The organism is Thalassococcus halodurans (genome assembly GCF_900108225.1).
Taxonomy (GTDB): Bacteria; Pseudomonadota; Alphaproteobacteria; order Rhodobacterales; family Rhodobacteraceae; genus Thalassococcus; species Thalassococcus halodurans.
Window position 1 is genome coordinate 688,239 of the sequence record NZ_FNUZ01000002.1, and the last position, 57,671, is coordinate 745,909.

Annotated in this window: 51 protein-coding genes and 3 tRNA genes (2 of these 54 cut by a window edge); 25 read left to right on the forward strand and 29 right to left on the reverse strand. The window is 55.6% G+C overall.

The genetic code is table 11. The features are described from left to right. Positions 1-14, forward strand: partial view of an RDD family protein gene (locus tag C4S59_RS08350; protein ID WP_234994712.1) — the 3' portion only. Its footprint begins 442 nt before the window's first position; the window shows 14 of its 456 coding nt (coding positions 443-456); the start codon falls outside the window, past its left edge; the stop codon is at positions 12-14. Positions 15-161: 147 nt separating this feature from the next. After that, positions 162-974, forward strand: a complete 813-nt coding sequence (locus tag C4S59_RS08355) for an arginyltransferase (protein ID WP_103910004.1) — start codon at positions 162-164, stop codon at positions 972-974. Positions 975-1,094: 120 nt separating this feature from the next. On the opposite strand, the gene C4S59_RS08360 is transcribed toward C4S59_RS08355, so the two are convergent. The 3 genes from C4S59_RS08360 to C4S59_RS08370 form a co-directional block, all read right to left on the reverse strand. Then, the gene (locus C4S59_RS08360) at positions 1,095-3,449 is read right to left on the reverse strand and encodes a TRAP transporter large permease (protein ID WP_103910005.1); all 2,355 of its coding nucleotides are present in this window, start codon (positions 3,447-3,449) and stop codon (positions 1,095-1,097) included. An 18-nt stretch (positions 3,450-3,467) separates the two neighbouring features. Beyond that, on the reverse strand, positions 3,468-4,403 hold the full coding sequence (locus C4S59_RS08365; protein WP_103910006.1) for a TRAP transporter small permease subunit: 936 nt from the start codon (positions 4,401-4,403) through the stop codon (positions 3,468-3,470). Positions 4,404-4,506: 103 nt separating this feature from the next. Then, positions 4,507-5,592, reverse strand: a complete 1,086-nt coding sequence (locus C4S59_RS08370) for a TRAP transporter substrate-binding protein (protein WP_103910007.1) — start codon at positions 5,590-5,592, stop codon at positions 4,507-4,509. Between the two features lie 298 nt (positions 5,593-5,890). On the opposite strand from C4S59_RS08370, the gene C4S59_RS08375 reads away from it, so the two are divergent. Beyond that, on the forward strand, positions 5,891-7,636 hold the full coding sequence (locus C4S59_RS08375) for a sugar phosphorylase (protein ID WP_103910008.1): 1,746 nt from the start codon (positions 5,891-5,893) through the stop codon (positions 7,634-7,636). Here the strand turns inward: C4S59_RS08375 and C4S59_RS08380 are convergent. The 5 genes from C4S59_RS08380 to C4S59_RS08400 all read right to left on the reverse strand — a co-directional run bounded on the left by C4S59_RS08380 (position 7,633) and on the right by C4S59_RS08400 (position 13,773). Further along, complete coding sequence (locus tag C4S59_RS08380) at positions 7,633-8,865, reverse strand: glycosyltransferase family protein (protein WP_103910009.1); 1,233 nt, start codon at positions 8,863-8,865, stop codon at positions 7,633-7,635. The two genes, C4S59_RS08375 and C4S59_RS08380, sit on opposite strands and share 4 nt — an antisense overlap. 3 nt (positions 8,866-8,868) lie before the next feature. Then, positions 8,869-9,666 (reverse strand): HAD-IIB family hydrolase, encoded by a 798-nt coding sequence (locus C4S59_RS08385; protein WP_234994713.1) that lies wholly within the window; start codon positions 9,664-9,666, stop codon positions 8,869-8,871. Between the two features lie 295 nt (positions 9,667-9,961). Beyond that, positions 9,962-10,957 carry a hypothetical protein gene (locus C4S59_RS08390; RefSeq protein ID WP_103910010.1) on the reverse strand — a complete coding sequence of 332 codons (996 nt, stop codon included), beginning with the start codon at positions 10,955-10,957 and terminating at the stop codon, positions 9,962-9,964. A gap of 714 nt (positions 10,958-11,671) precedes the next feature. Continuing rightward, positions 11,672-13,429, reverse strand: a complete 1,758-nt coding sequence (locus tag C4S59_RS08395) for an HTTM domain-containing protein (RefSeq protein ID WP_103910011.1) — start codon at positions 13,427-13,429, stop codon at positions 11,672-11,674. Between the two features lie 253 nt (positions 13,430-13,682). Continuing rightward, positions 13,683-13,773 (reverse strand) — tRNA-Ser (locus C4S59_RS08400). A 191-nt stretch (positions 13,774-13,964) separates the two neighbouring features. Here C4S59_RS08400 and C4S59_RS08405 point away from each other — a divergent pair. The 8 genes from C4S59_RS08405 to C4S59_RS08440 all read left to right on the forward strand — a co-directional run bounded on the left by C4S59_RS08405 (position 13,965) and on the right by C4S59_RS08440 (position 20,976). After that, positions 13,965-14,855: an SPOR domain-containing protein gene (locus tag C4S59_RS08405; protein ID WP_103910332.1), complete on the forward strand. Its 891-nt coding sequence runs from the start codon at positions 13,965-13,967 to the stop codon at positions 14,853-14,855. A gap of 63 nt (positions 14,856-14,918) precedes the next feature. Further along, the gene (locus C4S59_RS08410; RefSeq protein ID WP_103910012.1) at positions 14,919-16,088 is read left to right on the forward strand and encodes a D-alanyl-D-alanine carboxypeptidase family protein; all 1,170 of its coding nucleotides are present in this window, start codon (positions 14,919-14,921) and stop codon (positions 16,086-16,088) included. After that, positions 16,085-16,726: a dTMP kinase gene (gene tmk / locus C4S59_RS08415; protein ID WP_234994714.1), complete on the forward strand. Its 642-nt coding sequence runs from the start codon at positions 16,085-16,087 to the stop codon at positions 16,724-16,726. Before C4S59_RS08410 ends, tmk begins: the two co-directional genes overlap by 4 nt. Next, positions 16,726-17,856, forward strand: a complete 1,131-nt coding sequence (locus C4S59_RS08420) for a DNA polymerase III subunit delta' (RefSeq protein ID WP_103910013.1) — start codon at positions 16,726-16,728, stop codon at positions 17,854-17,856. The genes tmk and C4S59_RS08420 overlap by 1 nt, the downstream gene beginning before the upstream one ends. Before the next feature lie 70 nt (positions 17,857-17,926). Next, positions 17,927-18,727, forward strand: a complete 801-nt coding sequence (locus tag C4S59_RS08425; RefSeq protein ID WP_103910014.1) for a TatD family hydrolase — start codon at positions 17,927-17,929, stop codon at positions 18,725-18,727. Continuing rightward, complete coding sequence (locus tag C4S59_RS08430) at positions 18,724-19,524, forward strand: MBL fold metallo-hydrolase (protein ID WP_103910334.1); 801 nt, start codon at positions 18,724-18,726, stop codon at positions 19,522-19,524. The genes C4S59_RS08425 and C4S59_RS08430 overlap by 4 nt, the downstream gene beginning before the upstream one ends. Before the next feature lie 15 nt (positions 19,525-19,539). After that, a complete protein-coding gene (locus tag C4S59_RS08435; protein WP_103910015.1) occupies positions 19,540-20,469 on the forward strand; it encodes an AEC family transporter in 930 nt (309 codons plus the stop codon). A gap of 81 nt (positions 20,470-20,550) precedes the next feature. Beyond that, the gene (locus C4S59_RS08440) at positions 20,551-20,976 is read left to right on the forward strand and encodes a hypothetical protein (protein WP_103910016.1); all 426 of its coding nucleotides are present in this window, start codon (positions 20,551-20,553) and stop codon (positions 20,974-20,976) included. A 278-nt stretch (positions 20,977-21,254) separates the two neighbouring features. On the opposite strand, the gene C4S59_RS08445 is transcribed toward C4S59_RS08440, so the two are convergent. Continuing rightward, a tRNA-Leu gene (locus tag C4S59_RS08445) sits at positions 21,255-21,340 on the reverse strand. 186 nt (positions 21,341-21,526) lie between these two features. Between C4S59_RS08445 and lipB the strand changes: the two genes are divergently transcribed. The 4 genes from lipB to C4S59_RS08465 all read left to right on the forward strand — a co-directional run bounded on the left by lipB (position 21,527) and on the right by C4S59_RS08465 (position 25,742). After that, positions 21,527-22,192, forward strand: coding sequence for a lipoyl(octanoyl) transferase LipB (gene lipB / locus C4S59_RS08450; protein WP_103910017.1), 666 nt, complete (start codon positions 21,527-21,529; stop codon positions 22,190-22,192). 339 nt (positions 22,193-22,531) lie between these two features. Next, positions 22,532-24,205, forward strand: coding sequence for a cytochrome c oxidase subunit I (ctaD, locus tag C4S59_RS08455; protein ID WP_103910018.1), 1,674 nt, complete (start codon positions 22,532-22,534; stop codon positions 24,203-24,205). 128 nt (positions 24,206-24,333) lie between these two features. Next, on the forward strand, positions 24,334-24,831 hold the full coding sequence (locus tag C4S59_RS08460) for a DUF2244 domain-containing protein (RefSeq protein WP_103910335.1): 498 nt from the start codon (positions 24,334-24,336) through the stop codon (positions 24,829-24,831). Beyond that, positions 24,831-25,742, forward strand: coding sequence for a hypothetical protein (locus C4S59_RS08465; RefSeq protein ID WP_103910019.1), 912 nt, complete (start codon positions 24,831-24,833; stop codon positions 25,740-25,742). The genes C4S59_RS08460 and C4S59_RS08465 overlap by 1 nt, the downstream gene beginning before the upstream one ends. Positions 25,743-25,832: 90 nt before the next feature. Here the strand turns inward: C4S59_RS08465 and C4S59_RS08470 are convergent, their stop codons facing one another. Beyond that, on the reverse strand, positions 25,833-26,294 hold the full coding sequence (locus tag C4S59_RS08470; RefSeq protein WP_103910020.1) for a GatB/YqeY domain-containing protein: 462 nt from the start codon (positions 26,292-26,294) through the stop codon (positions 25,833-25,835). A 186-nt stretch (positions 26,295-26,480) separates the two neighbouring features. Here C4S59_RS08470 and carA point away from each other — a divergent pair, with 186 nt between their 5' ends. Next, complete coding sequence (carA, locus tag C4S59_RS08475) at positions 26,481-27,635, forward strand: glutamine-hydrolyzing carbamoyl-phosphate synthase small subunit (RefSeq protein WP_103910021.1); 1,155 nt, start codon at positions 26,481-26,483, stop codon at positions 27,633-27,635. 71 nt (positions 27,636-27,706) lie between these two features. Continuing rightward, positions 27,707-29,587 carry a glycosyltransferase family 2 protein gene (locus C4S59_RS08480; RefSeq protein WP_200813187.1) on the forward strand — a complete coding sequence of 627 codons (1,881 nt, stop codon included), beginning with the start codon at positions 27,707-27,709 and terminating at the stop codon, positions 29,585-29,587. A gap of 3 nt (positions 29,588-29,590) precedes the next feature. On the opposite strand, the gene C4S59_RS08485 is transcribed toward C4S59_RS08480, so the two are convergent. Next, positions 29,591-30,238, reverse strand: coding sequence for a GntR family transcriptional regulator (locus C4S59_RS08485; protein ID WP_103910023.1), 648 nt, complete (start codon positions 30,236-30,238; stop codon positions 29,591-29,593). 104 nt (positions 30,239-30,342) lie between these two features. Here C4S59_RS08485 and C4S59_RS08490 point away from each other — a divergent pair, with 104 nt between their 5' ends. After that, on the forward strand, positions 30,343-30,984 hold the full coding sequence (locus C4S59_RS08490; protein ID WP_103910336.1) for a pyrimidine 5'-nucleotidase: 642 nt from the start codon (positions 30,343-30,345) through the stop codon (positions 30,982-30,984). Positions 30,985-31,039: 55 nt separating this feature from the next. Further along, complete coding sequence (locus C4S59_RS08495; protein ID WP_103910024.1) at positions 31,040-32,245, forward strand: UbiH/UbiF family hydroxylase; 1,206 nt, start codon at positions 31,040-31,042, stop codon at positions 32,243-32,245. A gap of 6 nt (positions 32,246-32,251) precedes the next feature. Here C4S59_RS08495 and C4S59_RS08500 read toward each other — a convergent pair whose 3' ends face one another. After that, complete coding sequence (locus tag C4S59_RS08500) at positions 32,252-32,521, reverse strand: usg protein (protein WP_103910025.1); 270 nt, start codon at positions 32,519-32,521, stop codon at positions 32,252-32,254. A gap of 194 nt (positions 32,522-32,715) precedes the next feature. Here C4S59_RS08500 and gyrA point away from each other — a divergent pair, with 194 nt between their 5' ends. Further along, positions 32,716-35,499, forward strand: coding sequence for a DNA gyrase subunit A (gene gyrA / locus C4S59_RS08505; RefSeq protein ID WP_103910026.1), 2,784 nt, complete (start codon positions 32,716-32,718; stop codon positions 35,497-35,499). A 130-nt stretch (positions 35,500-35,629) separates the two neighbouring features. Then, complete coding sequence (locus tag C4S59_RS08510) at positions 35,630-36,463, forward strand: LysR family transcriptional regulator (protein WP_103910027.1); 834 nt, start codon at positions 35,630-35,632, stop codon at positions 36,461-36,463. Here C4S59_RS08510 and C4S59_RS08515 read toward each other — a convergent pair. The 3 genes from C4S59_RS08515 to C4S59_RS08525 are packed head-to-tail and all read right to left on the reverse strand — an operon-like array spanning position 36,460 to position 39,876. Next, positions 36,460-37,935 (reverse strand): carboxypeptidase M32, encoded by a 1,476-nt coding sequence (locus C4S59_RS08515; RefSeq protein WP_103910028.1) that lies wholly within the window; start codon positions 37,933-37,935, stop codon positions 36,460-36,462. The genes C4S59_RS08510 and C4S59_RS08515 overlap by 4 nt on opposite strands. After that, positions 37,932-39,077: a heme A synthase gene (gene ctaA / locus C4S59_RS08520; protein ID WP_103910029.1), complete on the reverse strand. Its 1,146-nt coding sequence runs from the start codon at positions 39,075-39,077 to the stop codon at positions 37,932-37,934. The genes C4S59_RS08515 and ctaA overlap by 4 nt, the downstream gene beginning before the upstream one ends. A 49-nt stretch (positions 39,078-39,126) precedes the next feature. Then, complete coding sequence (locus tag C4S59_RS08525; protein ID WP_103910030.1) at positions 39,127-39,876, reverse strand: RNA methyltransferase; 750 nt, start codon at positions 39,874-39,876, stop codon at positions 39,127-39,129. 213 nt (positions 39,877-40,089) lie between these two features. On the opposite strand from C4S59_RS08525, the gene C4S59_RS08530 reads away from it, so the two are divergent. Further along, positions 40,090-40,716: a thiamine phosphate synthase gene (locus C4S59_RS08530; protein ID WP_103910031.1), complete on the forward strand. Its 627-nt coding sequence runs from the start codon at positions 40,090-40,092 to the stop codon at positions 40,714-40,716. A gap of 4 nt (positions 40,717-40,720) precedes the next feature. Here C4S59_RS08530 and C4S59_RS08535 read toward each other — a convergent pair whose 3' ends face one another. The 3 genes from C4S59_RS08535 to C4S59_RS08545 form a co-directional block, all read right to left on the reverse strand. After that, entirely contained in the window at positions 40,721-41,548 is an 828-nt protein-coding gene (locus tag C4S59_RS08535; protein WP_103910032.1) for a lysophospholipid acyltransferase family protein, read from the reverse strand. After that, positions 41,545-42,306 carry a GNAT family N-acetyltransferase gene (locus tag C4S59_RS08540; protein ID WP_103910033.1) on the reverse strand — a complete coding sequence of 254 codons (762 nt, stop codon included), beginning with the start codon at positions 42,304-42,306 and terminating at the stop codon, positions 41,545-41,547. Before C4S59_RS08540 ends, C4S59_RS08535 begins: the two co-directional genes overlap by 4 nt. Before the next feature lie 153 nt (positions 42,307-42,459). Continuing rightward, a complete protein-coding gene (locus C4S59_RS08545; protein WP_103910337.1) occupies positions 42,460-42,648 on the reverse strand; it encodes a DUF3553 domain-containing protein in 189 nt (62 codons plus the stop codon). On the opposite strand from C4S59_RS08545, the gene C4S59_RS08550 reads away from it, so the two are divergent. After that, on the forward strand, positions 42,626-43,297 hold the full coding sequence (locus tag C4S59_RS08550) for a histidine phosphotransferase family protein (RefSeq protein WP_103910034.1): 672 nt from the start codon (positions 42,626-42,628) through the stop codon (positions 43,295-43,297). The two genes, C4S59_RS08545 and C4S59_RS08550, sit on opposite strands and share 23 nt — an antisense overlap. A 2-nt stretch (positions 43,298-43,299) precedes the next feature. On the opposite strand, the gene C4S59_RS08555 is transcribed toward C4S59_RS08550, so the two are convergent. The 8 genes from C4S59_RS08555 to C4S59_RS08590 all read right to left on the reverse strand — a co-directional run bounded on the left by C4S59_RS08555 (position 43,300) and on the right by C4S59_RS08590 (position 49,917). Further along, positions 43,300-44,565 carry a glutamate-5-semialdehyde dehydrogenase gene (locus C4S59_RS08555; RefSeq protein WP_103910035.1) on the reverse strand — a complete coding sequence of 422 codons (1,266 nt, stop codon included), beginning with the start codon at positions 44,563-44,565 and terminating at the stop codon, positions 43,300-43,302. A 36-nt stretch (positions 44,566-44,601) separates the two neighbouring features. Beyond that, a complete protein-coding gene (proB, locus tag C4S59_RS08560) occupies positions 44,602-45,708 on the reverse strand; it encodes a glutamate 5-kinase (protein ID WP_103910036.1) in 1,107 nt (368 codons plus the stop codon). Continuing rightward, complete coding sequence (gene obgE / locus C4S59_RS08565; RefSeq protein ID WP_103910037.1) at positions 45,696-46,739, reverse strand: GTPase ObgE; 1,044 nt, start codon at positions 46,737-46,739, stop codon at positions 45,696-45,698. Before obgE ends, proB begins: the two co-directional genes overlap by 13 nt. Beyond that, on the reverse strand, positions 46,726-47,274 hold the full coding sequence (locus C4S59_RS08570; RefSeq protein ID WP_103910038.1) for a GNAT family N-acetyltransferase: 549 nt from the start codon (positions 47,272-47,274) through the stop codon (positions 46,726-46,728). Before C4S59_RS08570 ends, obgE begins: the two co-directional genes overlap by 14 nt. A gap of 3 nt (positions 47,275-47,277) precedes the next feature. Beyond that, positions 47,278-47,814 (reverse strand): GNAT family N-acetyltransferase, encoded by a 537-nt coding sequence (locus tag C4S59_RS08575; protein WP_103910039.1) that lies wholly within the window; start codon positions 47,812-47,814, stop codon positions 47,278-47,280. Positions 47,815-47,987: 173 nt separating this feature from the next. Continuing rightward, the gene (rpmA, locus tag C4S59_RS08580; protein ID WP_103910040.1) at positions 47,988-48,257 is read right to left on the reverse strand and encodes a 50S ribosomal protein L27; all 270 of its coding nucleotides are present in this window, start codon (positions 48,255-48,257) and stop codon (positions 47,988-47,990) included. Between the two features lie 11 nt (positions 48,258-48,268). Continuing rightward, positions 48,269-48,901, reverse strand: a complete 633-nt coding sequence (locus C4S59_RS08585; protein ID WP_103910041.1) for a 50S ribosomal protein L21 — start codon at positions 48,899-48,901, stop codon at positions 48,269-48,271. 209 nt (positions 48,902-49,110) lie between these two features. Further along, the gene (locus tag C4S59_RS08590; protein WP_103910042.1) at positions 49,111-49,917 is read right to left on the reverse strand and encodes a DUF2059 domain-containing protein; all 807 of its coding nucleotides are present in this window, start codon (positions 49,915-49,917) and stop codon (positions 49,111-49,113) included. 161 nt (positions 49,918-50,078) lie between these two features. On the opposite strand from C4S59_RS08590, the gene C4S59_RS08595 reads away from it, so the two are divergent. After that, positions 50,079-50,168, forward strand: a tRNA-Ser gene (locus C4S59_RS08595). Between the two features lie 19 nt (positions 50,169-50,187). After that, the gene (locus tag C4S59_RS08600; protein ID WP_103910043.1) at positions 50,188-51,657 is read left to right on the forward strand and encodes a tyrosine-type recombinase/integrase; all 1,470 of its coding nucleotides are present in this window, start codon (positions 50,188-50,190) and stop codon (positions 51,655-51,657) included. Positions 51,658-51,709: 52 nt separating this feature from the next. On the opposite strand, the gene C4S59_RS08605 is transcribed toward C4S59_RS08600, so the two are convergent. The 3 genes from C4S59_RS08605 to C4S59_RS08620 form a co-directional block, all read right to left on the reverse strand. Further along, positions 51,710-52,258 carry a recombinase family protein gene (locus C4S59_RS08605; protein WP_103910044.1) on the reverse strand — a complete coding sequence of 183 codons (549 nt, stop codon included), beginning with the start codon at positions 52,256-52,258 and terminating at the stop codon, positions 51,710-51,712. A 1,958-nt stretch (positions 52,259-54,216) separates the two neighbouring features. Next, complete coding sequence (locus C4S59_RS08615) at positions 54,217-56,154, reverse strand: UvrD-helicase domain-containing protein (protein WP_103910046.1); 1,938 nt, start codon at positions 56,152-56,154, stop codon at positions 54,217-54,219. Then, positions 56,147-57,671 carry the 3' portion of an AAA family ATPase gene (locus C4S59_RS08620; RefSeq protein WP_103910047.1) on the reverse strand. 806 nt of this gene lie beyond the right edge of the window, so the window shows 1,525 of its 2,331 coding nt (coding positions 807-2,331); its start codon lies beyond the right edge, outside the window; the stop codon is at positions 56,147-56,149. Before C4S59_RS08620 ends, C4S59_RS08615 begins: the two co-directional genes overlap by 8 nt.

Below are 57,671 nucleotides of genomic sequence, written 5' to 3' on the forward strand. Positions count from 1 at the left end.
ACAAGCGCGGATAAATCCGCAGTCCGGGGCTTGGCACTGTTCAAATCACGGGCTAAGCCAACCCTCCCTGCCGAGCGACCCCGACGCTGTTGCGTTGGGGTCTTGGCGCGGTGGGTTTTCGTTGTTACGGTTCCGTCACAAGAGACGACAGGTCTTATAAAATGCGCCACTCGCTGCCACTTGCGCCACAGTTCTATGTCACGGCCCCACAGCCGTGCCCGTACCTGCCTGACCGGCTGGAACGGAAGCTGTTTACCGCGCTTCAGGGCGAGCAGGCAGAAAAGCTGAATGACAGCCTGTCGCAACAAGGTTTCCGCCGCTCTCAGAACGTTTTGTATCGCCCGTCCTGTTCGGAATGTGCGGCCTGTCTGTCGGCCCGCATCGAAGTGGCCAAGTTCAAACCGTCTAAAAGCCAGAAACGCACGCTGAAGCGCAACGCGCACCTGCGCCGCAACACCATGAGTCCCTGGGCGACCGAGGAACAGTATTCGCTGTTCCGCCGCTATCTGGATGCCCGTCACGCCGATGGCGGCATGGCAGACATGGATGTGTTCGAATTCGCCGCCATGGTCGAAGAAACACCGATCCGCAGCCGCGTGATCGAGTATCAGGATCGCGAAACCAAAGACCTTGAGGCCGTCTGCCTGACCGATGTTCTGTCTGATGGTCTGTCGATGGTATATTCGTTTTACGAACCCAACGTGCCCAAGCAGAGCCTTGGCACCTATATGATCCTGGATCACATCGAAATCGCGCGCGAAGCGGGCCTTCCTTACGTCTATTTGGGCTATTGGGTGCCAGGATCGCAGAAGATGGGATACAAGGCCAACTTCACCGGCCTTCAGCTGTTCCGTCAGGGGCGTTGGCAGGAGATGAAAGACCGCGATGACTACGGCGCGGAAACCCATCCACTGTCGACCGATCCTATCGCTGAACAAGTCGCGAATATCTCGCTTCCCGACACGCGCGGATAAGCCGCCCCTTTTTCCGATTCAGACAGGCAGATTGGCCATCGTTCCGTCTGTGAGCGATTTCGCCCAAACAAAAAGGCCGCCCTCTCAGGCGGCCTTTTGTTGTTTTGGATCAGTGTCTGATCAGTTCGGGATCAGATCCGGAACGATGGTCACGATGCTTGGGAAGAACCACAAGAGCGCAAGACCAACGACCTGAATGATCACGAACGGAATGACACCACGATAGATATGGCCTGTTGTCACCTCTTTCGGGGCAACGCCGCGCAGGTAGAACAGCGCGAAACCGAACGGCGGTGTCAGGAACGATGTCTGCAGGTTCACCGCGATCATGATGGTGACCCACTTAGGGTCGAACGACCCGCCATAGATAACCGGACCGACGATCGGCACGACGATGTAGATGATTTCAAGGAAATCAAGCACAAAGCCCAGAACGAACAGCACCAACATGACGATCAGGAAGACTTTGAATTCGTTATCAAAGCTCTTCAGGAAATCCTGAATGTAGTGTTCGCCACCGAACGAGATGACCACAAGGTTCAACAGCTGCGAGGCGATCAGGATGGTAAAGACCATGCTGGTTACCTTAGCCGTTTCGCGCACCGCCGGTGTCAGAACACCGGATGTGAACAGAACCCAGCACGAATACAGCAGACCGAACCCGGCGAACAGGTAGGCGCCATAGGCGAACAGGAAGGCCACCCAGGATTCGGCGCTAACCGATTCAAGGTTGATACGCAGGTCAAAGTTGATGCCGATCAGGATCATCGCCATGACAGCGAAAGTCGCCCATGTGATGATCCACGGATCACGTCCCTGATCACGTAGCTTGCGGTAAGCCGCCAGCATGATCGCACCAGCCGCACCAAGCGCCGCAGCGGGCGTCGGGTTGGTGATACCGCCTAGGATCGAGCCCAGAACAGCAACGATCAGAACCAGCGGTGGGAAGACCACGCGGATCAGTTCGTTATGCGCCATACGTGCGCCCGCCACCTTACTGCCATAAAGCGCAAGGATACCCGGGATCAGCAGCCACATCACAGTTGCCGTGGGCGAACTCAGCGGCGAGATAAACGCCACATCCGCCAACAGCATCAGTAGCACGCCGATTGCACCGATGATCAAAGGTTTCGGGTCCGAAGACGGCGACACACCGCGACCGATTGCAAGGATCAGACCCAGCATCACAGCCAAGATCGCAACACCTGTCCCGATGGGCGCAGCAGCGTCCACCTTTGCAGCACGCAGCTCTGCAACTTCTTCTTCGGTCAGACGACGGCTTTCGGTTTGGCCGCCACCTGCTTCGATCTCGGCTTGCTCGGCCACGGCCTGATCCCAGGCTTCCTGACCATGCAGTTCAATCATCGAGGCTTTACATTCATCGCCAACGTTCGTGCGCAGCGACGCTGCTGCGCCGATGTCCGAGAAGCTGTCGACCTGTGTGCTCTGACTACCAACAAGGTTCACCTGACCCAGCAGCATCGTGCCCGCGATCAGCGCCGCCGGAACGAACAGGAACCATGTCAGACCTTCACCACGTGTGATCACCTCGCCCGAAGACGCGCCCAGTTCAACTGCAGGTGCCTTGGACGGGTTCAGAAGCGCGTAGCCAAAGGCGTAACCGGCATAAAGAAGTGCCAGCATGATGCCCGGCAGCAGCGCGGCCTGGAACAACGTACCAACCGACACAACCGCAGGCTCGCCTAGGTAGGTCAACGCGTCTGTACAACCCGCTGCCACCGCACGGCTTTCTTGCGCAGCCGAATAGAGGTCACCCGCCAGTGTACCCAAGAGAACGATCACGATGGACGGCGGAATGATCTGACCCAGCGTACCAGAGGCCGCGATGACACCTGTCGCCAGTTCTGGCGAATAGTTGTTCCGCAACATGGTCGGCAGGGCCAACAGACCCATGGTCACAACAGTCGCGCCAACGATACCGGTCGACGCCGCAAGGAAGGCACCCACCACAACAATCGACACCGCCAGACCGCCGGGAAGCGGGCCAAAGACGCGAGCCATAGTTGTCAGAAGGTCGTTTGCGATCTTGGAACGTTCCAGAACGATCCCCATCAGAACGAACATCAGAACCGCCAGCAGCGTTTCGATGGACTGACCGGCAAGAACTCGTTCGTTGATACGGTTCACGATAAAGGAAACGTTGCGATCAAGCGCTGTTTCCCAACCGCTGGCAAAGACCGGCTCGGCCAGACGTGGCAGATCCGGATAGCGGAAGATCGAGATACTGTCAGGTTTGATCCCGCTGGCGACCAGCGCGTTATAGGCGTCGGATGAATCATCAATCGCCTGATGGATCAGCAACCCTGCGGAATCGAGTGCCGCAATGATGCCGAATGAAATGATCCCCGCGCCACCAATGGCAAAGGCCACCGGAAAGCCGGACAGGATCGCTGAGAAAAGCGTCACAAAGACGATCAGAAGACCGATTTCGACGCCATCAAGTCCGAATAGCATTATGTCTGTCTCCTGCTCTTATGCGCCGTGAGCGTGCTGTTCGTCGGTGACATCTTCGAGGACATCGACATCAAGGTATTTGTCCTCGGACTCTTCGCCCTCTTTCCACTCAAGATACGAGCGGTAGAAGAACGCAATTGCCTGCAAGAAGATCAGGCCACACATGACGACCAGAAGAATTTTGAACAGGAAGTACGCAGTAAAGCCGTTGGGGCTGAAACCGATGGTTTCAACGTTCCAACGCAGCGCGCGCGATTTGGTCAAAAGACGGTCCAGCGCGTCGGATGCGGACGGCTTGGGCACGATCAGGTGGCGCCACATGAAATACCACGAATACATCCAGATCAGGACAGCAATGGGCATCATGAAGAACAGCGACCCGAACATGTCGATCACACGTTTGGTGCGATAGCTGACCGCCGAGTAGACAAGATCAACGCGCACATGGCCACGCTGCACAAAGGTGTATGTCAGACAAAGAGTGACGACCAAAGCGTTGTAAAGCTTCAGTTCTTCGGCCCACCAGCTGATATCGAATTGCAGCGGCACCCCGAAGCCGAACGAAATGTCCGGACGGGTAAAGATACGCTGCATGAAGACGATCACGACCTGCTGAAGAACCATCAGAAGACCGGCCCACGCAAAGAAACGGCCCAGCGTATTGCCCAGACCTTCCAGCACGCGCACAGTGCCCCACATGACCGAATTGCGCCAAAGGCCGATGGCCGTCAGAACAAGGAAGGCCGTAAAGACGACGAAGAAAAACTCGACCGAGCCACCGTAGTAAACAAACCGCATGATGGCCTGTTTATCAGACCAGTCCAGCCACAAGGACGGATGCGTGATCGCATATCCGAAATTGTAAAACGCCATGGCGATGTTCTGAAAAAGCAAGACGATCCCCTCGCCTATTGCTCCGAACATACCACCGAGGCCAACCGCCTCTTCTTCCATACATACCCCCATTGCCCGCGTTCAGGCGGGTCGTTTTCAGGTTGTTTCTTGGAAAAAGGCCCCCGCTTTCGCGGAGGCCTTAGTGGAGTCAAATCCTATCGGATCACTGGCCCAGCACGCGCACACGCTGTGCAACGTAGTAGCCGTCCGACTTGTTGATCCAGGACGCGGACGATGCGAGGCTTTCGTCGAAGGAAGTACGGATCTTGGCGAACAGTTCGTCGCCCATGTTTTCATCCATAACTTCTTTGGACGCGGCGCCGAAGGCATCCCATACGTCGTCAGAGAACTGAAGCGTCTTGACACCCTGTGCCTGCAGACGTGCCAGAGCCGCACCGTTGTTGGCCAGTGTTTCAGCCAGCTGGTAGTGCGTAACAGCCTGAGACGCGATGTTCAGGATGTCTTTGTGCTTCTGGCTCAGGTCGTTCCATACGTCGAGGTTGACCGAGGATGCCAGAGCGGAACCCGGCTCGTGGAAGCCCGCTGTGTAGTAGATTTTCGCAACTTCCTGGAAGCCGGCGCGTTCGTCAGCCATCGGGCCAACCCACTCCAGACCGTCCAGAGCACCAGACGACAGCGCCTGATACAGTTCACCACCCGGGATGTTCTGAACGGATGCGCCCAGTTTACCCAGAACCTGGCCACCCAGACCCGGCATACGGAACTTCAGACCGTTGAAGTCTTCTGCCGAGTTGATTTCCTTGCGGAACCAACCACCGGACTGCGAACCAGAGTTACCTGCCAGCAGGCCTTTCAGGTTGAAGATTTCGCCCAGCTCGTCGTGCAGTTCCTGACCACCACCGTGGTGGTACCAGTTTGTCACTTCCTGCGCTGTGCCGCCGAAGGGAACAGCTGTGAAGAATGCATAACCCGGGTGCTGACCTACGAAGTAGTAGTCAGCAGAGTGATACATGTCAGCCTGACCGGAGGATACCGCGTCAAACACTTCCAGAGCGCCAACCAGTTCGCCCGGCGCTTTTTTGTCGATGGTCAGTTCGCCATCGGACAGAGCCGCGACGTAGTTTTCCAGATATGTTGCAGCGTCATCGAGAACGGCAAAGCCGCGGGGCCACGATGTAACCATGGTCAGCGTGCGCTTGCCCTGTGCATAGGCCGGTGCGGCCAGCGTGGATGCAGCAGCAGCGGAGCCACCAATAGCGGACGTTCTCAGAAATGAACGACGATCCATATTATTCCTCCCATAAAGACTGCGCCAATGCGAATTCCCCGCATGGCGCGGATCGGTGCAGTGTGGGTACACTAGACACGGAATTTCTACGTTGGAATACCCATTGCTACGGAGAGTGCCGGAAAATCGTTCTGATTTTCGGGGCAAACGGGCCCAAACACCCTGAATTCACGTGCTAATTTTCTGTGCAGCCCACCAAAAAGCGCCAAAAAATCGCGCACATCGGCTCTGCATACCTTGTTCCCGGACGCCTGTCAGGCCACGATTGGTCACCTACTTATTCGGGAATGACCACTTTATGTCCGTTGCCCCTTCGTCCTTGACCGGAAAGTTGACACAACTTGTTCAGCGCATCTATCCGAACCATGACGCCTCTGATCTTACCAAAGATATCGTCTCGGCTTTCTGGCCGGACGGCACGCATTGCCGGAAACGTCCGCGCAAGCCGGGCAACACTTTATGGTCGCAGCGCGATGCTATGGTCATCAGCTACGGCAACTCGATTCAGGACGGTTCACATAAGCCGCTCGACCTGCTCCGCGATTTTCTGACCAAACACCTGCAAGGGGTGGTCAACGGCGTCCATATTCTGCCGTTCTTCCCGTTTACATCTGACGACGGGTTCGCTGTCACCGACTATCGCAAAGTCGATCCGCAATTGGGCGACTGGCCGGACATTTCGCGTATCGGGGGCGAATTCGCTCTGATGTCCGATCTGGTCCTGAACCACGTCTCAAGCCAAGGCGTCTGGTTCAATGCCTACCGTCAGGGGCAAGAACCCTACGACAAGTTCTTTTTTGAAGGCGATCCCGAAGACGATCTGTCGTCAGTGGTGCGCCCCCGCACCACGCCCTTGCTGCAAGAGGTCGAAACAGCCATGGGACCGCGCCATGTCTGGTGCACCTTCAGCCACGATCAGGTTGATCTGGATTATCGCAATCCCGAAGTGCTGCTGGAAATGATCCGCATCATTCGCCTGCACATCGACAAGGGCGTTCGGATTATCAGACTGGATGCAGTGGCTTTCCTTTGGAAGGAACCCGGCACGCCATCAATCCACCTGCCCCAAACCCACGCCATCGTCCAATTGCTGCGGGTTCTGGCGGACTTCGCCACGGAAACGGTTGTTTTACTGACAGAAACCAACGTGCCCAAGGCCGAGAACCTCAGCTATTTCGGCCAGCGGAACGAAGCGCATTCGATCTACAACTTCCCGCTGCCGCCTCTGGTGTTGCACGCGATGCTTTCGGGAACAGCGAAATACTTGCAAGCTTGGCAGCGCGCCATGCCACCTGCCCCCTTGGGCTGTTCATATCTGAACTTCACCGCCAGCCACGACGGCATCGGCATGCGCCCTGCCGAGGGCTTGCTGCCGCCCGTAGAAATCTCTCGGGTGATTGACACTGTGCAGCAAACAGGCGCGTTGGTATCCATGCGTGCGCTGCCCGATGGCGGTCAGTCCGTCTATGAACTGAACGCATCCTATTTCTCGGCGATGGAGCAAACCTTTGACGGCGATGACGAACACCAGATCGCCCGCTTCCTGGCCTCGCAAACCATGATCATGTCGCTCGAAGGCATTCCGGCCTTCTACATCCACGCCATGCTTGCCACGCCCAACGATCATGACAGCGTGGAACATCGCGGGATGAACCGCGCGATCAATCGGCACCGTTGGGACTATACCGAACTGCGCGCGCGGCTTTTGGACCCGACCAGCAATCAGGCGCAGGTGTTGAACGGTTTATCGCAACGTCTGCGGATCCGGTCTGACCAGCCCGCCTTCCATCCCAACGCCACGCAGTTCACGCTGAACTGTGACGACCGGATTTTCGGGTTGTGGCGGCAATCTCTGGATCGCGATCAGTCTATCTTTGCCCTACATAACGTCAGCAAGGACACCGTCACGATCCCGAAAACCCAACTGAACCTGATCGAGGACGAGGAATGGGTGGATATTCTGTCAGGTGAAAAAATTGATCCAACGGCAGAAGAGGTTGTGATGGCCCCCTATCAGTGCCGCTGGATCACCAACATGCATTAAAACGGAAGCGGCGAATATTCGTCCTGATCCGCCCGAACCGCAGTCAACAATTCCGTCAGCAACGCCGGATCGGCGGCGTTCACGCGGTTCCAGTTCGGAATGAACGGCGTCTCGTTCGGGTTTTCCAAGAATATTTCACCGGCACGCATGATATTCTCGGCGAACAACTCGATCGTACGCTCTTCTTCGTGACGATCCAGTTCAAGACCGTTCATCTTGGCGTCATGGGCGTAGACCTCGACCATATCCAAGGCACGGCGATAGTACGTCGCCTTCAGTGAGCGGAACACGTTTGGCGAAAACACGGTGCCGTCAGCCGCCAGTTTACGGAAAATCGACTTGCAGATATCGGTGGACATGCGGTTCAGACCTGCATCGGCATCTTCTGGGCTGACCGTCTGGTGTTTGTGATCGTAATCATCAGCGATTTCGACCTGACACACCGCGTTCGGCCCGAAATTGCGCCATGCCTCTGACAGAACGCCCACTTCCAGCCCCCAATCAGACGGAATGCGCAGATCCGGCAGAACCGAGGTCCGCAGAGCGAATTCACCCGAGAGCGGGTAGCGGAAGCTGCGCAGATAATCGAGGTAATCGCGATCTCCGATCACGCGTTTCAATGAAATCAGTAAAGGAGAAACCAGCAAGCGCGACACGCGGCCGTTCAGTTTGCCGTTGCCAACACGGGCATAGAACCCCTTGGACAGTTGATACGGAAAGCTCGGATTGGCGACAGGATACAGAAGTCGCGACAGCATATCGCTTTTGTAGGTCAGGATATCGCAGTCATGCAGCGCCATCACAGCGGTATCCGCGCAGGCAATCATATAGCCCATCGACGTCCAGACGTTTTTGCCTTTGCCGAGCTCCTGCGGACCAAGACCATGTTCGGCAAGACGCTCATCAAACGCCTTCATACGGGGCGAGTCATTCCAGATAACAACGTGGTTTTGACCGAGTTTTTCAAAAAAGCTGCGGGCCCGTCGATACTGGGTTTCGTCCGCACGGTCCAAGCCGATGATGATGCGGTGAAGATAGCGAAGTTTGGAAAGTTCTTCGATAATATTGGCAAGCGCCGGACCTTCGAGTTCGGAAAACAAGGAAGGAAGGATCAAACAAATTTTTCTATTCTGAGCAAAGGTTTCCAGCTCGTAGTTCATTTCCTCAACGGATCGCGTTCGCAGGTTATGGAATTGTGCGATGTTACCGTTTTGGTGGAAGTCAGCCATATCTTAAGGCGCCTTTCTAATGTCATATCTCTCAACAAATTCAAGCACCGCTTGGTTCCAACCTACGGGTCCCGACTTTGTCGTTTTGGTAATTTTGCCTGTTTGCAAACCGCGTAAGGCGGGCATCTCAGGCGCATGGTCGTTGCGGATGATCACACCAAAGTCTGCGGTATCCAGCATCTCGGCGTCATTCGGTGCGTCCCCAAGCGCGAGCGTCATGGTCGCACCAAGCTTTTCGACGATATCACGCATCCCCTCGGCCTTTGTCCGGCCAAAGGACAGCGTCAGAAACCGCCCACCGCGTCGCATGGAAATCCCCTGCTCCGCCAAGGCTTCTCCAAAAGTATTCAATTCTTCATCCGTGCCGGCCCACAGCCCCGGTTCGGAAAACGCCCGCAACCGCGCCTTGGACGCTTTTTCCAAACTTAGCCCAGTGTTGTCCGCAACCTCTTGATCTGTCATTTGGGCAAAGCCTGTGAACTTAGCGCGCAGTTCGGCAGGAACAGCGGTCAATCGCATTAAAATCGCGTCATACTCAGACCGATCCAAATCAACGCTATTGCTATCGGTCACCCCCGCCCCGTTTTCAACAAGCGCGGGCCAGTGCGAGATGCCCATTTCCGATTGTATGACCGACATTTCCGCAGCGGTTTTGCTGCTGGCCAAAACCAAAGGAATTTCTCGCGATGCCAATAGCTCAATCGCCGGTTTGGCCGCTTCCCAACTGTAAGTGTCGTGATCCAGCAACGTGCCATCAAGGTCGGAAAAAACGGTAAGCAACGATGTCGGTGTGCCAGTCACGTGATGCCTCTTTCTGTCTGCCCTCAGTCAAACGGGCTTTGCGACAGAGTCCAAGGCAGATGCCAATTTTTCAAGCAACAGCAGCGAAATACACCACATATTGCCCAATTATTATGCAGATAGGCAGGAGGGCCGGGCGAAAAGCATCACAAGATTCGTATTACCAGCGCCACTTTCAGCCCTGGAAAAAGCGAAAATCGCTTGGCCACAGAGAACACGCGCAGCTTATAAGCCCGCCGTAGTGAAAGCGCAGCAAGCAGATTACCGGCTGACTGCCGCGTCTTTAGCTGATTGACTACTGAGCTCTGGCCGGACGCGCTGGCTCTGAGAGTTTGGACATCAGCCAACCAGTCCAACCACGCGCAGTTTTTCGCTGCATGTCGCTAGTTTTTCGGCCATCCAAACTCAGTTCGATATAGTCACCATCAGAGCCGAGAATACCATTCTGATAACGCACCTGAACAACCGGAGCATCAGGCTCTTCCAGAGCGAACGTTTCGTTATCTTCGACCAGGCGTCCTCGCAAGCGACAGTACTCAATAAACGACATGCAAAGCGCATAGCTTTTTTGCCAATCCTGCGTATCGGGTTTGAAAGTTACGATCTTGCCAAGAACGCTATCTGACCCCACGACGATTACACCTGCTTGTACCAGACCATCGGGAAGTTGCCGTCCACCATAAATCGAAGGTCCACAATATAACGTCAGCGGAAACTCCTGCGTCGTCAGAGACTGAAACGTGCTCGCGTCAAAAAGTTGCTGGGACTGCGTCCAATGAATTGCACTCGGTGCAAGCTCACCGGTCAAAACACAAGAGATACGTTGAGCCATTTTGAGCCGCGCTTCATGCCCGACCTGATCCTCGGAATAACCTGGAACTAAATCGCCTAAGGGCCCTATAGAACCAGCCAGTTTTGATTCTGAAAATAGCGCAGCGAACCCGGGGACAGAACCACATCCCACCTCAATCAGGATCGCACGTCGATGATCGTACAAAGCTTCAACCTGGTCGGGCTTAAATTTGGCCATCAGAGGATTGTTCAGAACAACCTTGAAGCCCTCCAGCTCCATGTGGTGATCCATGCGTTGCAGAGTGATAAAATTATTATTTGTCGCCATACCAAAATTACTTGGTGTGCTGAGACCTTCTAGCGTTTTCCATGGCCCAAATTCCTGAACCGCATTAGCCAGCTTGCCTTTAAGCTCCAATAAATTGTCGAAAGCCTGCTCAAACGAATATTCATTGTCGTACACTAGAACAACTTGAATGGGTCTAGAACGATTGGACATGGTAACTCCTGAACAAATGGCTTTGCTCAAAGGATCACCGCCTATTTTGGCCACACATCGCCGCGAGTTAGGCAATTTTAGGGTTGAATATATGAAGGCGCTCATCCCTCAAGGCTTGCAACGATCTTTGTTGCGAGCAACCCGACGCCGTAAAAACACTTAGCAAAGCAATCAGTTAACACCGACTTCGGAACAAAACCGAAACTGTTGATCAATAAGCAATTCGCGCAAAATTACGGTTAATCAGCATTTGATATTCTTAATAATGCGGAAGAACGGAAGCTGCTTCCCCAGCGGATCCGCTTAATAGTCAATAATAAACGACGCGCCTTTGCAGTTACCGTGCGAAACGTTGGACCACAAAAGCGCAAAGGGAACTCCGTTGAGCTTATAGGTGGCGGAGGCTCAGGGTGTAGCTCACTTGGTTCGAGCGCTCATTTAAGAAACGAACGCTCGCGGTTTAGAGCCGCGCTGCCGTCGTGCCACTTGGCCTAACGTTACGGTTTCACGGTATCACGTAGTTTATGCTCAAAACGCGCTGCCGCGTATTCAACTCTCACATGACAGGCGGCTTTATCGGAAGGGCATAGCTTTTCAGATGTATTCCCATTCAGTTTGTTCGGTTCGACTTCAAGCTGGAGTCTCAGGGCTGCAGTCCCATTCGCCCATGGGCGTGATTTTATATTCGTCTTCTGACTGCTCGAACGAAGTGTTTCAGGCCCAATCAATCGAAATACTCACAGGCAAGAATGGAAGTGCGCTGGGGTCTTCCAAGAGAGAACCGCACAAGATGTTCGCGTATCTCCCAAACATCAGCTCACGTCGCTCTGCCCCAAACTTCGCAATTCGATTAAAATATTTTCGCCAGCGATACGACGGAAAATACGCCTGAAGACGTTCAGGGTGCTCCCACGTTTCGCTGAACGCACCGGAAAGCGTGTAATACTGGTTTTGTCCAAGATCCCCAGAGAGACGGATGATCGGATATCCATCTGTAAATGCTGGGTGAGGCGCAAACATATTCCACCTTTGAGTAAAACCTGTCCGACTCATTGCCGGCTTAATGACGCCCCAAGCGTCAGATCTTTCGGCTCTCGGCTTGTTTTGGTCAAGGTTCCATAAAAAACACAGCGCGATGACGATACACAGGCCGGTATTCACCAAAATATTGTTCTTCAGGCGTGCTTTGCGGAAAGGCAGAAAAAACGCGGTAAACTTGCTGAACCCCCGGCGGTTTTTTCCGATGGCATTATAGGCGAGCGCCCCAATTCCTATCTTTTTAATAAGATAGGCTATCAACCAAAACGGGCGCATTAGGATCGATTGATTCGTGACATAAACTAACGCATCCCAACGAAGTTTATGTTCGCCGTCTGGAGTGACCACAACCCAACTATCTTCACGTACCAGAATTTCACCGATGACCGGATCGTCCTGTGCAGGGCCGATGAAAACGTTATGGGGCAGAAAGAACTCACGAAGCAACAAGCAAGTCTTCAGGCAAAATCCACAATCACGATCATAGTAAAGGCGAATTTTGCGCTGCTCGGCTTTCCAGTATTTCTCGCAGACCGAGTCCCAAATGCGGGTCGGGATATAGGTCATTAAGGAAGACAAACTCGACAGCCAGAAATGACCGATAGAAAGAAACGTGCGGAAACCAAAATGCATAATCACAATAAGTGCCAGACCCACGGCGCGAACGCGCTGTTTTTTGTCAGGGAAGAAAAGGATCAAGGGCGCGAACAGTTCAAGATAAAAGACAAAGAAAGTTAGCAAGCCAAGAATAATGGGAAACTGTCGGGCAAAATGCGATGCGTCCGTTGCGAATGTGTCAAGGTGCATGGCAATGAGGATCGCCTGCCCATTGGGCACCCAGTAACTCCCTGTCTTTAGCAAGGCACCAAAGACGTAGACATAGAGCACCTGCATTAGAAGCCCGACAGTGGCGATGGACAGGATCGAAGGGGCTTCGAACGTGTTTCGGTCTTTCTCTAGTGCGCCGTCTATTCCGAATACTCGCCCGGTTGGCAAAAAGATTGCCCAAAATAGAAGCAGTGGGTGAAGCACATCACCGCCTTGATTTAAAACCGGATTCCGCCCAGCGAAGGACAAATACAGAATAAAACAAATCGCTGCACTCGTGCGGGAGCGGTACCCAAGCAGCAGACTGCAGGAAGAGGCAACCAAACCAAACCAGACCACATAGATAAAAACGTCCGAGTGAAATATCGTGAGCAGGGAAAAGCGGTGATGAGGGTAATAGGCGCTCAAAAGTTCTGTGCTGAGCAGACCACTATTTGAGTAAAATGTGATCAGGTCGGGATATAAGACAGCGCACACATATAACATCGTTAACGATGCAAGTATCCTGAAAGCGGCTAGCGACCGGAAATCGATCGAAATCAGGGGCCTAACTCTGACGTCAAAAAAACCGCTTGGCTTTGCGTTAGACTGAAGGGCTTCGCTCATAGCGTCCTACCTTGTTAACGCGGGGTAATAATCCTTGGTCAGCCTTGGCCATGGACTGCGGTTACATCCCAATACTGTAATCGCAAGTTTTGCCCCGCGCGTATCAAAAATAAAATGTTTAACCTCTTAGATTCTGTATTTCAGAGGTCTGAACTGGTGGCTGTTTGGGTCGCGAAAATTTGCGTAAACCATGTTGTACCATGGGGCGGTTTTACGCCTGAATGCAAGTCTGTGATGATGGGATAAACGGTAGTGGCGGAGGCTCAGGGATTCGAACCCTGGGGACGCTCATCACGCCCAACGGTTTTCAAGACCGCCGCATTCGACCACTCTGCCAAACCTCCGGTTCGCTGGGCATAGCCCCAGATTTTCGATTCTGAAAGGTCCTAACGGGGAAAATCCGCCGAAGAAGGACCGTCAGGCTTTTCTTAAAGGCGGCATCAGGCTATTGTCCGCGCGAACAATAATGCGCCAAACACGCAGACATGCCACTGACCGATGCAGTTGGGGGCGGGAACAGGCAATGGGTCAAATTATGAGCAGCAAGTTTTTGGGTAAGCCTTTGTCAGGTGCTCTTCGGCAAGGCACCGTAATTGCAGTAGGTTTTGCGGCACTTGCCGGATGCGACGCATCCCAAATGCCCGGATTTCTTCAAGCAAAAGACAGCTCGGCAACGGTTCAGGAAACGGGCTCGTTCGGCACCGGAAATCTGGTAGAGCGCGACATCGAGGCCCCCGAAGTTTTCCAGGCCAATGAGGCCGGTCTTTGGGATGGTCGCCCGTCCCTGGGTGGTGTTTGGGTTGCTCACCCCAATGTGAAAGAGCCCGAGCGCGTCATCATCCGGAATGAACAGAACGGCCAATTCGTGATTGGCGCGCTGTTCAAACGTGAACGCGAAACGCCCGGCCCGCGCCTGCAGGTCAGCTCGGATGCCGCTGCAGCCTTGGGCGTTCTGGCTGGTAGCCCTGCGAACCTGAGTGTCGTGGCACTGCGCCGTGAAACCGTTGAGGAAACACCGCCACCCGCTGTTACGCCGCCGAATATGCCTGTCACCGCCGACGGGCTTGAAAGCACGCCCGAGATCGAGGCAGCCGCGCTTGATCCGATCACATCCAGCGCTGCGGCAGCGATCGAAAGTGCGTCCGAGCCCGCACCTGCGCCACAGCCTGCCACGTTGACACCGCCGACTGCGTTGGAAAAACCCTTCATCCAGATCGGTATTTTCAGTGTCGAACAGAACGCCAAAAATACCGCCACGGCTATGAAGCAGCAGGGCATGATCCCAACCGTTAAAAAGCAGACGTCGTCTGGCAAAACCTTCTGGCGTGTGATCGTCGGCCCTGCACAGTCGAAATCCGAAATCTCGACACTGCTGAAAAAAATCAAAGCTGCCGGTTTCACTGACGCCTACACGGTGACAAACTAAACCGTCTTCAACATCACCACGGCGGATGACGTATCATCAGCCTTCGGAATAATGGAGTTGCCCATGCTATCGCCCCTTCGTCTTCTGGCCGGAGCGTTGCTGATATGGATGCACTCGACCGTTGCGGCGGTCGCATTTGATACCCCTGCCCGTGCGGCTTTTGTGCTGGACCAATCCACGGGAACGGTTCTTCTGTCCAAGAACGCCGACGAAAGCCTGCCGCCTGCGTCGATGTCCAAGCTCATGACGCTGTACATGGCCTTTGAAGCGATCCGCGATGGTCGGTTGACGTTGGATGAACGGCTCCCCGTCAGCAGCCACGCAATGTCGTATGGTGGCTCGACCATGTTTCTGGACACTACAGACCGTGTCAGCGTCGAAGACCTGATCCGCGGGATCATTGTGCTGTCCGGCAATGATGCCTGCGCCGTGATTGCCGAAGCGCTTAGCCCGAACGGAACCGAAGCCGGTTTTGCGCAACTGATGACGCAGCGCGCACAACAGTTGGGCATGACCAACTCGACCTTCGCCAATTCCAATGGCTGGCCTGCGCCCGGCCATCGCATGTCGATGCGGGATCTGGTTTTGCTGGCGAACAACATCATCACCGAGTTCCCCGAATTTTACGAAATGTTCTCGGAGCGCCGGTTTGAATTTGACGGTCGCGCGCCGCAAAACGTTGCCAACCGCAACCCGTTGTTGGGCTTGGGCATCGGGGCCGACGGCCTGAAAACCGGCCATACGCAAGAAGCTGGTTACGGTCTGGTGGGATCTGCCGTGCAAAACGGCCGTCGTGTGATCTTTGCGATCACCGGTCTCGACAGCACAAGCGCCCGCGCAGAGCAGTCAGAAGCCATTGTGAACTGGGCGTTTCGCCAGTTTGCCGAAAAAACAGTGGTGACCAAAGACAAGAAAGTCGCCGAAGCACAAATCTGGATGGGCGCGGAAACGTCAGTTGATCTGGTAAGCAACGAAGACGTGCGTCTGCTGTTGCCTGTCGCATCGGTGAAACCGGTAGAATCCGAGGTCATCTACACAGGTCCGATCCAGGCGCCTGTGAACAAAGGCGACCGTCTGGCAGAACTGATCATTCGTCCCGAAGGGCTTCCTGAACATCGCGTTCCGCTGTACGCGGCATCCGATGTGGGCAACGCCGGCTTTATCAGCCGTGTGTCCACAGTGGGTTCTGTGCTGTTCAAACGTCTTTCCAGCGACACGCAAGGCGCGATGTGACCAAGACCGGAATGTTCATCAGCTTTGAAGGTATTGACGGATCTGGGAAATCCACGCAGGCCCGTTTGCTTGCCGACCGTCTGCGCGCGGATGGCCATGATGTGATCCTGACCCGTGAACCCGGCGGCAGCGAAGGCGCGGAACAAATTCGCAATCTAGTTCTGAATGGCCCGACAGATCGTTGGTCGCCCCAGACCGAATTGTTACTGTTCAATGCTGCGCGCCGCGATCACCTGGAACGCCTGATCTGGCCAGCGCTTGAAGATGGTAAGATCGTTGTCTGTGACCGGTTTGCAGATTCCACCCGCGCCTATCAGGGCAGTACCCGTGGTGAACGGCGTAAGTTGGTGGATGACCTGCATAACCTGATGATCGGCGTCGAACCTGATATGACGGTTCTGGTCGATATCGACCCGAATACAGGCCATTCCCGCGCAACCGAACGAAACACAGGCGATGACCGTTTCGAAGGCTTCGGATCGGATTTTCAGGTCACGATGCGCCAAGCGTTTCTGGATATGGCCGACGCCAGCCCGAACCGGTTTCAGGTCATCGATGGGGATGGCACAATCGACGAGGTGTCAGACCGTATCTACGCGGCGGTGACACAACGCCTTGCACAAAATGCGGATGCCTGATGGCAGAGCCTGTTGATCTCCCGGAACCCGACCGCGTTGAAGGTGCCCCGCACCCACGCGAAACGCTGCGCCTGATCGGTCATGATGCGGCTGAACGGGGTTTTCTGGATGTGTACAACTCCGGTCGTCTCCACCATGGGTGGCTGATCACCGGACCTCGTGGTGTGGGCAAGGCAACTTTTGCCTGGCGCATTGCCCGTTTTTTGCTGGCCACGCCCCCTGCCGACGACAACGACATGTTCGGCGCACCGCCCACACCGGAAACCTTGGACATTCCCGAAGACCACCCCGTCATGCGCCGCAGCATGGCGCTGTCGGAACCCAACCTTTACCTTCTGCGCCGCGGCCCCAATGAAAAGGGCGACAAGCTGGCCAATGAAATTCTGGTCAAGGAAGTGCGCAAGCTGAAGGGCTTCTTCTCGATGTCTTCGGCGGATGGTGGCCGCCGCGTTGTGATTATCGACGCCGCAGACGAGATGAACACAAACGCGGCCAACGCGATCCTGAAGCTGCTGGAAGAGCCGCCCGCCAACACGATCATGCTATTGATCTGTCATCAGCCCGCACGCCTTTTGCCGACGATCCGGTCCCGCTGCCGCGAGTTGCGGCTGTCGCCGTTGTCTCCGGCGGATATGTCCACGGCCTTGGGCGAAACCGGCGCGGATATGTCACCGGCGGATGCCGAAGCTTTGGCAGAACTGGCAGGCGGATCTGTGGGCGATGCCCTGCGCCTGATCCATCAAGACGGTCTTTCCCTGTATCAGATGCTTATGCGGATCATGGCCACAATGCCCGACCTTGACCGCCCCGCTGCGCTGAACCTAGCGCAATCATTGGCCGTGCGCGGTCAGGAAGAAAAGCTTGGCCTGTTCTTTAAGCTTGTCGATCTGGCAATGGTGCGTCTTGCGCGCACAGGACTGGGCACGCCGCCTGCCCGCTTTGCCAGCAGCGACGAACAGGCGGTACTGACCCGCCTTTCCCCGCATTCGGTGGCGGCACGTGAATGGGCGACCCTTGCCCAAGAAGCAGGCGACCGCGCCCGACATGGTCTTTCGGTCAATGTGGACCCTGCCTCGATCGTGTTCGACATGTTTATGCAAATGCGCGAGACGGCTGCGAAACTGCGCTAATACCGCTTCCCGCCTTGACCCCTGTGCGGCCTTCCTAGATATCCAAATCAAGCACGATAACGGATTGACTATGACGCACCCGCGGATCACCGACAGCCACTGCCATCTGGATTTCCCCGATTTCGACGAAACCCGCCCCGAGGTCATTGCCCGCGCGGTCGAGGCGGGCGTGCACCGGATGGTGACGATCTGCACGCGTCTGAAGAACGAACCGCTTGTCCGTAAGATTGCCGAAGACAACGATCCGGTGTTCTACGCTGCGGGCACCCACCCGATGAGCGTTGCGGACGAACCGATGGCAACTGTCGATGAATTGGTCGCCCTGTCCCAGCATCCTAAGTTTGTGGGCATCGGCGAAACGGGGTTGGATTACCACTACACCGCCGACAGCGCCGAAGTGCAGAAGACATCCCTGAAGGTCCACATTCAGGCCGCGCAGGAAACAGGCCTACCGTTGATCATCCATGCGCGTGCTGCTGACAATGACATGGCCGATATTCTAAACACGGCTTACAAGGCCAAGCCCTACACCTGTGTGATGCATTGCTTTTCGTCTAGCGCCGAACTGGCCAAGGCGGCCTTGGACTGTGGGTTTTACCTGTCGATGTCCGGCATCGCAGCTTTCCCCAAGTCGCAGGAATTGCGCGATATTTTCGCGGCCGCTCCGCTGGATCGTGTGCTGGTCGAAACCGACAGCCCCTACCTTGCGCCGCCGCCCTATCGTGGCAAGCGCAACGAGCCGTCCTATTCTGTCCATACCGCGCAAAAAGGTGCCGAGGTCTTCGCTATCGACTATGCCGAGTTTGCCGCAGCAACCGAAGCCAACTTTGACCGCCTCTTCGCCAAAGCCGCCGCATGGAGCCCCGCATGACGAACGAATTGCGGTTCACAATCCTTGGCTGCGGATCGTCCGGTGGCGTGCCTCGCATCGGCGGGCATTGGGGCGATTGCGATCCATCCAATCCCAAAAACCGCCGCACACGCTGTTCAATGCTGGTGGAACGTGTCAGCGATGCTGGCACCACGCGGGTTCTGATCGACACCTCGCCTGACCTGCGCACCCAGTTGCTGGACGCCGGTGTCGGCGAGATTGACGCGGTGATCTACACCCACGCCCATGCGGACCACACCCACGGTTTGGATGACCTGCGCATGATCGTTTACAACATGCGCGCGCGCTTGCAGGTCTGGGCCGATGAGCCCACACGCGACAACCTGTTCGAACGGTTCCGCTATGCGTTCGAGACGCCCGAAGGCAGCAGCTACCCCCCCATTCTGGATATGAACCTGATCGACGGTGATGTGACGGTCACTGGTGCGGGCGGCGAGATTACATTCAATCCCTTCCTTGTCCGTCACGGCGGGATGGATGCACTAGGCTTCCGCATCGCGGGCCTTGCCTATTTGCCGGATGTTGCAAGCATTCCGGATGAGGCCTGGGGTGCACTGGAAAATCTGGATATCTGGATTCTTGACGCGCTGCGCCGCGATCCCCATCCGACGCATTCCCATCTGGCCCAGTCGCTTGAGTGGATTGAAAAGGTCGCCGCCAAACGCGCTGTGCTGACCAACATGCATATCGATCTGGACTACGAGACTGTTCGGGCCGAAACGCCGGAACACGTGACCCCCGCCTACGACGGCATGGTCATCACCCTGCCGCTCTAATTCGAAGGACCCGCCATGCAGGCGCTGTTAGAAGTTATCCTCCCCGTCTTTCTGGTGATTGGCGCGGGGTATCTGGCCGTTTGGCGCGGCGGGTTCAGCAACGATGCGGTCGACGGGTTGATGAAGTTCACCCAGAACTTCGCCATTCCCTGCCTTCTGTTCAAAGCGATCTGGACGCTGGACCTCGGCGACAGCTTTGATCCAAAACTACTGATCAGCTTTTACACCGGCTCGGCCACAGGGTTCACTTTGGGCATGGTGGTGTCGCGTTTCGTGTTCAAGCGCGATTGGGAAGACTGCGTCGCCATCGCCTTTGCCTGCCTCTTCGCCAACTCGGTCCTGCTTGGCCTGCCGATCACGGAACGCGCCTATGGCCCGGACGCACTTCAGGCAAACTATGCGATCCTCGCGATGCATTCGCCGTTTTGCTACGGGCTGGGCATCACCACGATGGAAATCGTGCGCGCCAAGGGCAAAACCGCCATCGGCACCGTGCGCACGGTTCTGAACGCCATGCTGCACAATGCGCTGGTGATCGGCATTATGCTGGGTGCGGTGTTCAACATCTTTGATCTGGGTCTGCCAAGCCCCGTGACAGACGCGCTGGATATGATGATCCGCGCAGCGCTTCCCGCGGCATTGTTCGGTGTAGGTGGCGTGTTGTTCCGCTACCGTCCGGACGGAGATTTCCGTGTGATTGCATTCGTATGCTTTGTGTCGCTCGTGTTGCACCCGACCATCACTTGGACCTTGGGTAAAGCGTTCGAACTGCCGACCGAGGCCTTCCGTTCAGCCGTAATCACCGCCGCCATGGCACCGGGCATCAACGCTTATGTCTTTGCAAACATGTACGGTCGGGCAAAACGCGTCGCGGCCTCGTCTGTCCTGATCGCAACCGCCTTGTCGCTGGGCACAGCATGGGCATGGCTAAGCGCGCTGCCGTAACAGTATTGCCAAACATTAACCGCTCTGGTTGTGAATCGCTTTTTTTTCTGCAATTAACCACAAAAACTTGAGAGGGACTTTATGAAAAATCCAATCATTTTCGCCACTTGCTGCATTCTACTTAGTGGATGCGTTAGCCAAGAAACATTTGTTAAAAACAATATTAGATACACAGAGTACGAACTCGATAGAGCTGAGTGTGAAACGAACGCTGCACAGGAAGTTGCGGTTAACCGCAGCCCTGGAGCCGAGATCGCTGTAGCGGTTCTTACGGGCGTGTACCAAACACAGGACGCAAATGCTCCGGCGCGCAAACGAAACTACGAAGCCTGTATGCTTAAAAAGGGATACCAAAGAGTAGAATTACCAGTGTGTCCGAATGCCCAGAATGCCAAGGCAACCGGTGTAGGGCCACTTACTGCCAACAAAGAAATTCAAGTTGGAAAAGGCTCTTGTTACGCGATGGATGCTTCGGGCAGGATCATTTTTGCGAAGAAGGAAGACTAGACGTTGATAGGCTCGTAAAAATCACGATTAGTAAAATTAAAGCTTTAAAATGACAAAGAGCCCTCCCACTGTGGAGGGCTTTTCAATGCGCCAGATCATTCGAAAACGGCAAAACGAGCCAAAATGAGTTTAAAAATTACACCCAAGGATAGACCAACACGCTTTACAAGAAGCACTGCACTAAAGTTGGGACACCCTGTTTATTCAAAGCCAACCGCGTAATGGTGACCCAGAACAATTTTTTTTGAAGGAAATGCCCAACAAGCTCTTTTGGGAGTTGGTGCGGTCGAGAAGACTCGAACTTCCACGGGTGTTACCCCACAGCGACCTCAACGCTGCGCGTCTACCATTCCGCCACGACCGCACGTCTTGACTTGGTAGCGCGGCGTATAAATCAGCCTCTGCACGATGTGAAGAGCAAATTGACGGAAATCCGCGCCGTCGCACGAATATTTACCGCAGGGGGTCTGGGCTTGCACTTCCCTGCCCGACGCGGGCAAATGGAGCCCGAGCTCAACAGCCTTAACCGGCGCAGAAACTGGCACTTATCATGATCGAATGGCGCAATACCCCCGGGCTGACAGATTACGACGACGCGGTTGCCTTTATGGAAAAGCGCGCGGCCGAAATCGCCGAGGGCACAGCCAATGAATTGATCTGGCTGGTCGAACACCCGCCTCTTTATACATCCGGCACCAGCGCCAAGATCGAAGACCTGAAAGACCCCGACCGTTTTCCGGTCTACCCATCCAAACGCGGCGGCCAGTTCACCTATCACGGGCCCGGTCAGCGGGTGGCCTATGTGATGCTGAATGTCGGCGAACGCGGGCGTGATGTGCGCTGTTTTGTGCGCGATCTTGAAAAATGGGTGATCCTGACTTTGGAAGAATTCGGCCTGACCGGACACATCCGGCAGGGTCGTGTTGGCGTCTGGATCGAACGTCCGGAAAAGCCCGCCCTGCCCTCGGGTGAGGTGGCCGAAGACAAAATCGCCGCCATCGGCATCCGGCTGAAAAAATGGGTCAGCTTTCACGGCATCTCGATCAATGTCGAGCCGGAGCTGAACCATTTCGACGGGATCGTGCCCTGCGGAATCACCGATTACGGCGTTACCAGTCTGGTTGATTTGGGCCTGCCTGTGACGATGGACGATCTGGACGTCGCGCTGCAGCGCACGTTTTCCATGGTTTTCGGCGAAGAGCCTAGGAACAGCTGATATTTCCTGCATCCAAGAATCACGGCTGATAGACGCTCTGGCACTGGCATAGCGCAATTCTGATGATGCGAATCAATTGATGGTCATTTGATTACCAGCAGGTGTCATGGGTGCGAAAACGGCTGTCGAAAATCAACTCAGGGGCTGAATTTCCGGAATTTCGCCACCAAAGTCTTAAACCTTCCAGTGAAGGACCCCAGACTGCGACAAAAATAACCCCCATGCGGCAAAACCGATCATTGCCGTACACGATTGCATTCCCTAAAACGTACCAACAATTCCATGGGGGTGGTCCGTCTCGGTTCGCCCTCCGTGCACTATCACCTGAGGAGGCACACAATGGCAGACGCCGCCATTCACGGCCATGACCACGAAGATGAACGCGGGTTCTTCACGCGTTGGTTCATGTCCACCAACCACAAAGACATTGGTATTCTGTACCTGATCGTGTCCGCGTTCGCGGGCTTCATCTCGGTCGCGTTCACAGTGTACATGCGTCTCGAGCTCATGGAGCCGGGCGTTCAGTACATGTGTATGGAAGGCGCCCGCATGACCGCAGCTGCGGCAGGCGAATGTACTCCGAACGGCCATCTCTGGAACGTCATGATCACCGGTCACGGCATTCTGATGATGTTCTTCGTTGTTATTCCTGCGCTGTTCGGTGGCTTCGGCAACTACTTCATGCCGCTGCAGATCGGTGCGCCGGACATGGCGTTCCCGCGTATGAACAACCTGTCCTTCTGGCTGTACGTCGCTGGTACATCGCTGGCGGTTTGCTCGGTTTTCGCACCGGGTGGTAACGGTCAGCTTGGCTCCGGTGTGGGCTGGGTTCTGTACCCGCCGCTGTCCGTACGTGAAGGCGGTCTGTCCATGGACCTCGCGATTTTTGCGGTTCACGTGTCTGGTGCGTCGTCCATTCTGGGCGCGATCAACATGATCACAACCTTCCTGAACATGCGTGCCCCGGGCATGACACTGTTCAAGGTTCCGCTGTTCTCGTGGTCGATCTTTGTCACATCGTGGCTGATCCTGCTGTCCCTGCCGGTTCTGGCGGGCGCGATCACCATGCTGCTGACAGACCGCAACTTCGGCACAACCTTCTTTGATCCTGCCGGTGGCGGTGACCCCGTTCTGTACCAGCACATCCTGTGGTTCTTCGGCCACCCAGAAGTTTACATCGTTATTCTTCCGGGCTTCGGCATCATCAGCCACGTGATCGCGACATTCGCACGTAAGCCGATCTTCGGTTACCTGCCGATGGTATGGGCGATCATCGCGATTGGTGCTCTGGGCTTCGTCGTGTGGGCGCACCACATGTACACAGTTGGCATGTCGCTGCAGCAGCAGTCCTACTTCATGCTGGCGACCATGGTTATCGCGGTACCGACAGGTGTTAAGATCTTCTCGTGGATCGCCACAATGTGGGGCGGCTCGATCGAGTTCAAAACACCGATGATGTGGGCTTTCGGCTTCCTGTTCCTGTTCACCGTTGGTGGCGTTACAGGCATTGTACTGTCGCAGGCTGGTATCGACCGCGCCTACCACGACACATACTATGTGGTTGCACACTTCCACTACGTAATGTCGCTGGGTGCTGTTTTCGCGATCTTCGCGGGCATCTACTTCTACCTGCCGAAAATGACAGGCCGCATGTACCCCGAGTGGGCTGGTAAGCTGCACTTCTGGGCGTTCTTCATCGGTGCGAACATGACATTCTTCCCGCAGCACTTCCTGGGCCGTCAGGGCATGCCGCGCCGTTATATCGACTATCCTGAGGCATTCGCCACATGGAACTATGTATCGAGCATCGGCGCATTCCTGTCCTTCGCTTCGTTCATCTTCTTCTTCGGCGTGATCTTCTACACAGTCTTCGCCGGCCGTAAGGAAACACGGAACAACCCGTGGAACGAATACGCGGATACGCTGGAATGGACCCTGCCTTCCCCGCCGCCCGAGCACACGTTCGAGCAGCTTCCGAAGCAGGAAGACTGGGACAAAGGCCACGCACACTAAGTGCCTGACCTGACCAAAAGAAAGCCCCGCAGTTTTGCGGGGCTTTTTCTTTGCAGGCCTGTAAAAAACTGCGTGATCTGAGACACCTTGCCTCTGGCCTTGGACGCGCAAAAGATTACTTTCGCGACATGCCTTACTCTTGGTCTGAAAACACAGATTCACACCCCGCGCAGGAACTTCGGCTTTGGCCGCACCAGTCCCTGCCGCCCAAGGGGTTTGCCGCGTTCATTCTGATCACCTACCTGCTGTTCACCGTGCCGCTTTACGGCCTGTTGGGAACCAAGCTGTTGTGGGGGCTTTTGCCGTTTCTGATGATCACTTTGGCAGGGGTCTACTATGCCCTCAGGCGCAATGATCGCGACCGGCAAATCCTTGAGGTTTTGACCATCACGCCTGACAGCACCCATCTTCTTCACCGATCCGCAAAGGGCGCTGAACAGGAATGGGATTGCAACACCTACTGGGTGCGGGTCGCACTTTACCCCAAAGAAGGCCCCGTTCCAAATTACATCACGTTGTCAGGCTCTGGCCGCGAGGTGGAAATCGGGTCTTTTCTGACCGAAGAAGAGCGTTTGACGCTTTATGCAGAGTTGAACGACCGGTTGCGGCAAGCTACACGCCAGTAATGGCACAGGTCCCTGCAACACCAAAACTCCAGCGCGTCAAAACGCTTATGAAGGCCCGCTTGGGTAATCCCGAAAGTGTGGCCACAGAGGACGGATTGCAGGCCTCTGAAATCGCCGCGTTGAACTTGCGCGCGGCACTTGCAGATCAGAACGGCCAACCTGTCGCTGAACAGGTCATTTTTCTGATCCCGCTGGTATCGCCCAAGGACGTGACCGACTGGGACGCTGTGACCGGACGGTTGAACCGAACGCTGCAAAGCTTTCTGGACCAGACCATTCCGAATTGGCGCGCTGTTGTCTGCTGTCAGGAACGCCCGCCCCTGCCCGACGATCCGCGCATCAGCTACCTGCCCTTCGATGAACCGTTCGAAGGCAACGACAAATGGCGCAAGCTGCATCACCTTGCCGACAGCCTGAGCGCCGCGAATGATCCAGCCGGATACGTCATGAGCTTTGATGCCGATGACCTGCTGCACAAAGGCGCGGTCGATCACATGCTGCGCACTCAGGCCAAGGGCGGCTATCTGGTCGAAAAAGGATATGTGCGCGACGTAGCAGCGGGCGACATCGCCCTTGCGGGACGTCCGACACTTGCGCTGCCCCTTCGGAAACCATTCTGGAAGCTTTGCGGGTCCTGCGTGGCCTTGCGGTATGATCCCGAGATCAAAGAAAGCACACCGTTCATTCAGGCAATGACCCAGCATGAACATCGCATGTTCCCCTATCTTGCCAAACTGGCTGGACTGCCGCTGACTGCGCTGCCGGAGCCGATGGTGCTGTATGAGCTGAACCACGGCGAAAACTTTGGCGAGCGTCGCGGGCGCGTCAGCTTTAAGACGCGCTTTGTGCAGCGATTCAAAATTTCTGACCAAGCGACACTTGACGGCATCGATCAGAACTTTCCGAGCTGACAGTGCACAGATGCGCGCGCTCAAACGAACAGGGCACAAATAAAAAAGGCCGCTTCAAAGCGGCCCTTTCTTTATCTCTTTTTCGGCAACTCAGGCAGAAAGACGGTCTTTGACCATCGGGCCCACGGCACCGAAATCCATCTGACCTGTGTACTTGGATTTCAGAATACCCATCACACGACCCATGTCGCGGATTGATTCTGCCCCCACTTCGGCCACGGCCTCATCCAGTGCTGCGGCCACTTCGTCCTGAGACAGCGGACGCGGCAGGAATTCCTCGATCACGACGATCTCGGCCTCTTCGCGTTCAGCCAGATCAAGACGACCGCCTTCTTCGTAAGTGCGGGCGCTTTCACGGCGCTGCTTGACCATTTTCCCAAGGATAGCGAGCACTTCGTCCTCACCTACCCCGTTTTCTTTCCCCTCGGAACGAGCGGCAATATCGCGGTCTTTGATCGCGGCATTGATCAGTCTCACGGTCGACAAACGGGCGGCGTCTTTGTCTTTCATCGCCTGTTTCATCGCTGTGTTTATGCGCGTACGCAGATCCATTTGCGGTCTATCCCCAGTGATTTCGCAAAGCTTGCTTCTACTCAAAGCATATCCATAGCGCAATACAAAGCGCCGCAACGTCAAACCGTATTAAAAATGCTGTGAATCAGGCCAACAGGTGGCCTTGACCCTATGGGCTACGACTCTTAGGTAAGGCGCAATTTGGCCTTTGACAGGAGTCGCGCCATGACGCTTGCCCAACCGAAAAAACCCACCGCTTGCCTCGCCCTTGCTGACGGCACGATCTTTTACGGAGAAGGCTTTGGCGCAGAAGGCGATACCGTCGCCGAGCTGTGCTTTAATACAGCCATGACTGGTTATCAGGAAATCATGACAGACCCGTCCTACGCGGGCCAGATCGTGACTTTCACTTTCCCGCACATCGGCAACACCGGCGTGAACCCCGAAGACGACGAAACCGGTGATCCGGTGGCTGCGGGTATGGTTGTTAAGTGGATGCCCACGCAATCCTCCAACTGGCGTGCAGTATCGGAGCTGTCCGATTGGCTCTCCAGCCGCGGTCGCATCGCGATCGGTGGTGTTGATACACGCCGTCTGACCCGCGCGATCCGCCAGCAAGGTGCGCCGCACGTCGCCCTGTCGCACCGTGCCGATGGTGTGTTCGACATCGACGCGCTGGTTCAAAAGGCCCGTGCCTTCGAAGGCCTGTCCGGTCTTGATCTGGCCAAAGACGTGACATGCGCACAAAGCTATCGCTGGGATGAAATGCGGTGGGCTTGGCCCGAAGGCTACACACGTCAGACCGATGCAAAGCACAAGGTCGTCGCCATCGACTATGGCGCAAAACGCAACATCCTGCGCTGCTTGGCATCTGCCGGCTGTGACGTCACCGTTCTTCCGGCGACGGCAACAGCAGAAGACGTGCTGGCGCTGAACCCCGATGGTGTTTTCCTGTCGAACGGCCCGGGCGATCCGGCGGCAACAGGCAAGTATGCCGTGCCGATGATTCAGGGCGTTCTGGAAAAGGACCTGCCTGTCTTCGGCATTTGCCTTGGTCACCAGATGCTCGCGCTCGCGCTGGGTGCGAAGACGGTCAAAATGAACCACGGCCACCACGGTGCAAACCATCCCGTTAAGGAAATCGGCACGGGTAAGGTCGAAATCACGTCGATGAACCACGGTTTCGCGGTGGACAGCCAGACTTTGCCGGAAGGTGTTGAAGAAACGCATGTGTCGTTGTTCGACGGATCGAACTGTGGTCTGCGCATCAAAGACAAACCCGTCTTTTCCGTTCAGCACCACCCGGAAGCCAGCCCAGGCCCGCAGGACAGCTTCTATCTGTTCGAGCGTTTTGCCGACGCTATGGCGAAAGCAACCTAAATCTATCTCGGCGGTTAACGCACCGTTAAACACTTTACCGTCTTCTGCCGCAAAGCGGTATGGAGACGGCGATGTCTGTCGATCAGTTTGACCAGCCACCAAAAGCGCGCGACTTTGTTGCTGACAAAGGCCGGCGACAACGCCGTCCTTTCAGCAAGGTTCTGATCGAAAACGGCGCGGTCCCCAAAACCAAAGTTCTGGATGCTATGGTCACAGCGCGTGACTGCGGGGTCACACTTGATCGTGTCGCGGTTGCCGAAAACCTTGCGACGTCGAAAAAGGTTCTCGGCTTAACGGCTAGAAATTTTGGGATAAAGCCACTTGATACAAAGGCATTTCCCGCTGATCCGGCTATTGGCGGCCTGCTAAGCCCCGAAACTTGCCTGACATTTGGCGTCGTCCCTTGGGCCTATCAAGACGGCCTTTTGATTGTCGCGGCCAGCAGTCCCTTTGGCTATGACGCGTGCCGACCCTTACTGGAAAAAAAGGGAATCGCGCCTGCGATGGCTCTCGCCACCGAAGAAGACATCGAAGGTCTGATAATTCAAAGACATGGGGCGGCACTGGCAGAACGCGCAGAAACGCACGTTCCACAGGACCTGAGTTGCCGCGATTTTGCGATGACATCCCCGCTGTCTATAGCAATCGCATCAGCCTTTGCCTGCTTGAACATTCTTTCGCTGTTTCTTTATCCGCAGCTTTACTTTGCGTCCCTCGTCAGTATCGCCGTCGGCGCTCTGGCCGTTACGCAAGTCTTCCGGATCATCGTCGCGCTGAAATCGCCGAAGTTTCAGCACGAAACCGCGCCACGCCGATTGGGAGAACGTCCGGTCGTGTCTGTACTAGTCCCCTTGTTTGACGAAGACGCCATCGCGAATTCCTTGGTAAACCGCCTGAAACGGCTGGATTACCCAAAGGCCTGCCTCGATGTGCTTCTGATATTGGAGAAATCCGACCAGAAAACCCACGATATGCTGGCACAAAGCGATTTGCCCGGTTGGATGCGGATCGTGACGGTTCCAGAAGGCACGGTTCAGACAAAACCCAGAGCGTTGAACTATGCCCTCAACTACGCACGTGGTGAGATCATTGGCGTCCTTGATGCAGAAGACGCCCCCGCCGCGGATCAGATCACCCGTATCGTTGACAGGTTTGCCCGAAGTCCGCCCGAAGTGGCCTGCCTGCAAGGTATTTTGGATTACTATAACCCGACGGCAAACTGGCTCTCCCGTTGTTTTACGATCGAGTATGCGACTTGGTTCAGGCTGCTTTTACCGGGGGTGGCCAGCGCAGGATTTGCAGTGCCGCTTGGTGGGACAACAGTCTACTTCCGGCGCGCCGCGTTGGAACATGTCGGATGTTGGGACGCCCATAACGTCACAGAAGATGCAGATTTGGGTATCCGATTGGCCCGTTACGGCTACCGGACCGAGATGGTTGGCACCGTCACTTTGGAAGAAGCGAACAACAGGCCTTGGCCATGGATCAAACAACGATCGCGCTGGTTGAAAGGATATTTGCAAACGTGGCTAGTCCATTCGCGAAATCCCAAACGCCTATTGCGGGAACTGGGGCTGAAGCGGTTTCTGGGGTTCCACGCGTTGTTCTTGTGCTCGTCACTGCAGTTTTTGCTAATGCCGGTGCTGTGGTCTTTCTGGCTGGTGGTCGCGGGGTTGCCTCACCCACTAGACGGCTTTCTGACGCCGGACGTGCGATACGGGCTCACTGCTTTGTTCCTGAGTTCCGAGGCCCTATCCGTCACAATCGGGGCGTTCGCCTTGGCCAGATCCCCCCACAAGACGCTGATGCCGTGGGTTCCGTCTCTGCTTCTGTATTTCCCGCTGGGATGTATCGCCGCCTACAAAGCGCTGTGGGAGTTGGTCAGGAAACCGTTTTTCTGGGACAAGACAGCACACGGTACGTCCCAGCCCCAGTCTGACACCCACGTTTAGAAATCAATCACCGGATTTCAGCGAATCCAGCTTCAGACGTGTCACAAAGGCGACCGAGATATGATCACGGAGTGCCTTGTAGGCGGCGTGTTCATCACGGCGCGAAATCGCATCCACGATGGCCGCATGTTCGCCAAGAGCAACCTCACCCCGACCTTGGGCTGCCAGCGACGTGGTCGCCATCAACGCCATCGAGCGATGCACCAGATCCAACTGCTGCACCAAAAAGCGGTTATGTGACGCCAGATGGATTTGCTTATGGAACCGGCGGTTCGCCCGCGCGAGCGCTTGAGGCTCGTCAATCAGCTTACGATCTTCATCGACCATGCCCTGCAGAACCTGAATTTCTTCCTCGGTCGCGTGGCGCGCAGCAAGACGGGCGGCCAACCCCTCAAGCTCGGTCCGCACAGCATATAGTTCGGACATCTGGTTGTGATCCAAGGACGCCACAATCAACGAACGACCGTCCCGCGCCAGTAGCGATTGCGTCTCAAGCCGCTGCAATGCTTCACGGATCGGGGTACGCGATACGCCGAATCTTTCGGCCAGATCGCTTTCAACCAAGCGGTCACCGGGGCGATAGATTCCCGTATCAATCGCATCAAGAATAAGCGAGTAAGCGTCTTTTTGTTGTACACGCGTCTGCGACATACGGGTCTCCTCCGAAGTATCCGTGGACAATAGGACTGGTTTCCTTACGTTTTCAAGCGCGGCCATTGTATCGTTTCGCCGCACCGGATAGCGTCCGCGTCACGATGAAAGACACATTTTCCCATGTTCGCCATTGGGTGTTCGATCTGGACAACACCCTCTACCCCCCAGAAATGCGGCTTTTCGACCAGATCGAAAAGCGGATGACGTCCTATGTTATGAACAGTCTGAACGTCACCGCAGATCAGGCACAGGACCTTCGAGTGAGCTATTGGAAGAAATACGGCACCACGCTTGCAGGGCTGATGGCCAACCACGATCTGGATCCTGTTCCCTTTCTGAAAGACGTGCATGACATTTCATTCGACGTACTTTCGCCGGATGCGGAACTGCGTGCCCAGATCGCGGCGCTGCCCGGCCGCAAGATTATTTACACGAACGGTACCCGCCCCTACGCTGAACGCGTGATTGAGGCGCGCGGGCTGGATGGCCTGTTTGAGGCGATCTATGGCGTCGAACACGCGGGCTATGCGCCCAAGCCCGAACGCAGCGCGTTTGAAAAGGTCTTTGCGCTGGATGGGACCGACACCACCACTGCTGCCATGTTCGAAGATGATGTGCGCAACCTACAGGTGCCGCATGCGATGGGCATGAAAACCGTGTTGGTTGCCGACGAACCCACGGATCACGATCATATCCATCATCACACCAATGATCTGGCCGCGTTTCTGTCTAAACTGGTGTGACAGCTGCGACGCTTTTGCAGTGGTGAAACGCGCCCCTACGACCTAGATGAAGCCTATGACACAGAACGCGCTCAGTTTTGATATCGTAATCTCGGGCGGTGGCATTGCCGGCCTGACGGCAGCTGCGGCTTTTGGCAAAGCAGGCTTTTCAGTGCTTTGCGTTGATCCTGCGCCACCGATTACCACGCGCGATGCTGATGGCGCGGATTTGCGGTCGACCGCTTTTCTACAGCCCGCCCGCGACTTTCTAAATGACATCGGCCTGTGGCAAGTGCTTGCCCCCTTTGCCACCCCACTGCAAACAATGCGCATCGTGGATGCAGGTGGCGAAGTTGCCGAACCTCGTGTGACGAAGGATTTCGATGCGGCGGACATTTCCGAGGAACCTTTCGGTTGGAACCTGCCCAACTGGCTTTTGCGTCGCGAAATCTCGGCCATTTTGAACGACCTTCCCAATGTTGAATTCCGCCCCGGTGTGAAGGCTGAAACCCTGTTTACACGCACCGCTCAGGCTCGTGTCGGGCTGAGCGACGGAACCAAAGTTTTCGCCAAACTGGTCATTGCAGCAGACGGTCGCAATTCGCCGATGCGCGACGCGGCAGGCATTGGTGTTCAGACAACCCGTTTCGGACAGAAAGCACTGGCCTTTGCCGTCACGCACAGCCTGCCCCACCGGTTCGTGTCGACGGAAATTCACCGCACGGGCGGGCCGTTTACGTTGGTGCCACTGCCCGATTTTGACGGCAAACCTTCCTCGGCCATCGTCTGGATGGAAGAATCCGCCAAAGCCGACGCATTGATGGCGTTGGATGAGACCGATTTCGAGGCCGCGATGAACGAACGGTCGTGCGAACTGTACGGTCCTTTGAAACTGGCGTCCAAGCGCACAATCTGGCCGATCATCGCGCAAAAGGCAGATAGCCTGATTGCGGAACGTCTGGCGGTCGTCGCCGAAGCCGCACATGTGGTGCCGCCCATCGGCGCGCAGGGCCTGAATATGAGCCTGAAAGACATCGCGACGTTGCTTGACCTGGCGACCAAACATCCAGAACAGCTTGGGGACCAGCTTATGCTGGATGCCTACGAAAGGGCCCGCTATGGCGATGTAAAGCTACGGGTTGCCGGTATCACTGCATTGAACCGGACATCTATGGCATCGGACCAAACTCTGCGCGATTTGCGTGCCAAGGGCATCGACCTGCTGCACGGCGTCGGCCCGGTGCGCCACGGTCTGATGAAACTGGGTCTCGGGGCGAAATAGCCCTGTTCAGTGATAGGTAAATTCACCGACGACGTTGCGCCATTCACCGGATGACAGCAGTTTTCTGTGCGTGAATTTCACCGAATGCAGCGGACCTTCGATCTCGTCCTGCCAGAACTCGATGAACCGGAACAGCTTGGGATGATCCGGTGCCAGATCGTAGTCTTGCCAGATGAAACTGTTCAGAACGTGCTGGTAATCGGGGATCCGGTAAAAGATTTCCGCAGTGGTCAGGCCATAGCCTTTCAGCATCATTTCCGTTTCGTTGATTTCCATACTCAACCTCCAATTTTTTTCTGATGTGTTCAGGTTTGAAAATTCAGCAACTTCTGTCAACAAAAACAGTATGTTAGCACTCTGACGGAATGGCTGCCGAAAAATCGCGCTGATCCATACGTTGCACCCCATATCCTGCCTCTGCTATGATATGAGCCAACAACATATAGAATAACGACAGGCGGACAAAAAAAGTGACCGACCGGCCAGAAACCCCTGAAAACGAAGAAGAAAATCGGCCCGAACGCCCCGCGTATGATGGCCCTGCGGTCTCCATCGAACATGAGATGAAGACATCGTACCTCGATTACGCAATGAGCGTGATCGTCAGCCGTGCGATTCCCGACCTTCGGGACGGTCTGAAACCGGTGCACCGCCGCATCCTTTATGCGATGCATGAAACGGGTAACAGCCACGACAAACCGTATCGCAAATCGGCCCGTCCTGTGGGCGATGTCATGGGTAAATACCACCCCCATGGCGACAGCGCGATCTATGACGCGCTGGTCCGTATGGCGCAGGATTTCTCGATGTCCTTGCCGCTGCTGGATGGTCAGGGCAACTTCGGTTCGATGGACGGCGATAACGCAGCCGCCATGCGTTACACCGAGGTCCGCATGGACAAACCGGCGGCTTACCTGCTGAACGATATCGGCATGGAAACCGTCGATTTCCAGGACAACTACGACGGCAAGGATCAGGAACCCACGGTTCTGCCTGCCCGCTTCCCGAACATGCTGGTCAACGGTGCCGGTGGTATCGCGGTTGGTATGGCGACCAACATTCCGCCGCATAACCTTGGTGAAGTGGTTGATGCCTGCCTTGCGCTGATCGAAAATCCCGATCTGACGTCCGAGCAGCTGATCCATTACGTTCCTGGCCCCGATTTCCCGACAGGTGGCATCATGCTGGGCCGTTCCGGCGCGCACAAAGCGTACCTTGAGGGTCGTGGATCGGTGATCATCCGGTCGAAAACTCGGGTTGAAGAAATCCGCAAAGACCGTTGGGCGATTGTCATCGACGAAATCCCCTATCAGGTGAACAAGGCATCGATGATCGAAAAGATCGCCGAAGCCGCCCGCGAAAAACGGATCGAAGGTATCGCCCACGTTCAGGATGAATCCGACCGTAACGGTGTGCGCGTTGTCGTAGAACTGAAGCGCGATGCCACGGCTGAGGTCGTTCTGAACCAGTTGTTCCGCTACACGCCGATGCAGACATCCTTTGGCTGTAACATGCTGGCCCTGAACGGTGGTCGTCCGGAACAGCTTACTCTGCGCAAGTTCCTGACGTCCTTTATTGATTTCCGTGAAGACGTCGTTGCCCGCCGAACCGCATACCTGCTGCGCAAAGCGCGTGAACGCAGCCACATCCTGTGTGGTTTGGCGGTTGCCGTAACCAACGTTGACGAAGTGGTCGCAACGATCCGTAGTTCGGCCGACGCCGCCGAAGCGCGTGAAAAACTGATGACGCGTCGCTGGCCCGCGCAGGACATTGCGGATTACATCCGTCTGATCGATGATCCAACCCACACGATGAATGACGACGGGACGTATAACCTGTCTGAAACTCAGGCGCGTGCGATCCTCGAACTGCGTCTGCAGCGTCTGACACAAATCGGTGTGAAGGAAGTCACCGACGAGCTGGAAGAACTCGCCTCCAAGATCAAGGAATACCTTGAAATTCTGGGATCTCGCGACCGGATCATGGGCATCATTTCGGACGAACTGAACGAAGTGAAAGAGCTGTTCGCCGTGCCCCGCCGCACCGAGATTGTCGAATGGTCGGGCGATATGGTCGACGAAGACCTGATCGAACAGGAAGACATGGTCGTCACAGTCACGCAGACAGGCTACATCAAGCGCACGCCGCTGGCCGACTTCCGCGCGCAGCGTCGCGGCGGCAAAGGTCTGTCTGGTATGGCAACCAAAGATGATGACGTGGTCACCACTCTGTTTGTCGCCAACACTCATACGCAGCTGTTGTTCTTCACTACCGAAGGCATGGTCTACAAGCTCAAGACATGGCGCCTGCCCCAAGGGTCGCGTACGTCCAAGGGCAAGGCGATCATCAACATCCTGCCCATTCCGCAGGGTGTTTCGATTGCCGCGATTATGCCCGTTGACCGCGCCGAGGATGAATGGGACCAGTTGCAGATCGTCTTTGCGACCTCTGCCGGTACGGTTCGCCGCAACGCGCTGTCTGACTTCACCAACGTGAAGTCGAATGGCAAGATCGCGATGAAGTTTGAAGACGACAACGCCGATACCCGTCTGATCAACGCTCGCATCTGTTCGGAAGACGACGATGTGATGCTGGTCACCGCTAAGGGCCGTGCGATCCGCTTCCGTTCGACCGATGTGCGCGTGTTCAACTCGCGCGCGTCCGTTGGTGTGCGCGGCATCAACCTGAAAGACGGTGATGAGGTCGTATCGATGTCCGTCATCCGCCACTTCGAGGCCAGCCCGGAAGAACGCGCGGCTTACCTCAAGATGCGTCGCGCGGTTGCCGGCTTGGCTGACGATGCCGAGGGCGATGAAGACGATGTCGCACCGGGCCTGATCACGCAGGAACGCTATGCCGAGATGTCGGCCGCTGAAAACCTGATCCTGACGATCACCTCGTTGGGTGCTGGTAAACTCAGCTCGTCGCACGACTACCCTGTCCGCGGACGTGGTGGTCAGGGTGTGACAGCGATGGACAAAGCCATGCGTGGCGGTCCGCTGGTGGCCTGCTTCCCTGTCGAGATGGGCGACCAGATCATGCTCGCAACCTCCAAGGGTCAGTCCATCCGCGTGCCTGTTGATGGCATCAGCTTCCGTTCCCGCAGCGCAGGTGGCGTGCGCGTCTTCAACACCGGCAAAGGTGAAGAGGTCGTCAGCGTCGCATGGATTGCGGAACAGGACGAAGAGGATGTGATCGACGGTGAAGCCACCGAAATCACGCCTGAAACACCCGAAGGCGACACAGAAAACTGACCTTTTGATCAAATAAATCGAACGTTTTTGAAAACGCGCCTTGCATATTTGCAACGGCGCGTTTTCTATACGCAGCGCCGAACTGCCCCTTTTCCAAGCAGTCGGAACTCAGACTAGACGTGGTGGACTTATGATTAACTGGGATGATCTTCGGTTTTTGGTAGCTCTTTCGAAAACCGGAACGATGACCGCAGCGGCCAAATCTCTCGGGACCAATACAGCAACAGTGTCGCGACGTATCGAGCGGTTGTCAGGCCATTTGGGAACGACAGCTTTTATCAAAACACCCGATGGCTGGCAGCCGTCAGGCGCAATCCGCCCGATCATCGATCTTGCGCAGGATTTTGATGGTGCTCTTCGGTCGCTGTTGAACGAACCGTCCATCCGGCGCGGCGCCGAAGATATCCGCGTCAGCATCGGCTGCATCCCGGTCATCAACTCGCGCGTTCTATTTCCGGGTCTCAAGAAATATTCCAAGGATCTCGAAGGCTTATCGCTCGTTTTTCATGACCGCGCGCAACGTGAAGGTCTCGGTGACAACGATCTGGTCATCACGCCCGGGGCACCGGATCACGGGCGGGTCATCACCCGAAAAGCAGGTGTGCTGAGCTTCCGACTCTACAAGATCAAGGATATGCCCGACCCACAAGATTGGATCGGTCTGGTCGAAAGCTTTGACGCCATCGACATCATGCGGGCTGGTTTCGATCTGTACCGCCGCCCGCCCAAAGTGCGCGTGGAAAACTTTGATGCCATCTATCAGCTGATGAACGCGACCGGCTATTGCGCGCCGCTGCCTACGATCATCGGCGATGCGGATGATCGGCTAGGGCCGGTCAGCGCGACCTTGCCCGAAGCAAAAATGGACATGTGGATGTCCTACCATGAAACCCGCCGCAATGATCCGGCAATGCGGCAGGTCGTGGATTGGATCCTCAAATGCTTTGAGGATCTGACACCTTAAAGGTCGTAAATCTCGCCGAATTTGGCTTCCAGATAGTCCATCAAAGGTGCCTCGGACGGCTCAGCCCCTGTGGCTTTGGCGATCAGGTCGGTCGGTTTGTACAGCCCACCGTGCTGCTGCACGTTTTCCTGCAGCCACGCCGTCGCCGCAGTGGTATCGCCCTTTGCCAGATCCGTATCGAGATCGGGCAACGCACCCCGCATTGCCACGTTCAGGCAGCCCGCATACAGGTTGCCCAACGAATAGGTCGGGAAATAACCGAACAGGCCGACGGACCAGTGCACATCCTGCAGCACTCCGTTCGATGCCTTGTCGACCTTATAACCAAACGCCTGTTCGAACCGCGTATTCCACGCCTCTTCAAGGTCGGCCACGTCCAGCTTGCCCTCCATCAGGTCTTTTTCCAGACCAAAGCGCAGCAAAACGTGCAGGTTATACTGGATTTCGTCCGCTTCCGTCCGGATGTAGCCTTTGTGGACCTTATTCACGGTCGCGTAGAATTCATCTTCATTGGCGATGCCGAAATCACCAAAGGCCTCTTTCATCTCGCCGAACAACCACGATGTAAACGCACGCCCACGACCGATCTGGTTTTCGTAGATCCGGCTCTGGCTTTCGTGAACGCCCATCGACACGCCACTGCCCAAAGGCGTGAACAGATAATCGTCGTTGATGTTCTGCTCATAGCAGGCGTGGCCGACTTCGTGGATGGTCGAATAGAAGCAGTTGAACGGGTCGATTTCACTGGTGCGCGTGGTGATCCGCACGTCCATGCCGCTACCGGATGAAAACGGATGCACAGCCTTATCAACGCGACCGCGCGACATGTCATAGCCAAAGGTTTTGGCCAGTTGCCGCGTCAGCTTCATCTGCTTGGCTTCATCAAACGTGCCTGTGACGCTCTTGGGTTCGGGTTTGCCCAACACCTTGTCACGCAGGGCAATCAGACGCGGCTCCATTGCGTTGAACATCGCAGCGATCTGGTCGCCTGTCGCGTCGGGCTCATAATCGTCCAGCAACGCGTCATACAGGTTGCCTTTGCTCAGCGCCGCGGCCTCTTCCCGCTTTAACGATACAATTTCTTCCAGCGTGGGCGCGAAAGAGGCGAAATCGTCCTTTGACCGTGCCTCGGCCCAGATGCCTTGCGCCATGCTGGTTTTACGGGCCAGTTCCGACGCCAGTTTGGCCGGAATAGCCGTGTTACGCAGGTACGATTTGCGGATGTGGCGCAGGTTTGCCTGCCCCACTTGATCAAGCGTTTTATCGTTAATGGCAGCAAGCCAATCGCCCAAACGCGGGTCCGTGCGACGGGCGTGCAGCACATGCTCCATCGCGGCCATTTCCTCGGCCCGTTGTGGGGCTGCACCCCGTGGCATCATGGTTTCCTGATCCCAGCCCAAGCGGCCAGCGATTTGCCCCAGCGCACCTGTTTCGCGCTGAAACGCCATCAAGTCGTCATATGCGTTGGTCATGCGACCCCCCTGACCGACTGGAAGCGCGGGTACTGCGCGCCGAAACGGGCACGAATGATCAGCACCCACAAAAGAACAGCGCCCAACTGGTGCACGATCGCGATGTGCAGCGGCGAGCTGTAGATCACGGTGACGATCCCCAGAACCATTTGCAACGTCATCATCGCCATCACCGCATTGAAACGGAAGCGCGTGTCGGCGTTGGGCGATTTGCGTGCACGGCGCCAGACAATCACACCGAAGATAAACAGCGCATAACCTGTCATGCGGTGGATGAACTGCACCAGACCATCGTTTTCAAAGAAGTTGCGCCAGACGGGCTCGATCTCGAACGGGGTTGGCGGGATAAACGCGCCACCCATCAGCGGCCAGTCGGTATAGTTGCGCCCCGCATCAATACCGGCAACCAATGCGCCGATCAGGATTTGCAGAAAGGCAAAGTGCATCAGGCCTGTGCCCATGGAAAACAGTTTGGCCTCGCGGTTACGTCGCGCTTGGAACAGATCGCGCTGATCGTGCCCCAGCATGAATACGTACCACGCGATGAACCCGAGGATCACGAACGCCAGGCCAAGGTGCGTGGCCAGACGGTAGCTGGCCACATCCAGCATCTCGCCCGAAAGGCCCGAAGACACCATCCACCAGCCAATCGCGCCCTGAAGGCCACCCAAAGCACCCAACAGCAACAGGCGACCAGTCCAACCGGTCGGGATGTTTTTGGTCACGAGGAAGCCAAAGAAACCAACGGCCCAGACCAGACCGATCACACGGCCCAGCTGACGATGGCCCCATTCCCACCAGTAGATAAACTGGAACTCGGACAGGCTCATGCCCTTGTTTTGCAACTGGTATTCAGGGATCTGCCGGTATTTGTCGAATTCGACCTGCCAGGCTGCCTCGGACATCGGCGGCAGTGCGCCGGTGATCGGGGCCCATTCGGTGATCGACAGGCCGGAATCTGTCAGGCGGGTCAAACCACCGACAACGATCATGGCCATCACCATGGCAAACAGCACCATCAACCAGATGCGGATCGCACCGCGTGCGCCGCCCCTGCCCTGATCGATCATTCCGCCTTGGGGCGCTGCGGGTTTGGCAGTGTCACTGCCGACTTCTTCGAAAAGCTTTCGCTGACCGCTCATGTAAACTCTCCTTGATCGAAGCAGACAGTAGGTCTCGGGGCACTGTCCTTCAACGCCCGCCCTTTTCTTTCCACCGAACAATTTGCCGCAGGACACCGTGCAGGGTTTGAACATCCGCGCGTGTCAGGGGCATCCGGCTCCAGAGATTGCGCAAGTTCAGCTTCATGCTGTCCGCTTTATGCTCGGGAAAGAAGAAACCGGCCTCGTCCATCCGGTCTTCGTAATGATCCGCCAAAGCCGCCACTTCCTGTTGGTTGGCCCAGACAGCGCCCGCCATTTCGGTGGTTTCGCCCACGATCTCGGTCGTTTGGCGGCGCCATTCATAACCGGTCAGCAACACGCATTGGCCAAGGTTCAGTGAAGGAAACTCGGGGTTCACCGGAACGGTGATGATGCCATTTGCCTGAACGATGTCTTCGTTTTCCAGACCCGCACGTTCGGGCCCAAAGAGAACGGCAACCTTTTCCCCCTTGGCCACCCGTTCGCGCACGACTTTCATCGCCTCTTCAGGGCTATAAACCGGCTTGGTCAGGTCGCGGCTGCGGGCGGTGGTTGCCAAAACAAAGGTACAATCCTCGATCGCGTCGCGCGTGCTGTCATAAAGCTGGGCTTCATCCAGAAGACGGCCCGCGCCGGACGCCATTGCAACGGCCTTTTCGTTCGGCCAGCCATCACGGGGGGCCACAACGCGCATCCGGTCCAGACCGAAATTCCACATGGCACGAGCCGCCGCGCCGATGTTTTCACCCATTTGCGGGCGAACCAGCACGAAACAGGGTTGAGGCGTGTCGCTGGGCATCTTTTTATCCTGCAGTCAAACTTGCCCTGCTCATACGCCCTAGCGGCGCATGCCACAAGCAAACAGGCCAAGTTTCAAAGGCCAATTCGCCATGTGTAGCGGCTCAGAATTTCGATGCGCGCAACGAAAGACCGATGAAATGGCCACAACACCGGATGGTCAAATCCCTTTTGCTTGTTTAATACGGTGCAAAGCTTTGAAGGGGCACGCGAAATGGCCGATAAAGAAGAGCCGCAGCTGTATCTGATCACACCGCCAGAACTGGACCTGTCCACGTTCTCAGAAAAATTGAAATCCGTGCTGGATGCGACGGAAATCGCCTGTCTGCGCCTGAGCCTTGCAACGCGGGACGAAGACAAAATCCTGCGCGCGGCCGACGCAGTTCGTGAAATCGCGCACAGCTACGATGTGGCGACCGTGATTGATACCCATGTGGTTCTGGCCCAGCGTCTGGGTTTGGACGGTGTGCACCTGACGGATGGTGCGCGTTCCGTGCGTACAGCCCGAAAGGAACTGGGTGATGACGCGATTGTCGGAAGCTACTGCGCCCAGTCCCGCCATGACGGCATGAACGCGGGCGAAGCCGGTGCGGATTACGTCAGCTTTGGTCCTGTGTCGGAAACCGCGCTTGGTGATGGTGCCATGGCCGAATTCGAACTGTTTGAATGGTGGTCCAGCATGATCGAAGTGCCGGTTGTCGCCGAAGGTGGCCTGACGGCAGACATCGTGCGCCAGCTGACCCCTGTTACAGACTTCTTTGGAATCGGCGAAGAAATCTGGGGCGAAGAAGATCCCGTTGCGGCGCTGAAGGCGCTGACAGACGCGATGGCCGGGGCGTAGGGCCCTACTCGATTTTCAAATGATGAGCATCGCGCACCTGCGCCTCAAGGTGCTGCGCGATAGCCTTTCTATCTGAAAACGCATTCACACGCACTGGGTCGTGGTAAATTACCTCGACCTTGCCCTGACGTTTGGCCGACAGCGTTTTCAGCAGGTGCGTGCCGAAATCCATGTCACCCCACCAGCCGTAAAACCGCGCATCCTGATCGTGGGGCGCTGAATAGATTACGGTGACGGCCTGCAGTTGGATTTCATCCTTCAGCGGGTCTTCGAAAAACGATGCAAATAGCGTGGTTTTGAACGGCAAGACCCGCAGACCGTCGGTCGAGGTGCCCTCGGGAAAGAACAAAAGCTTGTGCCCGTGGTGAAGCCGCTCGGCGAACAACGCTGTCTGGGCTTTCGCCTCACGCCGGTCACGGCGGATGAAAACAGTCCCCGTCGCCCGTGCAAGCCAGCCGATACCGGGCCAGCCCGCCACTTCGGATTTGGACACGAAATAGATGTTCTTCAGCGAATTCAGAACAAAAATATCCAACCATGACGAATGGTTAGCGACAATCGCGCCGTGGTCCGTCATCTGCTGCCCCCTGACGTGAACCGGCAAACGCATGATGCGCAAGGAAAGCTTGCACACAGCTTGCGTGATCCAAGGCGTGACTGGTCGGCGCATCTTGAACACCGGACGTTCCACCAATCGCGTCAGCAGCAACAATCCCAAACCACCGAACACGACAGTTCCCATCACCGACCCGCGTACCGCAACCCGCGCCCAGCCTGCAGGTCCGATCCGAAGTTTTTCGGGCCGTTCTTCGTCATCCCACGTTTGGCTCATTTGGCGTCCTTGGTGTAAATGCCCTTTTGCCGCGCATTCAGGCGTTGGGTGTCCATGATCAGGCAAACATCTGTGGTGTTAAACTGGTGGTCAACGAAGGCCCCGTCACCGACGGCCCCGCCAAGCCGCAGGTACGCTTTAATCAGCGCAGGCGTTTCCAGCACCGCGCGACGGCGGTCAACCTGATCCTCGGGCAAGACGTTCAAGCTTTGGTATTCCTTGGACCGCACACGCAAATCCTCGGACACCAGATGACGGTGATGCAGATTGGATAAAGGATGTGCCAACGCATCAATGTCGGTGCCATGAAAACTGGCTGTGCCAAACAGAATGTCGATATCGTGCTGGGTGACGTAATCGGCCAAGGCCTGCCACAGGACCATCATACCGGCCCCACCGCGATAGTCCTTATGAAGGCAGGATCGACCAAGTTCCAATAACTTACGGCCGGACCTTAACAATGGATCAAGGTCATACTCCGCATCCGAATAGAAGCGACCGATGTGTCCTGCCTGATCATCCCGCAAAAGCCGGTACACCCCGACAACCTGATCATCAGTGCGGCTTTCATCCAGCAAAAGCAGGTGGTCGAAATGCGGATCGAACGCGTCACGTTCAAGGCCCGCGTCGTGATCCACCAGATCGCCATCGCCGCCCAGTTCACGCACAAACACATCATACCGCAGCCTTTGCGCCGCCAGAAGATCGGCGTCGTCCCGCGCTAGGCGTGTCGTGAAACGAGGCGTCTGGCCCGTCATTGAGGTCCCCTTTTGATCCGTGCCGGTTCTAATGCGAAAGGGAATTCCGGCGCAACAGGCCGATTGCCGCTGATCCAGTGCCAAAACACAGGCCAACATGAGGTCCCACCGCCTTTGCCAGATTTTGTTAACCTTTTGGTAACCTCTAAGGCACTAGCTGGGATCGAATACCGGCGTCAGGGTCACAAATCGCCCGTCGATCACGACCTTTCCCTCATCCGGGAAGTTGACTGTAATCCGCCCGCCGATGTTCGATTGAACTTGCCCTGTGCCCCATTGGGGCTGATCAGGGTGTCTGACAAGCATACCAGGCTCGAGAATGGCATTTAGATCACTAGACATTAAACAGCCCCTTCCGGAATTTGATGCCGGTTCGTCGGCGTCTCAGACTACAGATAGCGCCGCATTGGCCGCATTGGTAGGGTCGCGGTTGTGCCACGATCTCATTAGCCCTGTCGGAGCGATCCAGAACGGGATCGAATTGATCGGTCTGTCGCCAAGCGTTGATCCCGCGGGCGATGAAATGCGGCTGATGACGCACAGCGTTGAAAATGCCTCGGCCAAACTGAAATTCTTTCGCATCGCCTTTGGTCTGTCCTGCGACGAATCCCAAGTCAGCCGCCAATCGGTTCAGGCTATTTTTGACGGCTTCACACGTGGCACACGAAAACAGGTTGAACTGGCCGGTACCGAAACGATGACCCGAACGCAGGCACAACTGGTGATGTTGGCCTTTCTTTGTCTGGAATCCGTGTTGCCAATGGGTGGCCGCATCGCCGTGATTATCGAACCGCGAGGCGCTGAATTAACAGTTCTGAACGGTCAGTTGGATGCCGAGCATCCATTGTGGCAAGCCTTTGAAGCGCCGGTAGATCTGAAAACGCTTCAACCCGCCAATGTGCAATTTGCGCTGCTGCCTTTGCTTGCCGCAAAAGAAAACCGGCGCCCTCAATTGCATGACGACGCCGGCGTGATTTCTTTGACGGTGTAGGATTACTTCCGAACAGTCCCGTCGCCTGTGACCAGATACTTAAAGCTGGTCAGCTGTTCGGCACCGACAGGGCCACGCGCATGCATTTTGCCCGTCGCAATCCCGATCTCTGCGCCCATGCCAAACTCGCCGCCATCAGCGAACTGGGTCGAGGCATTGCGCATCAAAATCGCACTGTCGACACGTTCGAAGAAACGGTTCGCTGTGTCGTCGTTCTCGGTCAGGATGCATTCCGTATGGGCCGAACTGTATTTGCGAATGTGCTCGATCGCGGCATCCACATCATCCACGACCTTGGCCGCAATTATCCGGTCCAGATATTCACAGCCCCAGTCCGTATCCGTCGCTGCCACAGTGCCCGGCACCGATTGCAATACGCCATCGGCGCGCACTTCGATTCCCGCATCCATCAGCGCGCGCAAAACACCCTGCCCGATGGTGTCGACAACATCGCGATGGATAAGCAGACACTCCGCCGCGCCACAGATGCCTGTGCGGCGTGTTTTGGCGTTCAGCACAACGTCCAGCGCTTTGATCGGATCGGCATCAACATCGATGTAGACATGCACGATGCCCTCAAGGTGCGCAAACACAGGCACCCGCGCCTCGCGCTGGACCAGACCGACAAGGCCCTTGCCGCCGCGCGGAACGATCACATCGATGAAATCCGTCATTTTCAACATTTCCGACACCGCCGTTCTGTCGCGTGTGGGAACCAGTTGAATTGCGGCCTCGGGCAGGCCTGCAGCAACCAGCCCCTGCACAAGGCACTGGTGGATTAGACCCGAGGAATGAAAACTTTCTGAACCGCCCCGCAGAATAACCGCATTGCCTGCCTTCAGGCACAGCGCACCTGCATCGGCAGTCACGTTCGGACGGCTTTCATAAATCACGCCAATTACGCCCAACGGTGTACGGACGCGTTTGATGTTCAGGCCGGTGGGTTGGTCCCATTCCGCAATCACAGCACCAACGGGATCGGTCTGGCCAGCAATCGCACGCAAACCGTCACAGATGGACTGGATACGGGCCTCATCCAACAGCAGACGGTCCATCATCGCATCGGACAGACCCTTTTCACGGCCATACTCAAGATCTTTCGCATTGGCGGCGATGATCTCGGCGCGGCGTTCCCAGACGATGTCTGCGGCAGTCGATAGCGCCTTTTCCTTGGCCTCGGATGGGGCAAAGGCCAACTCCGCCGCGGCCGCTTTGGCGCGCGCACCGATATCCTGCATCATGGCATGAATTTCGATCTGTTCGGTCATGTCTTTGCCCTATCTTCTGGTTTAAATTTTCGGCGCTTACAGCGCCATGTCGTCACGGTGCACAAGAACCGCACGGCCCTCATACCCCAAAACACCTGCGATTTCATCCGATCGGCGGCCTTTGATGGCACGCGCCTCGGTGGATGTATACCGGCAGAGCCCCTGTCCCAAATCACGACCCGCACCATCGCGGATCACAATCGGGTCACCTCGTCCGAACGTGCCCGAGATCGCCGTGATGCCCGCAGGCAAAAGCGACTTGCCCGCGGTCAACGCCTTGGCCGCGCCATCGTCGACCGTGACAATGCCACGGGGTTTCATCGAAGCAATCCAGCTTTTACGCGCTGTCTGCGGGTCAATCGTCGGCTTGAACCACGTCGCGGCCGCACCATTTTCAAGCGCTGTCAGCGGGTTAAGAACCGAACCTTCAGTGATCGCCATGGCACAACCTGCGGCCATCGCGGTCTTACCAGCCATCAATTTGGTCTTCATTCCGCCCTTGGACAGACCCGACCCAGCATCACCTGCCATCGCCTCGATCTCGGGTGTGATCTTGTCGATGAAATCATATCGTTTGGCTGTCGGATCGGTGTTGGGGTTTGCAGTATAAAAACCGTCCACATCGGACAACAGGATCAACTGATCCGCACCAACGGTCACAGCCACCTGCGCCGCCATCCGGTCGTTATCGCCATAACGGATTTCATCGGTCGCGACCGTGTCGTTCTCGTTCACAATCGGAACCGCGCCAAAACCAAGCAGCGTTTCCAAGGTGGCCCGAGAATTCAGGTAACGGCGGCGGTTTTCGCTGTCTTCCAGTGTGACCAGCACCTGCGCGGTGGTGATGTCATGGGGGGCCAAAGCATCCTGCCATGCGCGTGCCAGCTGGATCTGCCCGACAGCGGCCGCCGCCTGGCTTTGTTCCAACGGCAAATGTGAAGAGCCAAGACCCAGAACCACGCGACCCAAGGCGATAGAGCCAGAGGATACGATAACCACGTCCGTACCGCCTGCTTTCAGGCGGGCCACATCTTCGGCGACAGACCGAAGCCAATGTTCACGCAGATCACCTGTATTGCGATCCACCAACAGCGCCGAGCCGATCTTTACAACCAGTCTTTTGGCGTCACTCAGGGCTGCCATGTCCCCTCATCCCCGTCTTCGTCTTGTGCCTTTTCTTCGGCGCGGACTTCTTCGATTTTCACGCGCAGCGCGCGCAGCACGTTCTGGGTGCCTTCGCCCGAAACGCCAGACATCAACATGACCTTACCGCCAACCGCCTGCTGCAGTTCATCGCGCAGGAATTCGCGTTCTTCCTCGTCCAGCGTGTCGACCTTGTTCAGAACCGTGATGCGCGGCTTGTCTGCCAGACCAGCGCCATAGGCTTCGATCTCGTCGACGATGGTCTGATAATCCTCGATCAAGGTGCCGGACGAGCCATCCACCAGATGCAGCAAAACTGCGCAACGTTCGATATGGCCAAGGAACAGATCGCCCAATCCACGCCCTTCGTGCGCGCCCTCAATCAGGCCCGGAATATCGGCGACCACGAATTCGGTGTTGTCCACGCCCACAACTCCCAGATTGGGGTGAAGCGTGGTAAACGGATAATCCGCGATCTTGGGACGTGCGTTGGACGTTGCCGCCAGAAATGTCGATTTACCTGCATTGGGCAGACCGAGCAGACCCACGTCGGCGATCAGCTTCAAACGCAGCCAGATCGTGCGTTCGATGCCTTCCTGACCGGGGTTGGACCGGCGCGGTGCCTGGTTGGTTGCGGTTTTAAAGTGCACGTTGCCCCAACCGCCATTGCCGCCCTTGGCAAGCATGACCTTCTGACCAAGCTCGGTCAGGTCCGCGATGACAGTTTCGCCGTCTTCGTCCAGAATTTCAGTGCCCACGGGAACACGCAGCGTGATGTCGTCGCCATCCTTACCGGTGCGCTGGCGGCCCATACCGGGTTGACCGTTCTGGGCAAAGAAATGCTGCTGGTAGCGGAAATCGATCAGGGTGTTCAGACCATCGACGGCCTCAACCCAGACAGTTCCACCAGACCCGCCATCGCCCCCGTCCGGGCCGCCATATTCGATGAATTTCTCGCGTCGGAAGCTGGCTGCGCCGCGACCGCCCGAGCCGGATCGAATATAGACCTTACAGAGGTCAAGAAATTTCATGGTGTGCCTCGAAGTTCTGCCTGTTCAGGCGATAGTGCGTATTGGCGGCAGGCTCAAGCCGTGCCGCGCTGGTTCCGGTCCCCTGCCCGACCTTTTCAAAGCCAAGTTTGGCCAAAACGCGTCCGGACGCAGGGTTATCATCAAAATGGTCGGCCTCGACCACGTCTGAATCGAAGCGGTCAAAGACAAAGCCCAAAAGGGCCGAGGTTGCTTCTGTGGCCAAGCCCTGCCCCCAATGATCCTTACCAAGGAAGTACGCGCAATTGGCAACAGGGGTGCCGCCGATCCCGACAGAACCAATCAATTGACCGCCCTTTTCTTCCACACCCAGCCTAAATCCCAAGCGGCCGCGATATTGCGACGCTTCGATCCAGTCTTCGCAATGTTCAACGGACCACGGGCTGGGAACCGACGCCAGCATCCGCGCGACGTCAGGATCCCCCCCGAGCCGCGCCAGCGCAGGCGCATCGGATGTGTCCAAAGGCCTGAGACGCACTCTTCTAGTCTGAATGTGAATGTCGTCTCTGGCACTCATGTCTCATAGCTTTTTAAGGTAGGTCCAGGTGGACACTTTACTGTTTCTGGCAACGCAAAACGCTTCGGCGTCGCCGATGTATTCAAAGCCTGCGTTGGTCAGCACCCGCGCTGACGCCGGATTGTCCTGAAAGACGCTGGCAAACATTGTCTGGACACCCTGAGGGTTGGCCTCGATCACACCACGAACAGCAGCCGAGGCGATGCCGGTATTCCAGAAAGCAGGCGCGACCCAATAGCTGATCTCGGACTGTGCGCGATCCATCTTTTGCAGGCTGATGACACCCATCACCTCGGGCCGGTCGGAACAGGTGCCGTCCAGAACCCAGCGATCAATGTCTTCGTCGTCTTTCAAAGTACGGGCGACAAAGGCGTCGGCCCATCCCGGCGGAACCGGATTGGGGATGTTCGGCGTCATCTTGGCCAGTCGCAGATCAGCCGCATAATGACCAATCAAGCCCTGATCAGACACACGCACGGGACGCAGTTCAAACCGCTCGCACGAAATGACGTCTGGTGTCGCCAACTTTTCAACCAACATTTCCAATTCCTCCGATCGGCTTTGTCACAGGCTGCCCCTCCTCGGCATCGCGCGCGACACACGCCTTATATGGATGTCTTTAACGAATTCTGCCCAATTGCCCCCGCAAACGAGAAAGGGGGACCGGCTGTATCGCCGATCCCCCCAAGTGTTCTTTAAACCCTAAGATCGGCTTACTCAGCGGCCTCCGCCACTGGGAGAACCGAAATAAAGGTGCGGCCTTTCAGGCCTTTGTGGAACGTTACTGCGCCGTCAACTGTTGCAAAGATTGTGTGGTCTTTGCCAATGCCAACGCCCTCGCCCGGCCAAAACTTAGTGCCGCGCTGACGAACGATGATGTTGCCCGGGATAGCCGCTTGGCCACCGTACAGTTTTACACCAAGACGACGACCAGCGGAGTCGCGACCGTTACGGGATGAACCGCCTGCTTTTTTATGTGCCATTGGTTATCTCCTTACTTCGCGGCCAGTTCTTTGGCCTGTTCGATCCAGCCTTCACGCTCGATACGACCTTTGAACGACAGCTTCTCGCCGAATTCTTCGACGTCAGCGTCTGTCCATGCCGCGATCTGGGCGAAAGACGTTACACCTGCTTCATGCAGCTTCTTTTCCAGTGCGGGACCCACACCGGACAGCTGCTTCAGGTCGTCTGCGCCAGCGGCCGCAGGGGCAGCTTTTGCAGCAGGCTTTTCAGCTTTCGGAGCAGCAGCAGCGACAGCAACACCAGCAACCGAACCAGCACCAACAGCCGCTTTAACGCCTGTCTTGTCGCCACCGGAGGCCAGAATGTCTGTTACGCGAACCAGTGTCAGTTGCTGACGGTGGCCCTTGGTGCGCTTCGAGCTGTGCTTACGACGGCGCTTAACAAAGTTGATAACCTTGTCGCCTTTGATCTGGTCGATCACTTCGGCCTGTACCGCGGCACCAGCCACGAAAGGCGCGCCGACAGTTGTGTTGTCGCCGCCAAGCATCAGAATATCGTTGAACTGGACTGTTTCACCAGCATCAGCAGCGAGCTTTTCGATCCGGAGCGTATCGCCCGACTGGACCTTGTATTGCTTGCCACCGGTTTTCAGAACCGCGAACATGCGTGTCTTCCTTTTCCACCGCGTTCTATGGCCCCTGCCCGATGCAGGTGTTTGTGACCGAAGTCGCCTCGAACGGCGCGCCCCGTCAAAGGGCGTCATTACAATAAAATCAAAACGGGACCGAAGCCCCGTCATGAAGTCGCGCTTATGCGGGCGAAACCGTTTTTTGTCAAGCGCACAATCCCAACGTTTATTGGGCCTTTGCCGGATTACAGATCCATCGCCATCAGATGATCGGCAATTGCCCGCCCCATCGCATAGGAAAGCGTGTCGTACATTCCGTTAAACGCCTTGAACAGGGCCTGATTCATAGCCTGCCCTGCAGGAGATCGGGACATCTCTATATAGGCATCCAGTTGGACATCATCCAGCGGACCATAAGCCAGCAGCAGATAGGCATAGACCCATTCACGCGTATCAAGCCGCACATCGGGTTCTTGCGCCCAGACATCCGATAGAATCTCGCTTTCCGTCATCTGGAAGGCACCGCCGTCGTTCAGACCTACGTAAAACTGAAGCGTCGCGTTCAACCCGCCAGCGATATTGCTTTCGATCAGATCGTTTGCGGCGATGAACTCGGATATCTGGGCAAGCCGCGCATCATCAGTGCCGTCCAGACCGCGATACACCTCTCGCGCGCTTTCCTCGACGTCTTCATCAACCATCGCGGCACGGGCCTCAAGCTCCAGATCGATAATCTGCGTACCGGTGTCTGTGGCGTAGAACTCTAGCAGCGGGCCAATGTCCTCGCCCTCCAACGCAGCCTCGAACGCCGCATTGACCGATGTCAGCATTGTGTCCGCATCGTAAATCTGTTCGACCGTCTTGGCCCACGCATCATTCGGACCGCTCGGAAGCATCTCGGTGGCCAGAACATTGCCATAGGCCAGCCCCTCTTCCTGCATGATCGCAATGACCTCGGACATCCTGAGCGCGTCGGACAAGTCCTGCGCCTGAGTGGCCCAGACAGGGGTCGCTAGCGTGAACGCCCCGAAAGCTAACAAAAATTTGGTCATATGGTGCGTATCCCGCCCGTGAAGTCACGTTTGCAAACGACCCTAAGCGGCTTCCTGAAAATTGCCAAGCGGTGCTGCCCTTCACATCAAATGACGTTTTTTTTGAAAACCCTGTTGCACCGGAAAACACATAAGGCTAAACGCAGCCACCAGACCCCCGCGGAGAGGTGCCGGAGTGGTCGAACGGGGCGGTCTCGAAAACCGTTGTGGGCGCAAGTCCACCCAGGGTTCGAATCCCTGTCTCTCCGCCATTTACCGCAAGTCGTTGAAATGAAAGCGATTTTTGGAAAGATGTCCGATGGCAAGTTGTCCGATCCAGACAACAAAAAGGCCGAAGAGAAGGACATGCGCTACCTCAAGCAACCTCGTGGCCCCGGCAAGAGCTGGGTGTTCAAGATGGATACACCTCCCGAGTTGGTCGGACTTCCGAATCCTTGGGACGGCAAGCCATTTCGCAAGGCTATCACACGAGGGCTAGGCACCCGCCGCCTCACGGAAGCTCGTAAGTTGCGCGACATCGTGCTGGGCGACATCCGCAGACTTCAAGACGGATTGCGTGAGGACGAGGCGTTCACGCTCGCCTCTGCACTCGAATGGCGTGAAATGGTGAAGGAAGCCCGCCAAGAAGCCATAGAAGACGGTGATCCCTTCAACGTGGGTCTTGAGCTCATCCTCAATGATAAGCTGGAAGTAGCAGAAAGAAACAAAGCAGCCTCGCCCGAGAAACTGAAGCGTTTCGCCCGTGTGGCCCAAGGGACAGGATTCCCGCTTGCTCACGCCCACACGCAATATGTCGAAGCGCGGCGAGAGGGAAATCCTTACGGCTATGCTGCGCTCAAAAAGACCACGGTGATGAACCTCGACACCGCGATCAAGCACCTTCGCGCGTTCCTCAATGACGAGGACAAAACCGCTTGTCTGGAAGATGTGACGCCCGACGATGCGCGACGTTTTCGTGATGTCTACCTCCCCTCTGTTCGGAATAACCGCAGCCCATCGGGTCTTTCTGCGAAAACCATTGAGAAGAACATTACACTCATTAAACAGTTGTGGGTCTGGGCCTTGGAAAGCGGCCTCGTTAGGTCGAATATCGCCAACCCTTGGGAGTTCACCAAGGGGTTACGCCGGACCAAGAACCGAGGCGACCAAAAGCGGGAAGACTATCAGCCCAGCGAATTCGCGGCGCTGCTTATGGCCACGGAACGCGGAAGCAAAGAAGGCGATCTGATCCGCCTAGCCATAGCAACAGGCTGTCGTGCCGACGAAATAGCCACCATCGCCACCGATCAGGCCCGCGAAGACGGCTCTGGCTTCTACATCTCCGAAGGCAAAACCAAGAACGCCCTTCGTTTTATTCCGACTGTGGGGGAAGCTCAGACGCTCCTGAAAGCTCGGATCTCAGAACATGGCGCATCCGGCAGAGTTTTTCCCGAGTGGCCTATCAGACCCGCTTCAGGAAAAGCGGCATCTGTGTCGCAGTGGTTCACACGCTTTCGCCGTAAAACCTTGGGCAAAGATACTGATGGCCGCTTGGCCCTTCACTCGACACGCCATACATGGCGGACGGTTGCGCGACGTGCTGGTGTCAATGAAGCGACGATCAATGACCTCGGCGGCTGGTCGGGTACGCGAACGTCAAGCGCTGTTTATGACCACGGCCTGCTTGAGGAGCAGCTTGTAGAAGCGCAGTGGCAGGTCTGGGGACGGTTGAAGCAGGACGGTTATTTGGAGGGGTTTTGAGCGATCTCACAGAAGCCCCCCTCTACAACAACAAATACAAGACTAATGAGGATCAAATCTCGTGCAAGACCCTGTAGACTGAGGTTCTCGCGATGCCGAGTTGCTTTGCGATCTCCGTCGCCCCTTTGCCCTCTTCATTCCGTAACCTCTTAACCTCAGCCACATCAATCGAAGGCTTGCGGCCCTTATAGACGCCTTTGGCTTTGGCTTTTGCGATTCCCTCCATCTGCCGCTCCTTTCGAAGGTTCGTCTCGAACTCAGCGAAGACTCCGAGCATTTGGAAGAAAGCTCTCCCTGCGGCCGTGCTGGTGTCTACGGGTTGCTCCGTCGCCCTCAAGGACACCCCAGTGGATTGAAGCTCTCGCACAATGCTCGATAGATCATCCATAGACCGGGCAAGACGGTCCAGACGCGTTACAACCAGAGTGTCGCCCGACCTCAAGAATTCAAGCAGCGTTTCCAATTCCTTGCGGCCTTGCCTACTAATGCCGCTGATTTTTTCTTCACGGATGACCTCGCATCCTGCGGCCTTCAATGCCTCGCGCTGTATGGTGAGGTCTTGGTCTGTCGTCGAAACCCGCGCGTATCCATAAGTCGCCATCGCAATGTGTCCTTTATAACTCTAGACTCTGAATGACTATTGTCCTGCAAATCGGATTTCAACCCTAAAGGAACACACATTCTGTACTGCCGTGACGTCCCTTTTGAGTGTACTCCAAAAGAACGGTTCTCTCTCGATGCAGCTGACCGAGGTTCATTCAGCCCCACTTCGTGTTTATCGTTTCCATCCGTGAGCTCACGACTTCGCACAAAGACGCCTTCGGCATGGCGTTCATGCGGACTGAGAAGGTGCCAGTGGCAGGGTGCTCTAAGGTGAATCTCAAGAGGTTGTTCATAGCGTCCCCCTCTCCACGGCCAGCATAGGGGGGAAACGCTTACACCTAGCACAAAGGTAGACCGCTCAAATTTTTGCCCCAAAAACAATTCCGGTCCCTCAGGCTGCTTGCGGGATACCTCCCTCGACCTCGCCAGTGACTGGCTCAGGAACCTCGCCACCCACCACAGCTTCTACGCCCGCCCCCCAAAACTTCCGGCAGTAGCGGTCAGCAGCTTGCGTGATGGTGACGTAGCTTCGGGGGCTGCGCCGCCAGAACAAGTGCCTGTCCTCGCAGTTAGCCCGCAAAAGCTTAGGCATGGTCAAGACCCTTCTCAGCGTAGGACTGGCCCCACTACGAGCCTCCTCAATCAGGGCCTGAAGATAGCCAAGCCGTTGCGAGGGCGGCAGAGTATAAAGCCTTTCGGCCAAGCGCATGGCCAGATCGAAGGTCAAGGATTGATCGCGCCGTGTTTCGGGGCTGTGCGTGGCATTGACTGGACACTCAGTGCGTTTCTTTTGCTGGGCGTTCAGCTTGCGGCAGGTGGCAGAACAGAATTTCTTGTTGCTACGAAACCGAAAGGTCGTCTTACATTGTGGGCAGATGCTTGTTTTCATAGGGATGTTGATGAGTTGAGCCTGATCAACATGACACCAAGCCCCAAGACCGTCTGTGCGGCTTGAGGTGGTCAGGTATTCAGGGATGTTGGATGGAAAGAAGACGCACCAAAAGCGTCATCAGTATCTATAAGAGAGGGAAGCTTAGGCTAGAATCCATAGGCTTAGTATAAGCCAAAGCATTAGCCTTTCTTGCGGATGCACCAGTATGGTCGCAACACAGTTGAAAGCGAAACGTCAAAGGTAGCCTAAGGCTTGCAGACCTTACCCAGCCCGCACGAATACACCTAGCGCCAAGACCACCTAATGGCCCCAGCCAATAGACCACGCCGCAATGGCAGTCATGTTCAGATCAATTCTAACCGTGCGGTCATCGACTGAATGGACAATGTGAGGCACCACGACCCCATACTCCACATCACAATTTCCAAAAGGTCTCCCGTCGACAGATCGATGGAACTGAGTGTGTCGGAACTGGTCGACCATTTACTGTAAATTAATAAAATTTGATTGAATCAAGCGGGTTAGACGCCTCGGCCATTCCGCCAAATCCACAGTAGAAAATGGGTTTCAGACAAGCTGAACTAGAAGCCCAACCCGAAACGCAAAGCGTGACAGTTCAATGGCTTGAATTGATGGAGACAGAGTGTTTGAAAGAACGACGAACACATTTCCATAGTCATCCAATATTGGGTTTGAGTTGTATATCTAAACACACCACTGAGCCTTGCGATGCTCGTGGTCTTTTTGGCGACTGCGATGGGGCTGGTAGCTTACTTTTGAAGCTCCAGTTAGCGCCAAAAGCCCGGACAGACGTTTTACTTGTGATGGTGGCACCCAATTTATGATCGCTGGGAGATCGATCGCAGCGTGAAGATCGAAAGTCGCAGCTTTCCCGTCCAAAGAAATGGAGGTAGCAGCCAAGTGAATACTGGGCCACTGTAAGGGGCGGGTTTCCGGACTTTCGCTGTAGGTGCGAGGGAGCAGATCGAAACTCTGGAAACGGACAACGCCCGTATTAGGGCTCGAAGGGAAAAGTTTGCAAACTGATTGTCCCGTCTAGCTTTTCAAGCAATCACTTCAATTTCGACTTCTGCAAACAACCCGTTTTTGATCGCTGTAGCCTTAACAGCTTGCGGATCGTCAGTGTACGCAACAATTGCCAAGCTTTCCTCTGCTCGGCTCGCTGTCACATACAGAAGACGGCGAGTTCGGTCCAAAGCACTGTCGAGGCCTGCGGCTTCGTTCTCAAGGTCACGTTTGCTTTTTTCCTTCGCGCCGAAAAGCTTATCGTAGCTGAACAGGAAGCCTCTCGCTTCGTCGTCATTGATAACGACCATCACGCGAGGAAACTCCAATCCTTTCACACCCTGATGTGTGTCGAATCCCGAACGACCAGTCACATAGGAATAGTACTTCCGAGCCTGGCTTAATGGTGCGCCGAGCGCCGCCCTCCATGCTGCGATTTCCGACTTTGCGTCGGCAACATCCGGTTCGTCATCTTCCTTTATTTCATCTGTTTGTCCATCCACGAAAGGCCCCAGAGACCGAGGTATTTGAAACAGCCGATTGAATGCCACTACTTCCAGCAACTCAATCAGTGTTGGGTCTTCTTTCGCTTTCAAAAGCTGTCTAAATTCGTTGACGGCAGACTTGGCGTTTTCCAGTATTTCTCGTTGCTTGTCGCCCGCAGCCTCTAGAGCTTGCTGATCAAGGATAGGCGATTTGTCCTGGACAATCCGAGCGATAGCGAATTCATCGTCTTGTGCAATCGCGTCCACAAGCTCCGCCACATCGACGCAGAAAAACCGCAGCCCAGGCAACGAACCTTCGAGAAGGTTAGTGCGGAAAGTATCATTGGCCACTAGATACAATGGATCAAACACTTCACTGAAGCCCATGCGGGCTGCTGCCATGTGGTGTTCCAGAATGAGAGTCTTAACGGGCTTATCTACCTCCAACTCTTCTGAGACCCAATCCGCATCGCCTGTTGTATCCGCCATTTTTTGTCGAACACTGTTTTCCACAACAAGCGGTTGAGTATGTTTTCTCCGATCAACGACAAATAGCCGAGCACAACCACCAGTCTTGTCACTTCGTGGCTGTTGCTTGTGATCGTCTGCTTCTGACCGGATCTTGTTAACAAGGTGGATGATCCGACTGCGGCTACGATGGTTCATTTTCTTAGCGGGTTTAGCCCATGTGTCAGGAACGAACCCTTTCTTACCCAAGTCTGGATGACCGTCTGCATAAATTTTCTGCATGGTGTCGCCAAACAAACCTAAACTGAAGATATCCCCGTGCTTGCTTTGAACTTCAAGTAAGGATTCAAGAAGGTGGCGATTGGTGTCTTGACTTTCATCGATAAGAAGCACTGGAAAAGCGTCAACAAGGATCCTCTGGATCGTCGGCTTCTTAAGGAGAAAGCTCGACATAATCTTCAAGACCTCTCCGTGGCTCAGAGAGTCATTACTAGTGTTGTCGCCGGTTGGGCTGTAGATAAATTCTGGGATTTCGTCCAACAACTTAAACCGTTCTTGCTTGGAGGCTATGGAGCGTTCGGTGTCCGCAAAAATCTTTGTGTCAGTTCGCTTCCTCGCAGCCTGAGCCTGTTGCATCTCACGGATTGCTTCCTCTAGCTCAATCTTCAACCAAGTTCGTATGTCCGACTGATGGTCACGAATTAGAAGCCATGAGAAAGAATGGATCGTGTTCACTACAACAAGCGGATCCTGTTTGGTTCGATCAATGATCTCGTCTCGGGCAGCGTTGGTGAAAGTGATGACCGCTACTTTTTTTCCGCGCACTTGGAGCCAATGTCGGTTCTTCATTCTTGGATCGTCAGCCGAACGAAGAAAGTCGATTGCCTTTACCAGAGACCTCGTCTTTCCCGACCCGGCCCCTGCAAAAAGAAAGAAGCTTTTGGGGGTGTCAAAACTAAGACAGGATTGGACTTCCGCATCAATTGCATCGTCTACGCAATCGTCGTTTACTAGGTCAGCCATCTTCACTCTCCTTAGGTAAGATGTCAGACTTGTTAGTCCGCAGTCGGTCTTCCAGCCACTTCAATCCCTCTGCAATATAGTTTGGGACAGTAAGATCATCGAAGCTATCGTCGCTGAGAACATCCAGCGCAAAACTCGCTTTGCTGCCTTTTCCTAACGCTTCATAAAGTTTCGTGGCGACTGCACTCCAATTGGGCTCTGAGGTAAGCGTTTCGCGGATTTTTCTTGTGAGGTCGTTTCCTTCCAGTTCTTTGAAGAAGTCTACATTCTGAAGCACCATCGAGTCTTCGAATGTGCTTGGATAAATAGTTACCGCCTCTCCTTTTAGGTCATCTACTGCCTTTATTACGGCTGTCTGATAAGCGACTCGAACAGCAAAAAGCTGATCATGCTCGACAAATTTTTTGTCGAATGCCATTTCAACTAGTACATCGAACTCGGATTCCTTTGGCAGCCAGCTCTTCAATGTAGCATTGGTTGTGACTAGGCCATCACCTTTTGCAGGAAGGGCACCCGAAACTTTTGCCTTTTCGCCTGTGCTTTTCTTACCCGCGTCGATGTCCGTTATGATCAGAGTCAGTAGACCCAATTTTTCAATCAGTTCCTTCAATCTATGTGCATGGCTTCCATTTATTTCCAATAGCGTAACAAAGCACTGATGCAAAAATGGGAACTTATTTTCGATGAAGTGAGGCACAAGCATTCGCTCGGCTGAACCCTCGATCAGAATCGCGGCGTCGGCAAAGAATAGGTCTGAGTGTTGCGCTCGAAGGTACCGTGTAACGAAATTCTTCGTTTCTATTTCACTATCACCAAACACCTCTTTGAGGTTCACGACAGTCGAGATTGGAACTTCCGTGCACATTCCAGCTGGCAAGCGCCTAAAATAGCGCAAACAATTATACGGTGTCTCATGAGCAACGTGGCTCGAATGAGTGCTGACAACGAGCTGTGTTATCAAGCTTTTCTTGTCACCCAATCGTTCATGCTGCCTGAGAACATCGTAAGCTTTTTTGATGAAGACCTGTTGCACTTGTACATGGAGATGCGCTTCTGGCTCTTCCAAAAGGACCAGGTGGATGGGCTCAAAAATGGTTTCATCATCTTTCTCCGCTTTTCCAACTCGCATCCATGCATCTCGAAAACGCATCAGTTTGAAAACCATCGAGATCAAATTCTGGTATCCCAGCCCATTCTGGTTTTCAGGTAAACGCATCAGCTTGTGCGACGTACCTAGTTTCGCTGGGTCTCCCATGAAATAAGAAACAGATGTTTTGTGATGGAGTATGTCTCCTGCCTTGAGTTCGGATGTCACTTGGATTTGGGGATCGGTAATCCCGGGGTAGTTCATTCCCTCCACTTCGACAAAGGCTGGTTGGAAAGCCTCTCCGATACGTTCATCAAACGCGGCTCTTGCGGCCTCGATAGCCTCAAGCGCTCCAAGGTCGTCTGGTGAAGGGCTTTCCGTCGGATCTAGGTGTTTTTGGTGATAGTGCCCAAGTTGGCTGGATAGCTTT

Excerpts from the sequence above, each read along its gene's own strand:
- C4S59_RS08355 (WP_103910004.1), top strand. The coding sequence starts at position 162 with ATGCGCCACTCGCTGCCACTTGCGCCACAGTTCTATGTCACGGCCCCA.
- C4S59_RS08360 (WP_103910005.1), bottom strand. The coding sequence starts at position 3,449 with ATGCTATTCGGACTTGATGGCGTCGAAATCGGTCTTCTGATCGTCTTT.
- C4S59_RS08365 (WP_103910006.1), bottom strand. The coding sequence starts at position 4,403 with ATGGAAGAAGAGGCGGTTGGCCTCGGTGGTATGTTCGGAGCAATAGGC.
- C4S59_RS08370 (WP_103910007.1), bottom strand. The coding sequence starts at position 5,592 with ATGGATCGTCGTTCATTTCTGAGAACGTCCGCTATTGGTGGCTCCGCT.
- C4S59_RS08375 (WP_103910008.1), top strand. The coding sequence starts at position 5,891 with ATGTCCGTTGCCCCTTCGTCCTTGACCGGAAAGTTGACACAACTTGTT.
- C4S59_RS08380 (WP_103910009.1), bottom strand. The coding sequence starts at position 8,865 with ATGGCTGACTTCCACCAAAACGGTAACATCGCACAATTCCATAACCTG.
- C4S59_RS08390 (WP_103910010.1), bottom strand. The coding sequence starts at position 10,957 with ATGTCCAATCGTTCTAGACCCATTCAAGTTGTTCTAGTGTACGACAAT.
- C4S59_RS08395 (WP_103910011.1), bottom strand. The coding sequence starts at position 13,429 with ATGAGCGAAGCCCTTCAGTCTAACGCAAAGCCAAGCGGTTTTTTTGAC.
- C4S59_RS08405 (WP_103910332.1), top strand. The coding sequence starts at position 13,965 with ATGAGCAGCAAGTTTTTGGGTAAGCCTTTGTCAGGTGCTCTTCGGCAA.
- C4S59_RS08410 (WP_103910012.1), top strand. The coding sequence starts at position 14,919 with ATGCTATCGCCCCTTCGTCTTCTGGCCGGAGCGTTGCTGATATGGATG.
- C4S59_RS08420 (WP_103910013.1), top strand. The coding sequence starts at position 16,726 with ATGGCAGAGCCTGTTGATCTCCCGGAACCCGACCGCGTTGAAGGTGCC.
- C4S59_RS08425 (WP_103910014.1), top strand. The coding sequence starts at position 17,927 with ATGACGCACCCGCGGATCACCGACAGCCACTGCCATCTGGATTTCCCC.
- C4S59_RS08430 (WP_103910334.1), top strand. The coding sequence starts at position 18,724 with ATGACGAACGAATTGCGGTTCACAATCCTTGGCTGCGGATCGTCCGGT.
- C4S59_RS08435 (WP_103910015.1), top strand. The coding sequence starts at position 19,540 with ATGCAGGCGCTGTTAGAAGTTATCCTCCCCGTCTTTCTGGTGATTGGC.
- C4S59_RS08440 (WP_103910016.1), top strand. The coding sequence starts at position 20,551 with ATGAAAAATCCAATCATTTTCGCCACTTGCTGCATTCTACTTAGTGGA.
- lipB (WP_103910017.1), top strand. The coding sequence starts at position 21,527 with ATGATCGAATGGCGCAATACCCCCGGGCTGACAGATTACGACGACGCG.
- ctaD (WP_103910018.1), top strand. The coding sequence starts at position 22,532 with ATGGCAGACGCCGCCATTCACGGCCATGACCACGAAGATGAACGCGGG.
- C4S59_RS08460 (WP_103910335.1), top strand. The coding sequence starts at position 24,334 with ATGCCTTACTCTTGGTCTGAAAACACAGATTCACACCCCGCGCAGGAA.
- C4S59_RS08465 (WP_103910019.1), top strand. The coding sequence starts at position 24,831 with ATGGCACAGGTCCCTGCAACACCAAAACTCCAGCGCGTCAAAACGCTT.
- C4S59_RS08470 (WP_103910020.1), bottom strand. The coding sequence starts at position 26,294 with ATGGATCTGCGTACGCGCATAAACACAGCGATGAAACAGGCGATGAAA.
- carA (WP_103910021.1), top strand. The coding sequence starts at position 26,481 with ATGACGCTTGCCCAACCGAAAAAACCCACCGCTTGCCTCGCCCTTGCT.
- C4S59_RS08480 (WP_200813187.1), top strand. The coding sequence starts at position 27,707 with ATGTCTGTCGATCAGTTTGACCAGCCACCAAAAGCGCGCGACTTTGTT.
- C4S59_RS08485 (WP_103910023.1), bottom strand. The coding sequence starts at position 30,238 with ATGTCGCAGACGCGTGTACAACAAAAAGACGCTTACTCGCTTATTCTT.
- C4S59_RS08490 (WP_103910336.1), top strand. The coding sequence starts at position 30,343 with ATGAAAGACACATTTTCCCATGTTCGCCATTGGGTGTTCGATCTGGAC.
- C4S59_RS08495 (WP_103910024.1), top strand. The coding sequence starts at position 31,040 with ATGACACAGAACGCGCTCAGTTTTGATATCGTAATCTCGGGCGGTGGC.
- C4S59_RS08500 (WP_103910025.1), bottom strand. The coding sequence starts at position 32,521 with ATGGAAATCAACGAAACGGAAATGATGCTGAAAGGCTATGGCCTGACC.
- C4S59_RS08510 (WP_103910027.1), top strand. The coding sequence starts at position 35,630 with ATGATTAACTGGGATGATCTTCGGTTTTTGGTAGCTCTTTCGAAAACC.
- C4S59_RS08515 (WP_103910028.1), bottom strand. The coding sequence starts at position 37,935 with ATGACCAACGCATATGACGACTTGATGGCGTTTCAGCGCGAAACAGGT.
- ctaA (WP_103910029.1), bottom strand. The coding sequence starts at position 39,077 with ATGAGCGGTCAGCGAAAGCTTTTCGAAGAAGTCGGCAGTGACACTGCC.
- C4S59_RS08525 (WP_103910030.1), bottom strand. The coding sequence starts at position 39,876 with ATGCCCAGCGACACGCCTCAACCCTGTTTCGTGCTGGTTCGCCCGCAA.
- C4S59_RS08530 (WP_103910031.1), top strand. The coding sequence starts at position 40,090 with ATGGCCGATAAAGAAGAGCCGCAGCTGTATCTGATCACACCGCCAGAA.
- C4S59_RS08535 (WP_103910032.1), bottom strand. The coding sequence starts at position 41,548 with ATGAGCCAAACGTGGGATGACGAAGAACGGCCCGAAAAACTTCGGATC.
- C4S59_RS08540 (WP_103910033.1), bottom strand. The coding sequence starts at position 42,306 with ATGACGGGCCAGACGCCTCGTTTCACGACACGCCTAGCGCGGGACGAC.
- C4S59_RS08550 (WP_103910034.1), top strand. The coding sequence starts at position 42,626 with ATGGCATTTAGATCACTAGACATTAAACAGCCCCTTCCGGAATTTGAT.
- C4S59_RS08545 (WP_103910337.1), bottom strand. The coding sequence starts at position 42,648 with ATGTCTAGTGATCTAAATGCCATTCTCGAGCCTGGTATGCTTGTCAGA.
- C4S59_RS08555 (WP_103910035.1), bottom strand. The coding sequence starts at position 44,565 with ATGACCGAACAGATCGAAATTCATGCCATGATGCAGGATATCGGTGCG.
- proB (WP_103910036.1), bottom strand. The coding sequence starts at position 45,708 with ATGGCAGCCCTGAGTGACGCCAAAAGACTGGTTGTAAAGATCGGCTCG.
- obgE (WP_103910037.1), bottom strand. The coding sequence starts at position 46,739 with ATGAAATTTCTTGACCTCTGTAAGGTCTATATTCGATCCGGCTCGGGC.
- C4S59_RS08570 (WP_103910038.1), bottom strand. The coding sequence starts at position 47,274 with ATGAGTGCCAGAGACGACATTCACATTCAGACTAGAAGAGTGCGTCTC.
- C4S59_RS08575 (WP_103910039.1), bottom strand. The coding sequence starts at position 47,814 with ATGTTGGTTGAAAAGTTGGCGACACCAGACGTCATTTCGTGCGAGCGG.
- rpmA (WP_103910040.1), bottom strand. The coding sequence starts at position 48,257 with ATGGCACATAAAAAAGCAGGCGGTTCATCCCGTAACGGTCGCGACTCC.
- C4S59_RS08585 (WP_103910041.1), bottom strand. The coding sequence starts at position 48,901 with ATGTTCGCGGTTCTGAAAACCGGTGGCAAGCAATACAAGGTCCAGTCG.
- C4S59_RS08590 (WP_103910042.1), bottom strand. The coding sequence starts at position 49,917 with ATGACCAAATTTTTGTTAGCTTTCGGGGCGTTCACGCTAGCGACCCCT.
- C4S59_RS08600 (WP_103910043.1), top strand. The coding sequence starts at position 50,188 with ATGAAAGCGATTTTTGGAAAGATGTCCGATGGCAAGTTGTCCGATCCA.
- C4S59_RS08605 (WP_103910044.1), bottom strand. The coding sequence starts at position 52,258 with ATGGCGACTTATGGATACGCGCGGGTTTCGACGACAGACCAAGACCTC.
- C4S59_RS08615 (WP_103910046.1), bottom strand. The coding sequence starts at position 56,154 with ATGGCTGACCTAGTAAACGACGATTGCGTAGACGATGCAATTGATGCG.